Source organism: Algibacter mikhailovii (genome assembly GCF_014651495.1).
GTDB lineage: Bacteria > Bacteroidota > Bacteroidia > Flavobacteriales > Flavobacteriaceae > Algibacter_E > Algibacter_E mikhailovii.
Window position 1 is genome coordinate 115,343 of sequence record NZ_BMWZ01000008.1, and the last position, 57,671, is coordinate 173,013.

Annotated in this window: 56 protein-coding genes and 1 tRNA gene (2 of these 57 running past the window's edge); 16 read left to right on the forward strand and 41 right to left on the reverse strand. The window is 34.2% G+C overall.

The features are described 5' to 3' along the window. From IE051_RS15795 to IE051_RS15805, 3 genes are all read right to left on the reverse strand, one after another. A protein-coding gene (locus tag IE051_RS15795; protein WP_189362376.1) for a long-chain-acyl-CoA synthetase crosses the window boundary here: on the reverse strand, positions 1 to 1,669 show its 5' portion. The gene continues 149 nt to the left of window position 1, outside the view; 1,669 of the gene's 1,818 nt are visible here — the first part of the coding sequence; it begins with the start codon at positions 1,667 to 1,669; the stop codon falls past the left edge of the window. Then, a complete protein-coding gene (locus IE051_RS15800; protein ID WP_189362377.1) occupies positions 1,662 to 3,320 on the reverse strand; it encodes a mechanosensitive ion channel family protein in 1,659 nt (552 codons plus the stop codon). Before IE051_RS15800 ends, IE051_RS15795 begins: the two co-directional genes overlap by 8 nt. Before the next feature lie 410 nt (positions 3,321 to 3,730). Further along, complete coding sequence (locus IE051_RS15805) at positions 3,731 to 5,962, reverse strand: M1 family metallopeptidase (protein WP_189362378.1); 2,232 nt, start codon at positions 5,960 to 5,962, stop codon at positions 3,731 to 3,733. A gap of 212 nt (positions 5,963 to 6,174) precedes the next feature. Between IE051_RS15805 and IE051_RS15810 the strand changes: the two genes are divergently transcribed. The 4 genes from IE051_RS15810 (at position 6,175) to IE051_RS15825 (ending at position 12,462) form a co-directional block, all read left to right on the forward strand. Continuing rightward, a complete protein-coding gene (locus tag IE051_RS15810) occupies positions 6,175 to 6,708 on the forward strand; it encodes an inorganic diphosphatase (protein ID WP_189362379.1) in 534 nt (177 codons plus the stop codon). 299 nt (positions 6,709 to 7,007) lie between these two features. Continuing rightward, the gene (locus IE051_RS15815) at positions 7,008 to 9,395 is read left to right on the forward strand and encodes a sodium-translocating pyrophosphatase (RefSeq protein WP_189362380.1); all 2,388 of its coding nucleotides are present in this window, start codon (positions 7,008 to 7,010) and stop codon (positions 9,393 to 9,395) included. An 81-nt stretch (positions 9,396 to 9,476) separates the two neighbouring features. After that, positions 9,477 to 10,475, forward strand: coding sequence for an App1 family protein phosphatidate phosphatase (locus IE051_RS15820; RefSeq protein WP_189362381.1), 999 nt, complete (start codon positions 9,477 to 9,479; stop codon positions 10,473 to 10,475). Between the two features lie 232 nt (positions 10,476 to 10,707). Next, positions 10,708 to 12,462: a chondroitinase-B domain-containing protein gene (locus tag IE051_RS15825; RefSeq protein WP_189362382.1), complete on the forward strand. Its 1,755-nt coding sequence runs from the start codon at positions 10,708 to 10,710 to the stop codon at positions 12,460 to 12,462. A 3-nt stretch (positions 12,463 to 12,465) separates the two neighbouring features. On the opposite strand, the gene IE051_RS15830 is transcribed toward IE051_RS15825, so the two are convergent. Next, on the reverse strand, positions 12,466 to 13,080 hold the full coding sequence (locus IE051_RS15830) for a deoxynucleoside kinase (RefSeq protein ID WP_189362383.1): 615 nt from the start codon (positions 13,078 to 13,080) through the stop codon (positions 12,466 to 12,468). Between the two features lie 4 nt (positions 13,081 to 13,084). Then, the gene (locus tag IE051_RS15835; protein WP_189362384.1) at positions 13,085 to 13,864 is read right to left on the reverse strand and encodes a hypothetical protein; all 780 of its coding nucleotides are present in this window, start codon (positions 13,862 to 13,864) and stop codon (positions 13,085 to 13,087) included. Between the two features lie 163 nt (positions 13,865 to 14,027). Between IE051_RS15835 and IE051_RS15840 the strand changes: the two genes are divergently transcribed. The 4 genes from IE051_RS15840 to IE051_RS15855 all read left to right on the forward strand — a co-directional run bounded on the left by IE051_RS15840 (position 14,028) and on the right by IE051_RS15855 (position 18,761). Continuing rightward, positions 14,028 to 14,882 (forward strand): GLPGLI family protein, encoded by an 855-nt coding sequence (locus IE051_RS15840; RefSeq protein WP_189362385.1) that lies wholly within the window; start codon positions 14,028 to 14,030, stop codon positions 14,880 to 14,882. 161 nt (positions 14,883 to 15,043) lie between these two features. Further along, positions 15,044 to 15,895, forward strand: a complete 852-nt coding sequence (locus IE051_RS15845; protein ID WP_189362386.1) for a GLPGLI family protein — start codon at positions 15,044 to 15,046, stop codon at positions 15,893 to 15,895. A 19-nt stretch (positions 15,896 to 15,914) separates the two neighbouring features. Next, a complete protein-coding gene (locus IE051_RS15850) occupies positions 15,915 to 18,623 on the forward strand; it encodes a TonB-dependent receptor (protein ID WP_189362387.1) in 2,709 nt (902 codons plus the stop codon). Positions 18,624 to 18,679: 56 nt separating this feature from the next. Beyond that, positions 18,680 to 18,761: transfer RNA gene (locus IE051_RS15855), tRNA-Tyr, on the forward strand. A gap of 61 nt (positions 18,762 to 18,822) precedes the next feature. Here the strand turns inward: IE051_RS15855 and IE051_RS18735 are convergent. The 21 genes from IE051_RS18735 to IE051_RS15955 form a co-directional block, all read right to left on the reverse strand. After that, positions 18,823 to 18,894 carry a SnoaL-like domain-containing protein gene (locus IE051_RS18735; protein WP_308427737.1) on the reverse strand — a complete coding sequence of 24 codons (72 nt, stop codon included), beginning with the start codon at positions 18,892 to 18,894 and terminating at the stop codon, positions 18,823 to 18,825. Positions 18,895 to 18,913: 19 nt separating this feature from the next. Then, complete coding sequence (locus IE051_RS15860; protein WP_229796842.1) at positions 18,914 to 19,186, reverse strand: SnoaL-like domain-containing protein; 273 nt, start codon at positions 19,184 to 19,186, stop codon at positions 18,914 to 18,916. A gap of 70 nt (positions 19,187 to 19,256) precedes the next feature. Next, positions 19,257 to 20,567, reverse strand: coding sequence for a cryptochrome/photolyase family protein (locus IE051_RS15865; protein ID WP_189362388.1), 1,311 nt, complete (start codon positions 20,565 to 20,567; stop codon positions 19,257 to 19,259). After that, entirely contained in the window at positions 20,568 to 21,029 is a 462-nt protein-coding gene (locus IE051_RS15870; protein WP_189362389.1) for an SRPBCC family protein, read from the reverse strand. A gap of 4 nt (positions 21,030 to 21,033) precedes the next feature. Further along, entirely contained in the window at positions 21,034 to 21,495 is a 462-nt protein-coding gene (locus tag IE051_RS15875; RefSeq protein WP_189362390.1) for a TspO/MBR family protein, read from the reverse strand. After that, a complete protein-coding gene (locus IE051_RS15880) occupies positions 21,482 to 21,658 on the reverse strand; it encodes a Lacal_2735 family protein (protein ID WP_189362391.1) in 177 nt (58 codons plus the stop codon). The genes IE051_RS15875 and IE051_RS15880 overlap by 14 nt, the downstream gene beginning before the upstream one ends. Before the next feature lie 2 nt (positions 21,659 to 21,660). Further along, positions 21,661 to 22,203, reverse strand: coding sequence for a glutathione peroxidase (locus IE051_RS15885; RefSeq protein WP_189362392.1), 543 nt, complete (start codon positions 22,201 to 22,203; stop codon positions 21,661 to 21,663). A 4-nt stretch (positions 22,204 to 22,207) separates the two neighbouring features. Then, the gene (locus IE051_RS15890; RefSeq protein WP_189362393.1) at positions 22,208 to 22,891 is read right to left on the reverse strand and encodes an SDR family NAD(P)-dependent oxidoreductase; all 684 of its coding nucleotides are present in this window, start codon (positions 22,889 to 22,891) and stop codon (positions 22,208 to 22,210) included. Between the two features lie 26 nt (positions 22,892 to 22,917). Beyond that, complete coding sequence (locus IE051_RS15895; RefSeq protein ID WP_189362394.1) at positions 22,918 to 23,133, reverse strand: hypothetical protein; 216 nt, start codon at positions 23,131 to 23,133, stop codon at positions 22,918 to 22,920. Positions 23,134 to 23,301: 168 nt separating this feature from the next. Then, positions 23,302 to 23,523, reverse strand: coding sequence for a hypothetical protein (locus tag IE051_RS15900; RefSeq protein ID WP_189362395.1), 222 nt, complete (start codon positions 23,521 to 23,523; stop codon positions 23,302 to 23,304). 4 nt (positions 23,524 to 23,527) lie between these two features. Then, the gene (gene folE / locus IE051_RS15905; RefSeq protein ID WP_189362396.1) at positions 23,528 to 24,223 is read right to left on the reverse strand and encodes a GTP cyclohydrolase I FolE; all 696 of its coding nucleotides are present in this window, start codon (positions 24,221 to 24,223) and stop codon (positions 23,528 to 23,530) included. A gap of 49 nt (positions 24,224 to 24,272) precedes the next feature. Then, the gene (locus IE051_RS15910) at positions 24,273 to 24,545 is read right to left on the reverse strand and encodes a TIGR03643 family protein (RefSeq protein ID WP_189362397.1); all 273 of its coding nucleotides are present in this window, start codon (positions 24,543 to 24,545) and stop codon (positions 24,273 to 24,275) included. Next, positions 24,536 to 24,970 carry a hypothetical protein gene (locus tag IE051_RS15915; protein ID WP_189362451.1) on the reverse strand — a complete coding sequence of 145 codons (435 nt, stop codon included), beginning with the start codon at positions 24,968 to 24,970 and terminating at the stop codon, positions 24,536 to 24,538. The genes IE051_RS15910 and IE051_RS15915 overlap by 10 nt, the downstream gene beginning before the upstream one ends. A gap of 112 nt (positions 24,971 to 25,082) precedes the next feature. Continuing rightward, complete coding sequence (locus IE051_RS15920; protein ID WP_189362398.1) at positions 25,083 to 26,576, reverse strand: cryptochrome/deoxyribodipyrimidine photo-lyase family protein; 1,494 nt, start codon at positions 26,574 to 26,576, stop codon at positions 25,083 to 25,085. Continuing rightward, positions 26,566 to 28,098 carry a cryptochrome/photolyase family protein gene (locus IE051_RS15925; protein ID WP_189362399.1) on the reverse strand — a complete coding sequence of 511 codons (1,533 nt, stop codon included), beginning with the start codon at positions 28,096 to 28,098 and terminating at the stop codon, positions 26,566 to 26,568. Before IE051_RS15925 ends, IE051_RS15920 begins: the two co-directional genes overlap by 11 nt. A 2-nt stretch (positions 28,099 to 28,100) precedes the next feature. Then, complete coding sequence (locus IE051_RS15930; RefSeq protein WP_189362400.1) at positions 28,101 to 29,408, reverse strand: DASH family cryptochrome; 1,308 nt, start codon at positions 29,406 to 29,408, stop codon at positions 28,101 to 28,103. Further along, a complete protein-coding gene (locus IE051_RS15935) occupies positions 29,378 to 29,527 on the reverse strand; it encodes a DUF2256 domain-containing protein (protein ID WP_189362401.1) in 150 nt (49 codons plus the stop codon). Before IE051_RS15935 ends, IE051_RS15930 begins: the two co-directional genes overlap by 31 nt. Beyond that, positions 29,493 to 30,944 carry an SDR family oxidoreductase gene (locus IE051_RS15940; protein ID WP_189362402.1) on the reverse strand — a complete coding sequence of 484 codons (1,452 nt, stop codon included), beginning with the start codon at positions 30,942 to 30,944 and terminating at the stop codon, positions 29,493 to 29,495. Before IE051_RS15940 ends, IE051_RS15935 begins: the two co-directional genes overlap by 35 nt. Beyond that, positions 30,944 to 31,573 carry a flavin reductase family protein gene (locus IE051_RS15945; RefSeq protein ID WP_189362403.1) on the reverse strand — a complete coding sequence of 210 codons (630 nt, stop codon included), beginning with the start codon at positions 31,571 to 31,573 and terminating at the stop codon, positions 30,944 to 30,946. Before IE051_RS15945 ends, IE051_RS15940 begins: the two co-directional genes overlap by 1 nt. Further along, on the reverse strand, positions 31,570 to 32,883 hold the full coding sequence (locus IE051_RS15950) for an ABC1 kinase family protein (RefSeq protein WP_189362404.1): 1,314 nt from the start codon (positions 32,881 to 32,883) through the stop codon (positions 31,570 to 31,572). Before IE051_RS15950 ends, IE051_RS15945 begins: the two co-directional genes overlap by 4 nt. Positions 32,884 to 32,892: 9 nt before the next feature. Further along, a complete protein-coding gene (locus IE051_RS15955) occupies positions 32,893 to 33,549 on the reverse strand; it encodes a TetR family transcriptional regulator C-terminal domain-containing protein (protein ID WP_189362405.1) in 657 nt (218 codons plus the stop codon). A gap of 619 nt (positions 33,550 to 34,168) precedes the next feature. On the opposite strand from IE051_RS15955, the gene IE051_RS15960 reads away from it, so the two are divergent. Continuing rightward, positions 34,169 to 35,020 carry a DUF2911 domain-containing protein gene (locus tag IE051_RS15960; protein WP_189362406.1) on the forward strand — a complete coding sequence of 284 codons (852 nt, stop codon included), beginning with the start codon at positions 34,169 to 34,171 and terminating at the stop codon, positions 35,018 to 35,020. Between the two features lie 96 nt (positions 35,021 to 35,116). On the opposite strand, the gene IE051_RS15965 is transcribed toward IE051_RS15960, so the two are convergent. The 11 genes from IE051_RS15965 to IE051_RS16015 form a co-directional block, all read right to left on the reverse strand. Beyond that, positions 35,117 to 36,103, reverse strand: a complete 987-nt coding sequence (locus IE051_RS15965; RefSeq protein ID WP_189362407.1) for a Gfo/Idh/MocA family protein — start codon at positions 36,101 to 36,103, stop codon at positions 35,117 to 35,119. Continuing rightward, on the reverse strand, positions 36,081 to 37,793 hold the full coding sequence (locus IE051_RS15970) for a sodium:solute symporter family protein (RefSeq protein ID WP_189362408.1): 1,713 nt from the start codon (positions 37,791 to 37,793) through the stop codon (positions 36,081 to 36,083). The genes IE051_RS15965 and IE051_RS15970 overlap by 23 nt, the downstream gene beginning before the upstream one ends. Positions 37,794 to 37,905: 112 nt before the next feature. Next, positions 37,906 to 40,428 (reverse strand): PIG-L family deacetylase, encoded by a 2,523-nt coding sequence (locus tag IE051_RS15975; protein WP_189362409.1) that lies wholly within the window; start codon positions 40,426 to 40,428, stop codon positions 37,906 to 37,908. Positions 40,429 to 40,725: 297 nt separating this feature from the next. Beyond that, complete coding sequence (locus IE051_RS15980) at positions 40,726 to 41,514, reverse strand: hypothetical protein (RefSeq protein WP_189362410.1); 789 nt, start codon at positions 41,512 to 41,514, stop codon at positions 40,726 to 40,728. A gap of 168 nt (positions 41,515 to 41,682) precedes the next feature. Next, complete coding sequence (corA, locus tag IE051_RS15985) at positions 41,683 to 42,750, reverse strand: magnesium/cobalt transporter CorA (RefSeq protein ID WP_189362411.1); 1,068 nt, start codon at positions 42,748 to 42,750, stop codon at positions 41,683 to 41,685. A gap of 20 nt (positions 42,751 to 42,770) precedes the next feature. Beyond that, positions 42,771 to 43,322 (reverse strand): mechanosensitive ion channel domain-containing protein, encoded by a 552-nt coding sequence (locus IE051_RS15990; protein ID WP_189362412.1) that lies wholly within the window; start codon positions 43,320 to 43,322, stop codon positions 42,771 to 42,773. 33 nt (positions 43,323 to 43,355) lie between these two features. After that, a complete protein-coding gene (locus IE051_RS15995; RefSeq protein ID WP_189362413.1) occupies positions 43,356 to 44,318 on the reverse strand; it encodes a septum formation inhibitor Maf in 963 nt (320 codons plus the stop codon). Between the two features lie 17 nt (positions 44,319 to 44,335). Next, complete coding sequence (locus IE051_RS16000; RefSeq protein ID WP_189362414.1) at positions 44,336 to 44,929, reverse strand: Maf-like protein; 594 nt, start codon at positions 44,927 to 44,929, stop codon at positions 44,336 to 44,338. After that, a complete protein-coding gene (locus IE051_RS16005; RefSeq protein ID WP_189362415.1) occupies positions 44,929 to 45,843 on the reverse strand; it encodes a geranylgeranylglycerol-phosphate geranylgeranyltransferase in 915 nt (304 codons plus the stop codon). Before IE051_RS16005 ends, IE051_RS16000 begins: the two co-directional genes overlap by 1 nt. 23 nt (positions 45,844 to 45,866) lie before the next feature. Next, positions 45,867 to 46,397, reverse strand: a complete 531-nt coding sequence (locus IE051_RS16010; RefSeq protein WP_189362416.1) for a KdsC family phosphatase — start codon at positions 46,395 to 46,397, stop codon at positions 45,867 to 45,869. After that, complete coding sequence (locus tag IE051_RS16015) at positions 46,387 to 47,145, reverse strand: Rossmann-like and DUF2520 domain-containing protein (RefSeq protein ID WP_189362417.1); 759 nt, start codon at positions 47,143 to 47,145, stop codon at positions 46,387 to 46,389. Before IE051_RS16015 ends, IE051_RS16010 begins: the two co-directional genes overlap by 11 nt. Positions 47,146 to 47,204: 59 nt before the next feature. On the opposite strand from IE051_RS16015, the gene IE051_RS16020 reads away from it, so the two are divergent. The 3 genes from IE051_RS16020 to IE051_RS16030 all read left to right on the forward strand — a co-directional run bounded on the left by IE051_RS16020 (position 47,205) and on the right by IE051_RS16030 (position 51,374). Beyond that, positions 47,205 to 47,603 carry a group III truncated hemoglobin gene (locus IE051_RS16020; protein WP_189362418.1) on the forward strand — a complete coding sequence of 133 codons (399 nt, stop codon included), beginning with the start codon at positions 47,205 to 47,207 and terminating at the stop codon, positions 47,601 to 47,603. Between the two features lie 120 nt (positions 47,604 to 47,723). Continuing rightward, positions 47,724 to 50,918: a cytochrome c biogenesis protein CcsA gene (locus tag IE051_RS16025; protein WP_189362419.1), complete on the forward strand. Its 3,195-nt coding sequence runs from the start codon at positions 47,724 to 47,726 to the stop codon at positions 50,916 to 50,918. 90 nt (positions 50,919 to 51,008) lie between these two features. After that, the gene (locus IE051_RS16030) at positions 51,009 to 51,374 is read left to right on the forward strand and encodes a DinB family protein (RefSeq protein ID WP_189362420.1); all 366 of its coding nucleotides are present in this window, start codon (positions 51,009 to 51,011) and stop codon (positions 51,372 to 51,374) included. Between the two features lie 3 nt (positions 51,375 to 51,377). Here the strand turns inward: IE051_RS16030 and IE051_RS16035 are convergent, their stop codons facing one another. Further along, positions 51,378 to 52,100, reverse strand: coding sequence for a DUF3307 domain-containing protein (locus tag IE051_RS16035; protein ID WP_189362421.1), 723 nt, complete (start codon positions 52,098 to 52,100; stop codon positions 51,378 to 51,380). Further along, positions 52,094 to 52,696, reverse strand: coding sequence for a SatD family protein (locus IE051_RS16040; RefSeq protein WP_189362422.1), 603 nt, complete (start codon positions 52,694 to 52,696; stop codon positions 52,094 to 52,096). Before IE051_RS16040 ends, IE051_RS16035 begins: the two co-directional genes overlap by 7 nt. Positions 52,697 to 52,869: 173 nt before the next feature. Between IE051_RS16040 and mscL the strand changes: the two genes are divergently transcribed. Both mscL and IE051_RS16050 read left to right on the forward strand, forming a co-directional pair. After that, on the forward strand, positions 52,870 to 53,313 hold the full coding sequence (mscL, locus tag IE051_RS16045; RefSeq protein ID WP_189362423.1) for a large conductance mechanosensitive channel protein MscL: 444 nt from the start codon (positions 52,870 to 52,872) through the stop codon (positions 53,311 to 53,313). Between the two features lie 11 nt (positions 53,314 to 53,324). Beyond that, positions 53,325 to 53,477 (forward strand): hypothetical protein, encoded by a 153-nt coding sequence (locus tag IE051_RS16050; RefSeq protein WP_189362424.1) that lies wholly within the window; start codon positions 53,325 to 53,327, stop codon positions 53,475 to 53,477. Here IE051_RS16050 and IE051_RS16055 read toward each other — a convergent pair. Further along, positions 53,474 to 54,130: an HAD family hydrolase gene (locus IE051_RS16055; RefSeq protein WP_189362425.1), complete on the reverse strand. Its 657-nt coding sequence runs from the start codon at positions 54,128 to 54,130 to the stop codon at positions 53,474 to 53,476. The two genes, IE051_RS16050 and IE051_RS16055, sit on opposite strands and share 4 nt — an antisense overlap. 197 nt (positions 54,131 to 54,327) lie before the next feature. Between IE051_RS16055 and IE051_RS16060 the strand changes: the two genes are divergently transcribed. Both IE051_RS16060 and rlmF read left to right on the forward strand, forming a co-directional pair. Further along, a complete protein-coding gene (locus IE051_RS16060; protein ID WP_189362426.1) occupies positions 54,328 to 55,734 on the forward strand; it encodes an MATE family efflux transporter in 1,407 nt (468 codons plus the stop codon). A 16-nt stretch (positions 55,735 to 55,750) separates the two neighbouring features. Further along, a complete protein-coding gene (rlmF, locus tag IE051_RS16065; RefSeq protein WP_189362452.1) occupies positions 55,751 to 56,629 on the forward strand; it encodes a 23S rRNA (adenine(1618)-N(6))-methyltransferase RlmF in 879 nt (292 codons plus the stop codon). A gap of 65 nt (positions 56,630 to 56,694) precedes the next feature. Here the strand turns inward: rlmF and IE051_RS16070 are convergent, their stop codons facing one another. Further along, positions 56,695 to 57,671, reverse strand: partial view of an SLC13 family permease gene (locus tag IE051_RS16070; protein ID WP_229796843.1) — the 3' portion only. It continues 865 nt past the right edge of the window; only the last 977 of its 1,842 coding nucleotides appear in the window; its start codon lies off the right edge, out of view; its stop codon occupies positions 56,695 to 56,697.

Genomic DNA, 57,671 nt, shown 5'->3' on the forward strand with positions numbered 1-57,671 from the left:
GTGTGAAGCTGATTTGATCCTTAAGTCTTATAAAAATAGGGACTGCATATCTAGGGAGTTCATTAAGAAGATGTTCTGTTAGGGTATTAATATTAAAATCTTTATCACTATGTGTTGTAATGGTAGCCATTCCTGCCTTTCCATCATTATTTGGTATTTGTACGCCGTAGACGGCGGACATATCAATGCTCTCAAGTTGACCAAGAACGCCTTCTACTTCATCCGTGGCAACATTTTCTCCCTTCCATCTAAAAGTGTCTCCCAATCGGTCCACAAATCTAGCATGCTTAAAACTTATATCTTGTAATAGGTCACCACTATTGAACCAATGGTCGCCTTTTTTAAAGACATCTTGAAGAATTTTATCTTTATTCTTAGTTTTATTTACGTAACCATCAAAAGCCATAGTTTCACTTATCTCAGATATGAGTAAACCTGTTTCACCTTTATGTACAGGAATTAGGAAGTTATCCGCACCTTTTATTGGACAATCATTTTCAATATCATACTTTATAATGCTATAATTTGTGGGGCACCACCCAATAGTACAGTCAAAATTGAAGGTGTTCGTGAATCCTACATTGCCGTCAGCGGCACCATAGAACTCGAAGATATGTTTAATTTGAAAACGCTCTTTGAATTCATGCCAAATATCTGGTCTAAGTCCGTTACCCATAATCTTTTTTATACGATGGGTTTTATCAAGTTTAGAAGGCGGTGCATTAACTAAATAACGACATAGTTCGCCTATATAAATAAAAGACGAAACATTATACTTCCTTACATCTTCCCAGAACTGTGATACCGAAAATTTACGTCTCATGACCACAGTGCATTGGGCAGCAAGTGCAGTTGGCCATCCTACAATAAGGGCATTGGTATGGTAGAAAGGAATGGGGATATACATCACATCATTTTGATTGAGATTCATATTGACTTTACCAAACCAGTAGTGGGTTGATAGCCATTTTCTATGGGTTTGGCGAGATGCTTTAGGCAATCCTGTAGTACCAGAAGTAAATACATAGGCGTATACTTGGCCAGCCTTAATAGGCTGATTTAATACGGGGTTTTTTTCACTTGAATTAATTAGTACTTCATTAAGATTTACATAATGTTTAGGACAGTCATTAAGTTTTTTATCTGCTATCCAATAGTAGCGATTATCTTCGGGTGTTGTTAATAAAGGCGTTACTTTTTCATAGTATGGTATCAACTCCTCACCAATAAAATAGAATCTAGATTTTGTGAGTTCTAATGAATGTATTAGGACCTTCTCTCTTTGGTTTGGATTTATTAATGAAACAATAGCTCCTATTTTTGCACATGCTGTAATTAAAAATAGAAGTTCTGGTCTGTTTTCTAAAAAGGCAATTACTGTATCTCCATTTTTTACACCTTCCGAAATAAGGTAATTGGCATACTTGTTTACTTTCGCGTTAAATTCATTGTAGGTATAGCTATCATCTTCATATCTCAGCGCAATAGTATCTCCTTGCTTTACTGCAATGGATTCTATTATTTTTCCTATGGATTCGTTACTGTCTGAATGAAGGTTTTTTGCCTTTTTTATATACTTTATAATTCTTGGTAATTGCGGTGTCAATAAAATTAATTTTCCAAGAATTTGGCTTAGCTTAATCGTGTGTTTGTTTGGGGACTTAGTCATGTTGTTCCTTATTACTTGTCTTAATTGTAACCTTTTGGTTTTGCCCTGTTAAATGATCAACAATTTTATCAAGTGGCGATTTGTCCTCTGGTTTAAGTTGACTAGGCACTGTAGTTAAGCTCCCGTCACGAGCAGCCACGTAGCTCGGAGATAATATTTCAACACCAGCCTCATTAAATACAATTAAAATATTTTTATGCATTTCAGAATATATAGCCGGCATTTTTTTAGATTCTAGCGTATATGCGTTCAATTCATATGAAACATAATAATCGTCTAGACTTGTTTGTAAAACAAAAGGAGCAGGTTCTTTTTCTAAAAGAGAAGTTTTGTCAGCCGCTTGAAGTAATAGGGTGTTGGCCGTTTCCCAAGGTAAATCATAACCCAGAGTTATTGTGGTATGCAGTATGATAGGTTTATGGTTTTCATTGGAATAGTTTATAATTGTGCCTACCAAAATCTTTGCATTTGGTATGGTAACATCTTCTTTTTTTGTAGTTCTAATTCTGGTGACTAAAATGGTTTTTTCAATGACATCTCCCATAATATTGTCAATGAGTACACGATCTCCTATTTGAAACGGACGCATATATGTAATGACTATGCCTGCGATAATATTCGCAATTGCAGAAGTAGACCCAAACGAAATTATAGCACCAATAAAAATCGAGACACCTTGAAATGCTGAAGATCCTGATCCAGGTAAATAGGGGAATATCAATATTAAAGCTAAGGCATAAATAAATATACCAAAAATCTTCCCTGTAGGTTTAGCCCAATCTTTATGAAAATTTTTAATCTCAAAACGTTCTTTGTCAACATCATTAGCAATATCATTTATTACTCGAACAATATATCTGGCGAAAAAAGCAATAATTACAATAAAGAATAGGGAAGGGATAAAGTCAATAAATCCGTAAAATATATATTTTACAGGTTTTGCGATATAACCATAAAATAAATTGACTACGTTTTCGGCCCAAGGGAAAAAACTAAACATGAAGGGCGCATATACAAATAGTGATAAGGCTATGATTGCAATGCGAAAAACATTAGAGATAAATACAAAGATATTAACGGTGTCTTTGGGGATGAAGTACTTAAGAATATTTTGTTTTTTACGGAGAAATTTTTGTTCAATTTTTGATAGTCTTAAGTCTATTTTTCGAAATGCCCAATTAATAAATTTAATATAAAAAACCAGTATTATTAAGGATAGCACGAAATAGCCAATACGTTTGGCCCATTCTTTTGTGCTTAGTTCTTCTCCTTGATTCAATGTGCTGTTTAAGCGTTCTAACCTAAACTTTGCTAGTTTTTCAATGGTTGTGCTGTGGTTTTCTGCATCTCTGGAGGTTGTAATAATGGCAAATTTATTATTTAGCATTATTTTTATAAATTCATTTCCCGTTTCAAGCCACAAGCTATCAGTTAATGGATTGTATGTAGAGGTTAGCCGTTCTAACCTGAGCGAAGCCTCTTCAGCTCTTACTTTAAGGGGGTAGTTGTCCATACTACTTTTAAAATAAAATAGTGTGTCATTCTTCAAAATTACAGGTTCTTTTAAATCATTCTGAGGAGGTATGGAATCTTGAGCTCCTAAAGCAAAAGGAAAGACTATTAGAAATAGCAGTATTTTATGAAATGGCATAAGGAAAGTTTGTCTCACGAAGTTAAATAAAATATAAAGTGGATTTTTAAAACTGGCTGAGCCAATATTAAGTCTTGCTCTAATTTAGTTTATTTTTTTAATTAAATCAAATGCTTATAATTCCATAAGGATTTAAACCCCATTATTGTTAAGATAAACTCTTATTATCATTAGAATATGCAGGCCAATTATCGAAAAGAAAGCGACTGGGTTATTTTTAACTCATTGCCATATATTAGTTGCGCCAACAATTCAGTTTTGTGCAATGATTTGCTTGTTAATAAATTAACTCTATTCTATGTTTGGGAGGGCTTTAACATGACTAGATACTATGCCTTCTAATACTGCTATTATTTAATAGCCCAAAACCCTCCTTTAACCTTATAATAAGTCCTGATAGTTTTAGAAGTTTAATTAGTTTTGTTCTTTTTAAAAGCATCAAAATCAGAATCTTGTCCTGTTTTTGGAAAACTATTGTTTGATACATTTGTGTCAGGGAATTCAAAATTAGGGTCTAGGTTTACTTTATTAACTTCTTTTTCTTTAATAAATGTTTTTTGAATTTCATATTCGTTTTTTCGCCAAATTTCAGCTGGTAAAATATCTATTTCAGAGCTTCCGTCAGTAAATATCCATTCTATGGTTACAGGCATGACTAATCCGCCAATATTTTTGATGGTTATTTCATAGATGTTTTTTCCAGATAATGCTTTACGCATTTGTGGTTCATCTAATCGTGACAAGAATTGACCATAGGCGCTATCTGGAGCAGAAATCATATTAATAACCTCAGGACCATTGGTAAAATCTTGTTCTTTCGCATTTGAGTTTTTGCCTTCAGTATTAAGTTTTACTTGTGATTTATTCGTTTGATCTTCAAGGTTTGTTTGGTTTTCATAAACGGTAAACCATTTCACTTCACTTAATTCCATATCCACATGATCTGTAGTGAAAAACCAGCCTCTAAAAAACCAATCTAAATCCGTTGCGGTAGCATCTTCCAGTGTTCTAAATAAATCAGCAGGGTTCGGGTGTTTGTATTTCCATCGGTTAGCATACTCTTTAAAAGCCTCGTCAAAGAGCTCTTTACCAATAATAGAATTGCGTAACATTTGTAAGCCGACAGTAGGTTTGTAATAAAAATTATATCCAAATTGACTGAATAATTCGTTATCAGAAGTTGTCATGATCGGTCTCAGAATACTTTTGTCTCCACTCATAAACGGGACAATAGTTTTTGGCGTAACACTAGATGCGTTTGGATAGCGTTCTGCTATAGTTCTTTGATGTAGAAAAGTGTTTAAACCTTCATCCATCCACATCCACTTGCGTTCGTCTGAGCTTACAATCATTGGAAACCAGTTGTGCCCAACTTCATGAACAATTGTGCTTATCATTTGTTGTTTACGCCGTTCAGATATTTGCCCATCAATTGGTCGGCCGCCATTAAAACTAATCATTGGGTATTCAATACCTACATTGGAGGTGTTTACCGAAATAGCCACCGGGTAGGGGTAATCAAAGGTTGCTTCAGAATATACTTCAAGCGCCTGTTTTATGGCGTTTGTGGACGACTCTCTCCAAACTGGTAATCCTTCTTTTGGGTAAAAGGACATGGCTAAAACGGTATTGGTAGCTAATTTTACAGCTTGTACATCCCATAAAAACTTGCGAGATGACGCGAAAGAAAAATCTCTGACATTTTCGGCTTTAAACTTCCAAGTTTGCTGTTTTTTAGACTTCTGTTTTTCATTATTTATCGCTTCCTCTTCGGTAATAATCATCATAGGTTTGTCAAAAGCAGTTTTAGCTTCATTGAACCGTTTTAATTGTGTTTTGTTTAAAACAGATGCACTATTTTCCAAGCTACCTGTGGCAGCAACGATATGATCGGAAGGTACTGTAATATCAACTTCATAATTACCAAATTCTAGTGCAAATTCGCCTAACTTTTGAAACTGTTGGTTTTGCCACCCCTCAGTGTCATTATAAACTGCCATTCGAGGAAACCAATGGCCCATTAAATAAACCGTATTGTCATCTTCTGGAAAATACTCATAGCCTTCCCTTGATAATTTAAAAAGGCTTCTATCTGTAATGGGATAGGACCATTTTATGGATAATGTGGTGGATGTTCCAGATTTTAAAACGTCGTTTAGCTTTACTTTCATCATGGTGTTATTGATGATGGTCTCAACATCTGCGTTATTCTTATCTTTCACAGATTTTATAGAATATCCTGACGGAAAATCTAAGGTCCTTGTAAGAAATTGCATTTGCCTGGTATTCATGGAATCTTTCATTCTATTATCAATAGCACCAAAATCTTCGTTACCTTTTTTATTTACATTTTGTTCAAGCTGAACCCATAGGTAGCTTAAATCATCAGGAGAGTTGTTGTAGTATGTAATAGTTTCTTCTCCTGAAAGTAAGTTGTTCGTTTCATCAATAGTTGCCTTTATTTTATAATCAGCACCTTGTTGCCAATATGATTTGGTAGGGGCTCCGCTTGCATTTCTGAAGTTGTTAGGCGGTGCAATTAAATTATCAATGGGCTCAAACTTGCCTTTCCAAGGTTGGTTCTGAGCACCTAAAATAGAAATAAGGCCTAGCGTTGCCGCCAATAACAGGATACGTTGCATATATAATTATTTGAGTTAGTCATGCACAAGGTACTAAATATTGAAATGTTTTTTGTTAAAATCTTTATCTACATTAAGCTAAGTTTAATTTTTTGTAAAATCTTATAATACATAACTAAATAGTTGCTTTAAGGGGATGTGTTGTGTACATTTGCCCCCTTAAAATAAAGTATATATTATTTGTTTTTTAACAGAGGAAAAATTAAACATATATGAGTGATAAGAAAGCGAAAGCAGTAACATTTGACGTGTTAATAGAAATACCAAAGGGAAGTAGAAACAAATACGAATATGATTTTACTTTAAATAAAATTAGATTTGATCGTATGTTGTTTTCTTCAATGATGTATCCGGGAGATTACGGTTTTATTCCGGAAACCTTAGCCTTAGATCAAGATCCATTGGATGTCTTGGTTTTAGGACATCAGCCAACTTATCCAATGGTGGTAATGGAAGTGAGACCTATAGGTGTATTTTATATGACAGACGAAAAAGGACCAGATGAAAAGGTAATATGTGTTCCTGTTTCTGACCCTATTTGGAGTAACAAAGAAGATATTTCAGATTTAAACCCGCATAGACTGAAAGAGATTGAACATTTCTTTCAAGTTTATAAAGATTTAGAAAAGAAAAAAGTTGATACTGGAGGTTGGGGTAATGCTGCTGCTGCCGTTAAAATTTATCATGAATGTGTGAAACGTTATGATGAAAGTGAACACAAGAAAAAAAGAACGTTTACTATTTAAAATAGAGTGTATCCATAAAAAAAGCCATCTTATAATTAAGATGGCTTTTTTTATGGATACACCTATCTGTAAGCCTTACTTTAAGTATTGATTGCAACTATGGTTTTTTAGCTGTTCCATGTGAAATTTCAATAGACTACACAAGAAAAAACTAACATAAATCATAGTATTAAAAATATTATATTTTAACAGGTGTTTGAATGTGAAATCTTTAATTAATTGGTGCTTTTTTTATCACATTAATTTCCATACTTTTGAAATCGAAAAAAATAATTGAATTAATAACGAACTAACTTAATATGGAAGTAATAGTGAAATTTTTACCGCTTTTTGGTGTAGTCGCCTTAGCGTTTGTTTTTATTAAAAGTGCTTGGGTTGGAAAGCAAGATGTTGGTGATGAAAATATGTCTCGGATTGCAAAAAATATTGCAGAAGGCGCGATGTCATTTTTAAAAGCTGAGTACAAAGTATTAGCAATTTTTGTTGCTGCAGTAGCAGTATTATTATATTTTAAAGGCGCCTCAGAAGCTGGATCAAGTGGTATGGTAGCCTTGTCATTTATTATTGGAGCTATATGTTCTGCATTAGCTGGATTTATTGGAATGAAAGTGGCAACCAAAGCAAATGTAAGAACTACACAAGCCGCAAGAACATCATTAGGTAGAGCATTAGAAGTTGCTTTTGCAGGTGGTGCTGTAATGGGATTAGGTGTTGTTGGATTGGGGGTTTTAGGTCTTAGTGGGCTATTCATGATTTACCAAGGCATATGGCCTGGTGCAGATAACTTAACTTTGGTACTTAATGTGCTTTCAGGTTTTTCTTTAGGAGCTTCTTCTATAGCATTATTTGCGCGTGTAGGCGGTGGTATTTATACGAAAGCTGCTGATGTGGGTGCCGATTTAGTAGGTAAGGTTGAAGCTGGTATTCCAGAAGATCATCCATTAAACCCAGCTACCATTGCAGATAATGTAGGTGATAATGTAGGTGATGTTGCAGGAATGGGAGCTGATTTATTTGAATCTTATGTAGGTTCAATTATAGGAACAATGGTTTTAGGAGCTTTTATTATAACGCCAGATTTTAATGGTCTAGGGGCTGTATATTTACCATTGGTTTTAGCTGCTGTTGGTATTTTAATGTCAATATTGGGAACCTTTTTTGTAAAAGTTAAAGATGGCGGAAACCCTCAAACGGCTTTGAATATTGGAGAGTTTGGTTCTGCAGGTTTAATGGTAGTAGCCTCTTACTTTATAATTGATATTATGTTAGCTGGTACCACTGGTTTGCCTAACGGGTCACTTGGTGTTTTTATTGCTGTAATTGCTGGTTTAGTCGCTGGTTTAGCTGTGGGTAAAATCACTGAATATTATACGGCAACTGGAAAAAAACCAGTAAATTCAATTGTTGCGCAATCTGAAACAGGTTCTGCTACAAATATTATTGCTGGTCTGGGAGTTGGTATGATGAGTACAGCCATTCCAATTATTTTAATTGCTGCCGCTATTATAGTTTCACATCACTATGCAGGTTTATATGGTATTGCCATTGCAGCAGTAGGAATGTTAGCAAATACCGGAATTCAATTGGCTGTTGATGCTTATGGACCTATTTGTGATAATGCAGGTGGTATTGCTGAAATGGCAGAATTACCTAGCGAAGTTCGTGAGCGCACGGATAAATTAGATGCTGTTGGTAATACAACTGCTGCTGTGGGTAAAGGTTTTGCTATTGCATCGGCTGCATTAACGGCATTAGCCTTATTTGCAGCGTTTATGAAAACAGCGAACGTAACTGCTATTGATGTATCTCAGCCTAAAATCATGGCTGGTTTACTCGTAGGAGGTATGTTGCCTTTTGTGTTCTCAGCATTATCTATGAATGCTGTAGGTAGAGCAGCTATGGCTATGATTGAAGAAGTACGTCGTCAGTTTAGAGATATTCCAGAACTAAAGGCAGCTCTAGAAGTTATGAGAGATGTTGATTCTGATATGTCCAAGGCGACTAAAGAACAACGTGCTATTTTTGATGCTGCTAATGGTGTTGCCGAATACGATAAATGTGTTGATATATCTACTAAAGCATCTATTAAAGAAATGGTGTTACCAGGATTATTAGCAATTGCTGTTCCTGTAGCTGTTGGATTTATTGGTGGAGCTGAAATGTTAGGTGGTTTACTAGCTGGGGTGACTACTTGTGGAGTGCTTATGGCCATCTTCCAATCTAATGCCGGTGGTGCATGGGATAATGCTAAAAAAACAATTGAAGAACAAGGCAGAAAAGGTACAGAGGCACATAAAGCTGCGGTTGTGGGAGATACTGTTGGAGATCCGTTTAAAGATACGTCAGGACCTTCATTAAATATTCTTTTAAAGTTAATGTCGGTAGTAGCATTAGTTATTGCACCTAGTATAGCTTTATCGTCTGATGTTGTAACGGCTTATATTTCTGAAGGTAATGAAATAGAGCAAGTTGAGGTAACTAAGGAGGTAAAAATAGAAATGACTGATAATGAAGATGGAACAGTAAAAGCTGTTAAAACGACAGTAACTACTGAAAATGGAAATGAATCAACACGTTACGAAACATTTACAGGAACTGAGGCAGAAGTGAAAGCTCAAATTGAAGCAGCAGCTGAAGTTACTAAAAGCTTCATATCTTCCCTTAATAAAACTGAAGATGATTGCTAAATAGATTATAAATTTCAATTGAAAAAACCACACCATTAGGTGTGGTTTTTTTGTATTTTTAATTTCACTAAATAAGTGTTAATGCTTAAAAAAGATCCGCTTCAAATTATTGCTTTTCAGACCTATGGGACTGTAAATCATATTTATTTGAGAGGACGGGCATTGGAAGATGAAAATATTAACCTCGAGAAAAAAGGCGCTTTTAAGTTATTATTTAATGCATGGAAGCGATTTGCTACTGATGAAATTAGAAATACAAGATTAAAAGTTAAACTGGGAAAGGACATTGTATTTTATACTAACACCAATAAAGATGGTTATTTTATTGTAGATGAACCTGTAGAAGATATCAGTGCATTTATAAATGATGAAGGTTGGGTTACATTAGAGTTTTCATATGATGAGGAACATTTGTCCCGCACTATTCAATTACATAATAAATTTCCAGCAGAGATGCTTGTTCCTTCAAAATCAGCATCATTTGGGGTTATTAGTGATATTGATGATACCATTTTGCATACGGGTTTAGTTTCTGTCTTAAAGTGGCGTGTCCTTATTAATACGTTATTGACTTCGGCGGGTAGTCGGATTCCTTTGGAAGGCGCACCTGAATTTTATCATTTATTACATAAGGGAAAGACTGGGCAGGAAGTAAATCCAATTTTTTATGTCAGTCACAGTCCATGGAATTTATATAGATATTTGGAATATTTTTTGAATAAAAACAAGTTTCCAAAAGGGCCAATTATTCTAAGAAGTTTTCCAAAGTTATTTTATAATAGAAATAAAAATAGTAAACCAAGAAAGCATAAGGAGATTCTTAATTTATTGCAAACCTATACGGAACTCAGGTTTATTCTTATTGGGGATATAGGGCAGCATGATCCTTTTATTTATTATGAGATTGCAGAAGAATACCCTAAGCGAATTGCTGCCATATATTTGCGAAGTGTTTCTCATAAAGAAAAAATAGAAAGCGTAAAATTACTATACGCTGAATTTACAGCCATTCCCATGCTTTTAGTCGAAGATAGTATACAGGCTTTAGAACATGCAAAATGGCATGGATTTATTCAATGAACTAAGGGATTCAAAAACGTATACCTTAGGTTTAAGAATATCACGATTAATTGAATAGTTGTTGAGTTTATTAGTTGATAATCAATATGTTTTAAGTGTTTCGTTTTTTGTCGTAAGAGCACATAAAACGTAATCGAATCGCTTGTTTGTAGGCATTGACAGTTTTTTATAAGAAAAAGGTAGTATATTTGAACTGGTAAACCAATCTGGTTGTCCAATATCTATTTGTATTATGAAGTATTATATTTTTCTATTATTCTTAGTTGTGCTTTTGCAGATAAACGCCCAAGTTGTAAGTAATCCAGCCGAACTACAAACTGCTATTTCCAACGCTAAGGCAGGAAGCATTATTGAATTGGTTGATGGTGTATGGCAAGATGTACAAGTTTCTATAAATGTAAATGCTACAAACTCTCAGCCATGTATTATAAAGGCACAAAACCCAGGTAAGGTTTTTTTTGAAGGACGATCAAATATCAGTTTAGGAGGATCATATATTATTTTTGAAGGTGTTATTTTTCAAAATGCTTCGGGGCTAATATCTAGTAATGATAGAATAGAACCTGTTATTGAATTTAGGGATACCAGTAATAACGATTGTGAACATTGCCACGTTAGAAACGTTAAAATTGATACCTATAATGGGACCTCAAGTCAAGAGGAAGATGTATTTAAGTGGGTTATTATTTACGGTGCTTATAATGAAGTGAGCTATTGTTCTTTTCTTGGAAAGAATGGTGTAGGCAGTATCATTAATGATAATCATAATAATTCAACCCCGGATTATTCTAAAATTCATCATAATTATTTTGCCGATAGAGTCCCGGTAGGGGGTGATGTTAATGGATTAAATGATCAAGATGCCATTAGAATAGGAGTAAGTTCAAGATCTCTTACTGATTCTTTTACCGAGGTCTATGATAACTTTTTTAATAATTGGGCTGGAGAAGTTGAAATTATTTCAAATAAATGTGGAAGTAATAAGTACTATAATAATTCCTTCAGGGATTACCAAGGCACATTAACCTTAAGGCATGGTAATAACACTGAAGTTTTTGGTAATTACTTCTTTGGGAATAATAATCCTTTTTCTGGAGGGATTAGAATTATTGGTGAAGATCATAAAGTTTATAATAATTATTTTCAAGACCTTAATTATAGAAAACCTAGTGGGTCAGGCTCCAACACTACAGGAGCTCTTAATGTCTCTAATGGAAAACCTGATTCAGCGCTCAATGAGTATTATCAGGTAAAGAATGTACAGATTATAAATAATACTATAGTAAATTCAGATTATGCCATTAGAGTAGGAACTAAGACAAACAGTACGCTTACTTTGGCGCCAGAAAACGTTTTAATTGCCAATAATATCATGTTAAACTCAAGTATTTCTGCATTTCAAGAGATTACCCCACCAATAGGAACTTCAAAATATGAGGGTAATATTACTCAAAATGGAAATTGGGATTTAACCAATGGTACAAATTCAAACCAGACAGTCGCTTCGGGGTTGTTAACAAGTGGTAGTGATTTTTATAGATTACCATTAGGTAGCGCGGCAATTAATGCCGGTATTGGTTCTTTTTCATTTTTAACCAAAGATATCCTTTATGGTAATAGGGAGGTGAGTTTTGATGCAGGGGCTGAAGAGTACGGCGCCAATGGCTCAGTTGGTCCCTATAAAGCTACAGATGTTGGAATAACTATAGGTTTTGGCGCATTAAATTCACTTGCTGTAGGTCAATTGAATTTCAAGAAAAATGAGATAAAACTTTACCCAGTACCGAGTAATGGGGTGTTAAATTTAATGAAATCTAATACTATTATTGGAGATGTCAAAATATATGACGCGCTTGGTAACTTATTATACACTGATATAATCAATACAAATACAGCCAAAATTGATATAAGTCATTTTTCTAGTGGGGTGTATCTACTGAAAACAAATAAAGCGTTTAGTCGTTTTGTAATCGCTCAAAAATCGTAGGTTCTAAAACAAGCCATTAATCTCGGCATCAATGGTGTTGATTACGTTTCCTAAGTCTTCAGGATTGTCAACGAAGTCTAATTTGTCAACATCTATAATGAGTAGTTTTCCCTTGTCGTAACCATGAATCCATGCTTCATAACGTTCATTTAATCTGCTGAGGTAATCAATACTAATTGAATTTTCATAGTCCCGTCCTCTTTTATGAATTTGCGAGACTAAATTAGGTATTGAACTTCTTAAATAGATTAGAACATCTGGTCCTTGCACTAAGGATTCCATTAGATCAAAAAGCGATTTATAATTTTCAAAATCACGGTTAGTCATTAACCCCATAGCATGAAGGTTTGGCGCAAAAATATGCGCATCTTCGTAAATTGTACGATCTTGAATGATGTCTCTACCACTTTGTCTAATTTGCAAAACCTGACGAAACCTACTATTTAAAAAATACACTTGTAAATTAAAACTCCAACGTGCCATTTGGTTATAAAAGTCATCTAAATAAGGGTTGTCCACAACATCTTCTAACTGTGCTTCCCAATTATAATGTTTGGCCAGTAATTTAGTTAACGTTGTTTTTCCCGCGCCAATATTTCCCGCAACAGCAATGTGCATAATTCTATTTTATTTTTAATTGGAATTTTTCTAAGGTTTCACCGTTGTAAATATACAAGGTTTCATTGACTACAAAAAACGCTTCTATTAATATATTTGGCGTTTTTATTAGCATGGGTTGCTCACTGTTTTTTTTCAGATAATAGAGAACATTCTCTTTTTTTAAGATTAGATTTTCATTATTCTGAATTAGTGAGGTATAACCTTTATTTTCAATTTTCCCCGTCATTCTGCCAAAATAATTATACACATACAGATATGTATCGGTGAGTAGCCAACAGTAATTAAAATCGCTTTGTAAGTCTAAAACAGGGTTTTGTATTGGTACTGTTTGACTTCTAGAAGTTCTTGCTTTATAATCATAAAGCTCGAGTCTTTGTAGGTCCTGATTAAAAACCCAAACGGTGTTATCATGACCCGTGGAAACAAAGGATACATTTAAATAGGGGGTAGAGGTATTGAAATCTACCTTATATATTTCAGCTAACCTATTATCAAGAATTATGAGCGTGTTAAAATCTTTGTAAAACAAATTGATTTTTAGGGGGTTGAATGTATTTACTGAATGGAGTTGGCCCAGTTGTAAATTATTATAGGTGACATTGCCAGATGCGCTTTTGGTGTAGAAAATATTATTTTTAAGATAATAGGGAATGCCAAAATTATCAAAGGATACAATACGTTCATTGTCCAATGGGATGGATTCCATAAATACGGCTTCTACTGATTCTTGAGCGAATTGAGGAATAGAAATAAAAAAAGTAAAATAGAGTAGGTATTTCATTATAGATTGAAAAATACAAAAAACTAGTTATAATTAGCTTTTTTTACGTCTTTAAACGCTATCAGGAGCTATTATTGAATTGAATCTACAGGCATATTAAATTATATTTAATAATTTTTGTTTATTAATTTATTATATTTGTTAAACAAAAATAAACAAACCAATGTATTATTCAATAAAACGTGTCTTTCTTATTACGACCGTCATCATGTTTTGCAATGTGTTTTATGCACAAGATTTTCAAGGGAAAGCCTATTATTTTTCCAAAACACCCATGGATCTAGGACGATGGGGAGCTAAAATGAGCGAGCAACAAAAAAAGGAGATAGCTTCTCGATTAAAAAACAGATTAGAAAAAACGTATATACTCAGCTTTAACAAGGAAGAATCAACATATAAGGAAGATGACAAACTTGATGCTATTTCTGGGGCTACAGATTCTTGGGGCAAGAACTTTACCCCTGGCAATCAGTACAAAAACATAAAATCAAATACGTTTATTCAAAGTCAGGAGTTTTATGGAAAAGTATTTTTGGTTAAGGATACACTTAAAGCTATTGCGTGGAAAATTGGCACTGAGTCCAAAACTATAGGTAATTATACTTGTTTTAAGGCAACCTGTTTGCGCCCGGCTTTTGATTTGTCATGGTATAATTTTTCCTGGAGTGAGCTAAGGCGTCAAAGTCAGAAGGAAGAAGACTCATTGGCAAATAAAGCACAGGAGAAAACGGTTGTACCAGAAAAGAATGACCCTGAAATGGTTGAAGTTGTAGCATGGTATACCCCCATGATTCCTGTTAGTCAAGGTCCAGGTGATTATAGGGGGCTTCCCGGATTAATTCTCGAAGTGAGTGCCGGTACTACGACGCTACTCTGCAATAAAATTGTCTTAAACCCCGGAGAGAAGGAGAGTATTAAAGCTCCGAAAAAAGGTAAAGTGGTTTCTAGAAAGGAATACAAGGCAATAATTACCGAAAAAATGCAAGAGTTTAGAAGTAATAGAGGCGGAAGGGGTTAATCAATAAGGTATCATGCAGTTTGGTGACTTGCTTGCCATAAATTGTTTAACAAAATTTTATGAAAAAGCCATTAAACTAAGTTGAGGCGGTAGGGTCTAAGAGTTGTCCTTATAAGGACAAAAATTAGTCGTTTTTATTTAATAGGTTAACCTTCCATTTCATGAAATTATTTTTTAGAAAGCTTTTCGTTTTATTTTTTGTTTTATTTATTTCCATTCCCATTGAGGCTCAAGACTTTCAGGGTAAAGCTTATTACATGTCTAAAACAGATGTTGATATGAGCAATTTTGGAAGGCCGGATATGTCCGAAGATCAAAAAAAACGCATGGCAGAACGGTTAAAAAGTATGTTTGAAAAGACATACATACTTTCATTTAATAAAATAGAATCCATTTATAAAGTTGAAGAACAGTTGGAAGCTCCAACAGCTGGCAGAGGCGGTGGTTTTTCTAATATCATGTCAGGAGCTATTGATGGTATTAAATACAAAAACGTAAAATCAAATCAATTTCTTAGTGAACATGAGCTTTTTGGCAAGTTATTTTTAATAAAGGAAGATTTGCAAAAAATGGAATGGAAAATGACTGGAGAGACAAAGCAAATTGGTTCGTATACATGCTTTAAGGCCACCACAATAAAAACATGGCAAGATTTTGATATCTCTTCCTTAAGAAGGCCACCTAATCGTGATGAGAACAAAGCGGATGAAAACAAACAGCCCGAACCTGTTACTCCCAAGAAAGTTGAGGTGGTAGCTTGGTATACCATGCAGATTCCTGTTAGTCAAGGTCCTGGAGACTTTTGGGGACTTCCAGGTTTAATTTTAGAGGTTAATACAGATAAAACTACCATTTTATGTACAAAAATTGTACTTAATCCCAGTGAGAAATTTACAATTAAGCCACCTTCCAAAGGTAAAGTGGTTTCCAAAGAGGAATATGTAGAAATCGCAACTGAGAAGTATAAAGAAATGCGCGAAAATTTTAGAAGAGGCGGAGGAGGAAGAAGATAGTTCATACAAAAAGAGATAGATGAAATTAAAATTAATCATAACACTTTCTTTGATAACTACTTTTAGTTTTTCTCAGATAAAATTGGAAGGCGTGGTCAAGGATAGTATTGGAAATCCACTTGAACTAGCTAATGTAGTTGCTATAAATCAAGAAACAAATGTGCTTGATTCTTATGGAATTACCACTGACGAGGGAAAGTATAAGCTAAGTTTAAATAAGAATACATCCTATAAATTACAAGTAAGTTACATAGGTATGAAAACCTTTGAAGAGCTTATTCAAACGACTACCGTCGATATTGATAAAAATATTGTCATGGCAGCCGACAATGCTCTTGACGCTGTAGAGATTACTTATGAAATGCCAGTGACTATTAAGGGCGATACTTTAATATATAATGCCGATTCCTTTAAAAATGGAACTGAACGAAAACTTGAGGATATACTTGAAAAATTACCAGGTGTTGAAATCAATGATGACGGACAAATAGAGGTAGAGGGGCAGCGCGTTAATAAGTTGATGGTTGATGGTAAAGATTTCTTTGATGGAGATACTAAACTAGCAGCAAAAAATATTCCGTCGAATGCCGTTGATAAAGTCCAAGTATTAAAAAACTTTACTGAAGTTGCTCAATTAAGTAGTGTGACAAATAATCAAGATAATTATGCAATTAACATCAAGTTAAAAGAGGGCAAAAAGAATTTTTGGTTTGGAAATGTTACGGCCGGTGGCGGAAGTGCGCCAGATGATCCCCTATATATTTTGCAACCTAAGTTGTTTTATTATAGCCCCAAGTATAGTATTAACGTATTGGGCGATTTGAATAACTTAGGAGAACCCGCTTTGTCTAGACAAGATTTAAGAGGATTTGGTGGTGGTTTTAGATCGCCCAGTGCTTCTAGTGGTACTAATTTGAGCCTTGGAAACAATAGTCTTGGTTTTTTAAGTACGCAAAACAATCGTGCCCAAGACATTGTCAATAAAATGGCTGCAAGTAACTTTAGTTATTCACCAAATAAGGCTCTGGATTTTAGTGGTTTTGCCATTTTTAATAGTAATAGAGTGGATATGGTAGAATTGAATTCTGTAAAATATACAGACCCTGAATTAGGAATACCAGATGAAGAAACCATTGAATCTACGCGGCAAAGATCAGACGTAGGGTTGTTAAAATTAACTGCAGCATATAAACCGAACCCAGATAATCAGCTTGAATATGATTTTTTAGGAAGAATGACTAAAGAATCTCAAGATAGAAATTTAGCATCCTCAGTAATAGGCAAAACAATTCAATTTGAAGAGAATTCTCCGTATAGTATTAATCAGAATATGAAGTACTACTATACCCTAAATGAAAACAATATTTTTGCCTTTGAAGCCCTTCATTTGTTGCAAGATGAGGATCCGTTTTATAATGCTTTTTTAGAGGATAAAACAGCCTATATGAACACAGCTGAACGCCTAGGTTTAGATGATGATCAAGCGGGATATGATATAAACCAAGAGCGACGGGTAAAAACCAATCAATTGGACGCTAAAGTGGATTATTGGAACATATTAAATGCTAAGAGCAACTTAAATTTCACTTTTGGTACCATATTAAACAGGCAGGATTTTGATTCCAATATATTTCAAGTCCTGGATGATGAATCTATATTTGTACCAACACCCACAATAAATGATGGTTTAAGTGAAAACGATATTAAATATAATTTTAGCGATATTTATTTAGGGGTACATTATAGACTCAAATTGGGGATTTTTACTTTTACCCCTGGGCTTTCGGGGCATGCTTATGGTAATAGCAATAATCAGTTTGGAGAAACATACACTGATAATTTCTTTAGAGTGCTTCCTGATTTTGAAACGCGTATTCAGTTTAAAAAGAGCGAAAGTTTAACACTAAGGTATAATATGCGCAATCAGTTTACAGACGTTACTACCTTGGCACGGGGTATAGTTTTAAATAGCTTTAACAGCATTCAAATTGGTAACCCTAGATTAGAAAATGCCCTAACTAATAATATAAGTTTATTTTACAGAAGTTTTAATTTATTTAATTATACCAATGTGTATGCTCGAGTAAATTATACCAATGCCATTGGGCAAATAAGAACATTATCCAATTTTGATAGTGTGATAAGAACGAATACCTTTTTTAATTCTGAATTTGCAGATGAAACGTTTTCTTCTTTTGGGAGAATACAACGTACCTTCGGCAAAATACGAGGGAGTCTGAGAGCAAGTTTTAATTATAGTAAGTTTAATCAAGTTGTTCAAGGTAGTCGTTCAATTAATGAAAACTACAGGCAGTCATATACCCCAGAAATAAGGTCGAATTTTAGAGAAGCACCAAATTTTAGAGTGTCCTATAGTTATAGTGTTAATGACAATAAACAAGGAGGACGTAGCACACAATTTATAACGCATTCACCTAGATTTAGATTTGATGCATATATTTGGAAGTCTTTTACCTTTTTAACCAATTTCACATACAATAGTCAAAGTGACCCTAACGGCGGTTCGCCACAAATATTTAAAATGTGGGACGCTTCGTTATCCTATAGAAAAACAAAAGACTCTAAGTGGGAATATCAAATAAAAGGGACAAATTTACTAGATACAAATTCTCAAATTCGAAATGGGAATAATAATGTTTCAGTGTTTTCAACTGAATATTTAATTCAACCTAGGTTTCTCACATTACGAGTGCGCTATGAAATATAATTTGTAAAAATAATTTTGTAGTGTAAAAGAACAATAATATATTTGCCTCCGGTTTTGGGGAGATACTCAAGCGGCCAACGAGGGCAGACTGTAAATCTGCTGACTACGTCTTCGCAGGTTCGAATCCTGCTCTCCCCACTTTAATAAAAAAAAAGTCTGCATATTGCAGACTTTTTTTTGTTATTAACCTTATATAGAGCTACATAGTATAGAAAAATTGTTCGTTAACAATTTTACCATCATTGACTTCAAAAACACATATCTCTTCCATCTGCTGTCTGCCCCGATCTTTAAAAAGTAACCTCAAAGCTCATTTTACTCACAAAGTGATTATCCGCAATTACCGGATCACTTATTTCTCCACTATGAAATTCAACAACGTTGTCTAACCATTGTTTACTTTTCTCTAAAACACTTTGTTTTCCTGTAATAGATTCTCCATACGGTACGCCTGGCATTTCTTTACTAGAGACATTTTCGGCATAAAGGGATTCAATACATTCAATGTTTTTTCCTTCACGACACAGTTGTGCCCACTGATTTGCTACTTCTTTGGTACTCATAATTATTTAGTTTATTGATGAATACTAAAAATAGGGAATTTAAGAATACCATAATCTTAATGAAATGTTATCATTCTGGGTTTAAAGCTTCTTTATAAACGCTTAAGCAACGTTCTCTTGCAAATTTATGGTCTACAATTAGAGTAGGGTAGGTTAATTCTTGAAAATCTGGCACCCAGGACTGTATATACTCTAGGTTTTTATCAAATTTTTGAATTTGCGTTGTAGGGTTAAAAATTCTGAAATAAGGAGCAGCATCCACGCCACATCCTGCCACCCATTGCCAGTTGCCTATATTACTGGCCATCTCATAATCGTGAAGTTTTTCTGCAAAATATGCTTCTCCCCAACGCCAATCAATAAGCAAGTGTTTACATAAAAAACTCCCCACAAGCATGCGTACTCTGTTATGCATAAAGCCTGTTTTATTCAATTGTCTCATCCCCGCATCAACTAAAGGGTAGCCCGTTTTTCCTGCACACCAGGCTTTAAATTCGGCTTCATTATTGCGCCATAAAATACGATCATATTGCGATTTAAAACTTTTAGTGAGTGTTTGCGGAAAATGCCATAAAATCTGCATAAAAAATTCTCGCCATATTAATTCCTGCCAGAATATTTCATTAGTTTCAGCAATGGCTTTATCTACTATAGATCTTATGCTTATAGTACCAAATCTTAAATGTGGTCCCAATCGCGATGTGCTATCTTTTGCTGGATAATTTCGTGTAGCCTCGTAGCTTTTTATTAAACTAGAAGAAACGCTATAGGGTTTTATAATTTGATTGGGTGTTGTAAACTCCATATCAGAGAGCGATATCTGTGGAAGTCTTTCAATGGACCCTATTTTATGAAGATAATCTTCTGAAGGAAACCTTTGTAAATGAGTTTGTCTAAATCTTTCCTTCCATTTTTTCATGTATGGCGTATAAACTAAATAAGGTTTTCCGTCTTTTTTTACAATATCATTTTTTTCAAAAATGACTTGATCTTTGTAAGTTTTGAAAGTGACATCCCTCGTTTCTAAATAGGCAGCTATTTCTGAATCTCGTGTTCTAGCATAGGGCTCATAATCATGATTCGTATAGACGGTTCTTACGTTATGGGTATCTAGTAATTGTTTAATAATGTCTTTTGGCTTGCCATGGTACATAGCAATCCCAGAATTATTATTTTTACCTAGTGAAAGATTTAATTTATCTAAAGTATCATAGATAAATGAGACTCTAGCATCATTTTTAGGAAGTTTTGATAATATGTCTATATCAAATATAAATATGGGAAGAACATTTAGTTCTTCTTTTAGAGCTTCATAAAGTCCGTGGTTGTCTTCTAGTCTTAAATCACGACGAAACCAGAATATATTGATGGGATTATTCATTTAATATTTTCCAAATAATTCTTCTAATTTCATCGTCCTGTAGTTGAATATTTCTTCTAATTTCGGTTTTACTAGAAATGGATGTACCAATTGACCAATGAATCCAAAAGGCACCTTGTAATCAATAATGTCTTCCATTTCAACGCCGCCGTCAATTTCTTTTATAAAATGTTTATGATGCCATAATGCATAGGGGCCAAAACGCTGCTCATCAACAAAATAGTGTTGGTCAATACTATGGGTGATTTCTGTAACCCATTTTGTTTTTATACCTAATACTGGAGTGACAATATACTGAATAATTTGGCCGGCATACATTGGTCTGTCTGCACCCGAAAGAATGTTAAAACCCATATAATCGGGTGTGATGGTCTTTAGATTTTTTGGGTCAGATAGAAACTCCCATGCTTGTTTTATGGTAATGGGTAGATTTTGTTTTTTATGGAGACGGTAAATTTTCATTTAATTAATTATGAATTAAAATATACATATTAAGAGACGTTGCAATGCATAACCAAACAAAGTAGGGAAGAATTAAGAATGATTTTAAACCTAAAGTTTCTTTGTAATCCACTAAAAATATTAAAACGATTGCGGTTAATAAAATAATTGTAAATAAGCCGAGGCCTATAAGGTGTTGATTAAAGAATATGAAATTCCAAATGATATTAAGAACAAATTGTACAGTAAATAGTAGGACGACTTTTGTGGTTGATCGTTTGGAGTATAAGGCTGCCATATAAATGGAAAAAAAAATCATTATGGTTGTCCAAGCGGCTCCAAACACCCAGCCAGGAGGCGTCCATGGTGCTTTATTTAAATTGGCATACCACTCTGTTTGTGGTCCGCTAGCCATAAGCCAACTTCCAATGGCCAAAGCGCCAAAATTAAGCACCAAGAATAGTATACTTAGTTTAAGCAGCTTCATTTTTTAATTCATTTATGAGTTTTGCAAGCACTTGAGCCTCTGCGAATTTTTCGTCACTAGCTGACCTATTGATACTGGATAGTTCGTGCCATTCTCTCATTAATTTTTTGAATTTTTGTTCTAATTTCTCTTTTTGTGATTTTCTTTTAAATAATCCAAACATAGCTAGTCATTTAAGTGTTTTACAATTTTAGAATTAAGCGGATTGGTTGTTGAAAAATAATAATCAACTAGATTACCGTTATCATCGATTAAATATTTTTGAAAGTTCCACTTAACAGAAGAATTCTTTTTACCATTTAGAGCCTTTTTGGTGAGCCAGGCATATAAGGGGTGCTGTTTGCTTCCTTTTACATCTATTTTTTCCGTTATTAAAAAAGTGACACCATAATTCACTTGGCAAAACGAATCGATGGCGTTGGCGTCTCCAGGCTCTTGGTTTCCAAATTGATTGCATGGCACTCCAATAACTGCTAAAGTGTTCTTATATTTCTCGGATAATGCCTGTAATTCCTTGTATTGTGGTGTGAAGCCACATTTCGAGGCTACATTAACAAAAAGCATATGCTTGCCTTTGAACTCTGATAATGCAATAGCAGTACCTTGTAATGAATTTATTTTAATGTCATAAATAGATGCTAAATCCAAAGTTGCAGAATCATTTTGATTCGAATTTATTGTTGCAAAAAAAGCCTTCAATGGTTTCATAATTCTATATTTTAAAACTTACAATACCGCAATCCATTTCAAAAATTTGACCCGAAATAGAGGCGGCCTTATTTGAGATAAGAAATTGCGCCATTTCAGCCACTTCCTGAGGCGATAAATACTTTTTAAGTGGATGGCGTTCCTTTATATTGGCTATCATTTTATCATTTCTCAATAATTTTGATGCCAAATCAGTATCTGTCACCGTAGGCGCTATGGCATTTACACGAATGTGCGGTGCTAATTCTGCACCAAGCGATTTTACCAACCCCTCAACAGCTGCTTTTGAAGCCGCAATACTGGCATGATATGGCATACCTAATTTGGCTGCTACTGTGCTAAAAAATAATAGGGAAGGTGATTGAGCGTTTTTTAAAACGGGTAAATAATGTTGTGCGGCTTTAACTGCCCCTAAAACATTAATTTCAAAGTCGTTTTTAAAATCATCAAGATTTAGCCTAGAAAATGGTTTTAAATTGATACTGCCCGGACAATATATTAGGCTATCGGCCACATCAATTATTGGCAAATCATCTATTAAGATGTCGCAAGGGTAATGTCTTAAATTAGGGTGATTGTCAGCAGGAGCCGTTCTACTAATGTTTATTACATTATGGGTACCTACTAGAGCATTTAATATGGCATTTCCTATGCCCTTACTACCACCTATTACAATAATTGTTTTCATATGGTTTCAGGGCATGATTGTTTGTTTTATGGCCTGCCCTTTAGCCTTTTTTCAATTTTTTGTTTAATTACTGTTAGGCGTTTCATGAGATCCATTATTTCGGGATCTTTATTTTCCTTGTATACGGCGTTTAAACTTAATATTAAGTCTTTAACTTCCCTAGACGATTCAATGCGTTCACTGGTTGTTTTAAACGTATGTCTGCGCTGTTCGAAAGCCAAGGCTCTATCAATAATCTCCATAGTGTTTTAAATCTTTTTTCTGTTTTATTATGTCGTGAATGCTAGCTAACCTTTCACAATTCGACAATATAATAAAATCTATGAAATTATTGATTTTTATAGAGAATAATTATCCAAATTTTAAATTTTAAATGATAATCTGGTATTTTTTGACTGTTTTGCAAAAGCTTAAGTAAGTATTGGTCCTTTTAGCCTTTTCTCAACTTTTCTTTTAATTGCAGTTAAGCGTTTCATGATATCCATGATTTTTTCATCTTTTTTGACCTTATAAATTTGATTAAGATCTAAAATTAATGCTTTGGCTTCTCTACCAATTTTTACGCGATCACTTGTTGATAAGGATCTTCTCTTTCTTTGTTCAAATTCTAATGCTTTGTCAATGATGTCCATAATATTAACTGTTTAAGTAATTTTGTAATTCTGTTATTTTTTCAGCTTTTTTGAAAGCGCCACCATAGTAAGCCGTAACCGTTGATGAGGTGTCGTCTTTTATTCCCCGAGATGAAACACACAGGTGCTTGGCATCAATGATGACTGCAACATCATCAGTATTGAGGATAGTTTTTAGCTCTGTGGCTATTTGATTTGTTAAACGTTCTTGTACTTGTGGTCGTTTGGCGTAATACTGAACTATTCTATTTAATTTTGAAAGCCCTATAACTTTACCTGAGGATATATAAGCGACATGAGCCTTCCCAATTATAGGTACAAAGTGGTGTTCGCAGTTGGAGTAGAATGTAATATTTTTTTCTACCAACATTTGATTGTATTGGTATTTATTATCAAACAAAGCTACCTTTGGTTTGTTTTTTGGGTTTAGTCCAGAAAAGATTTCATCAATATACATTTTGGACACACGCTGAGGCGTGCCTTTTAAAGAGTCGTCTGTTAAATCTAACCCCATGACGTCCATGATTTCTTCGAACAAAATTGCAATACGTTGTTTTTTTTCTTCATCAGAAAGTTTAAACGCATCTGTTTTCATTGGGGTTTCCAATCCAGTATATAGATGGTCATCCCCTATATCATCCAAAGAAAATCCGTTTAATTTGTGTCCGTTAAGTTTCTGTTCTAATGTTTCAATTTTCATAATATCTTTTTTATGTGCTGTTTTAAGACTTTTGCTTAATCAAAGCACGTTAGCGTTTTGAAATTTTATTACCTGTTATTTGCCTTTGTCGTGAACATTTAAAGCGTCTTTTTTCATTATGTCTCAACTTTTGATGTTTTGTTTTTCTACCTTGAACCCGTTTACGCCATAGCCTGAAACTGCTGAGTTTCATTTCCTTTCTCATGAGCTCTATAACCTCTTGTTCTTTTAGTCCAAATTGGAAATAAATAGCATCAAAGGTTGTTCTATCTTCCCAAGCCATTTCAATAATTCTATCAATTACTCTTTCACTTAAATCCATAAGGCTTGAAAATCATTATCCATGTCATATTTTATTTTAGCATCTAGTACTTTGTCGAAAAACTTTTTATTTTCTTTAAGTGTTCTATTATTTTTAAAATGTATAAACCGTCCTTGCGCATGAATACTAGAACCATTGGACTTAAAAATAACCAGTTGATAAAACGGAATGGCCCATGTGAAATTTTGAAGCCCTTTATTGATATATATAAGAATACCTTTAGTCCTGAGTTCGATATTCGCATAATTTATATCTGATACCTTATTCATATATGACTTAAGATTAGGACTCACATCTTGAATTACCATACGTTTAGAACCTACTCCTTTTAGTTTGATGGACTGTATAAAAGAGAATGGCTTCCCTACTAGGTCATTCAAAATATGTTTGTGATCTTTATTAGAATATGTCGAATTCAGTATCATTTCTCCGTCTTTATATCTCAAATCTACAAAATGTTTAACTTATTTCAAAAATAATTAAACAAAAAAGAATATAATACCATTAGGAAAACTTATAGTAGACCTTAAGTTTATGTTAATCAGTGTTTTGTGTGTTTTTTGAGCGCCTTTTTATGGTATGCTTTTTAAGAATTCTTTTACCTTCTTCTATAACGAGGGGATGTTTTCTTAATTGCCACAAAATATCACTAGCATTTTTACGACTACTTTCTAGATTAACAATAGGGGCGGGGTAGTCTTTGCCTAATTTAAAATTGTAAAACTCTTGTTCAAGTTTGGTCATTATAAAAGGTTGATGAGCAAAAGGTATTTCAAGGTTCTTTAATTCGGGAACCCATTTCTTAATAAATTGCGCATCAGGATCATGTTCCAAACTATTTTTTATGGGATTATATATTCTCAACATATTAATACCCGTTTCTCCTGCTTGCATTTGAAGCTGCGGAAAATGTATGCCAGGTTCAAAATCTAAAAACAATTGCGAAAGATGTGTTGTTGCTTCTTGCCAAGGCTGCCAGAGGTTATGGGTAAAGAACGAAACAACCAAAGCGCGCATTCTAAAATTTAAATAACCAGTATGACTAAGGCAACGCATGCATGCATCAATAAGTGGATATCCCGTCATGCCCGCTTTCCATGCATTTTGATAGGTTTTAGAGATGCCTTTTTTAAGTTTATGAAATCCTTTGTTGATGCTCGATGCTTCCATGGTATGCTCCATTTCAAATTTCTGAATAAAATGTGCTTGCCATCTTAGTCTTGACATAAATGCTGTTAGGTCCTTCTTGTGTTTTGAATACAATGCTAAATTATGGGCTTCTTGATAGACTTCTCTCATGGATAAATTACCCCAAGCAATGTAGGGTGATATTCTACTGCAGCTTTTTCTGGACAATTCAGGTTTAGAAATATGCGCCATGTAATTGGCATGTCTATTTTCAAAAAAGGATTTTAAATATTTTAATCCCATGGTTCGGCCGCCTTTTTGAAATGGTGAATAAGCATCTGTAGTTAAATCTATTGTTTTAAAGTTTTTTTCTAAATTTTCAATGGCACCTATACTTATGAGTTGCCCTTGCCGCGGAGAAAATACATGTGGCTTTTGTGCATAAAAAACATCCATTAATTCATTCCAATTATCGCGATTGTTTAAACCTCTTTGCACGCCATTATTAATGTTTTCTTTCCATGATATAAAGTTGTTTTTACAAAACCTATTAAATGACTTATCCCGATTATACGTAACTAAAAGTCCTGTTTCTTGATGAGAAAAAATATTTTGAACCTTGTATTTTTCGAGTAGACCATTTATAGTGGGAATAATATCAGACTGTACAATAAGTATTTTTGAATTGTATTTTAATAATTCATTATTTAAATCAATTAAAGATTCTTTTATAAAGCCCCAATGCCTACTATTGTAATGTGGGTCATTCAACAAAATGGGTTCAAAGCAATAGAGAAATAGAAAAGGTTTTTTTTCTTTTATTGCAAATTCTATAGCTCCATTGTCATGAAGTCTTAAGTCACGCTTAAACCAAACTATATTTATACAGGTCTTAGTAGGCATCTGGATTATTAATTATGTGATTTGCTCTTTGTTTAATTTTATGAAGTTCTTGCCCATCCATTTTGTTTAGAAGACTATACATCATTTTCATTCTGAAATTTTGTTCTAAATGGTTTCTTTTTGCGTCTAAGAAATTCCAATACAAGCTATTAAAGGGGCAGGCATCCGCTTCCGTTTTTTTATTTTTATTATAAGTACAGGTTTTGCAATATGTACTCATTTTATTGATGTAACTACCAGAGGATACATATGGTTTTGTAGCTATTTTTCCGCCGTCAGCAAATTGACTCATACCTCTTGTATTAGGCAGTTGTACCCATTCAATGGCATCTATATATATGCCTAAATACCAATTGTCAACCTCGTTTGGATTGGTTTGTGTTAATAGTGCAAAGTTGCCCGTAATCATTAAGCGTTGAATATGATGGGCATAACTGTTGTTTAGTGAATTATTAATAGACTGTTTTAAGCAGTTCATTTTTGTTTGTCCAGTCCAGAAAAATTTTGGCAACGGGTTGTAATTCTCTAGTGTATTTAGGGATTTGTATTCCGGCATAAAAGCCCAGTACATGCCTCGCATATATTCGCGCCAACCAATAATTTGTCTTATAAAACCTTCTACCTGCGAAATGTTAATTTCTGTGCTATGCAGTCTATAATAATTCAGGACCGTTTTTATAATATCTTTGGGGCGTATTAGTTTTATGTTTAGGGCAAATGCTAATCGTGAATGAAATAAGTACTCTTCATCGGTGTCCATGGCATCTTGAAAATCACCAAAATGAATAAGTAGATGTTCGCAAAAATATTCAAGCTGCTGAAGGGCCTGAATTCTACTTATTGGGTAATGGAATACCTCTGAATTAGAATGCCCGATAGTGTTAATATTGGCTTTTTTTATATCTTTTAGTACAGCGGATACATTATTTTCAAAATAGATCGGTGGTGGGATTTTAAAATCATTCTTCCACGGTTTTCTGTTGCTTTTATCATAATTCCATTTACCGCCTTCAGGTTGGTTTGCTATGATGAGGATATTATGTTTTTTACGCATATATCTATAAAAATTCTCCATAAGGTATTGTTTTTTTCCTTTAAAGAATTCAGAGAGTTCCGTCCTTGTAGTGTAGAAATGTTCAGTTGAATAGGCCTTAGTTTTTATATTAAGTTTGGAAGTAAATTGAGACAATTGAAGGTCTAAGCGATATTCATCAGGCTGCATATACTCAAAACATGTGATGTTATTCTTTTTTATAAGCCTAGAGAGGTTTTGTTCTAGATTATGTCCCTTGGGTTCATCATTAATTTTAATATAAATAACCTGGTGACCTAAAGATTCAAGATCTTTATAAAATTGACGCATCGCAGCGAAAAAACCAATAACCTTTTGAATGTGGTGGGTCACATAGGTTGATTCTTGTTCCAATTCAAAAAGACAATAAGTAACATCATTATTCGTGGTGTTAAACCATGAGTGCTTTATGTGTAATTGGTCTCCCAATATGAGTCTCAGCGTTTTCATATTTAACGGTTTTGTTGTAGCCAAAGGTTTTGGTAGTGTCCCTGAGGATCGTATTTTTTTGATTGAAGCTCCATATTAAACATTCTATTTCTGGGGTCGTTGCCAACTCCTGCTAGATACATCCAGTTGCCATAATTACTATGTACATCATAATCTATAAGTAAGGACTCAAAATAGGCAGCTCCAATTCTCCAATCAATTTTTAATTCCTTGGCAAAAAAGGATGCTACATTCTGTCTACCTCTATTGCTCATCCAGCCAGTTTTCTTAAGCTCTATCATATTGGCGTTTACAAATGGAGATCTAGTAGAGCCATTAACCCAAGACCGAATGGCGTTTTGATCTGTAATCCAATCTTGACTTTTATTGAGTATGCCTTCAATTCTAAAAAAACTGTTATTATATTTTAATGACATGTATTTAAAAAAATCACGCCAAATTAATTCAAAAATGAGCCAATATGTAGATTGATTTTTGAAGTTATCTTTTTCGAATTGTTTGATGTTCCAGTAGATAGTTCGAGCCGAAATACTGCCATTTGCTAACCAAGCCGAGAATTTTGAACTAAAATCTTTGCCTATAAGTTCATTTCTGGTGTTTTTATAGTTACCTATTTTTTTTGTTTCAAATAAATAATTGTTCAGCCTATTTATGGCACTGTTTTCTCCTCCTTTGAATGGAAAGGCCGTATCTGTGGCTGTTTTAAAGTTTTCAAATCCTAAATCCTTCAAATTTGGGATTTTAGTGGTGTTTTCTAAAGTGCTATTTGAGTAAACTGACTTAGTTGTAGTACTTGGTCTAACCACTGCAGTGCGTTCTACAACTTTTCTAAAGTCTGTAAATAATAGAGGTAGTTCTGAAAATGCCAATTTTAGGTCATCTGGATGATAAAGGAATTGATCAAAATACTCATCGAATTCTACATTACTTGGTAGGTTGTTATTTACTAGATTCAGGACATGATTTTCTTCACTAGTCCATTCCTTTTGCAGATAGAACTTAGTAATATTATGGTCAAAAATAAGTTGGTTAATTATCAATTCAGGTTTGGCCTTAAATACAAATAATTCAATGTTTAAATTTTTAAGATTAGTTCTTAGTTCATGTATAGTTTGAATTAAAAACTGAGCACGGTATTTTTCTGTTTTTTTAAAGCCATAATGCGTGTTTTGAAAATGTCTGGGATCAAAAAAATAAGCAGCAATTACTGTTTTGTTTTCTGCTATTGCGCTATTTAATACCGTGTTGTCATGAACGCGAAGATTATTCCTAAACCAAACTAAACCTGTTTTGTCTTGTTTCTTCTGCATTTCTCACTACAATATTTAACGTTATTCCAGTTATTGCGCCATTTTTTTCTCCAAGTAAAGTTTAGATTGCAAACAGCACATATTTTATGAGGTATATTTTTCTTGGGATTCCTTAACATGTACCAGTTTGTTTATCATTCCTGAAAAGATAAAGCCATGAAATGGAAGGACACTATTCCAATATAGTCGGCCCCACAAGCCTCGGGGCCTAAAAGTGGCCGTTTGTTTGAGTATGTCGTCTTCAATTTTAAATTCAAGCCATGCTTCACCCGGCAATCTCATTTCGGCATATAACAAAAGTTTCTGCTGTTCCTTATCGGCAAAAATCACACGCCAAAAGTCTAAGGCATCACCAGCATCCAATTCTGTTGGACTTGTTCTACCACGACGTAAACCAATACCACCAAAAATTTTGTCAATATACCCTCTAATTCGCCATAGCATATTACCATAGTACCATCCATTTGTTCCACCAATACTCCAAATTTTATCCAGAGTTAACTTTAAGTTGGTTACCGGGCGCTGCTTGTAATCTTTAAAACAACCAAACTTTGGTACATTAATGTATTTATGAAGATTATTGCGTAACCTACCACTACTAATCATGGAATCCTTCCAGCTTGAAACAATACCGTTTTGTTCTATTTTTTCAAAGGCTAGCGCTACGGCTTGTTTATAAGGTATGGGGTGAATATTAAGCAATTGATTAATATTACTAGGTTTTCCAATAATTTGTACGCCCATACTATCTACTAATGAAGTGGCTAATTTATAAGATGTAGAAGTAACAAAATATAACCAATACGAGGACAACTTGGGCGTCATTACGGGAACCGTAAGTATATATCTTTTCAGGCCTCTAACTTCTGCAAACTGCAGCAGCATTTCTTTGTAGGTGATAACTTCTGGACCGAATACATCGTATGATTTATTATATAAAAGCGTATTGCCAGCTCCTTTATGCAGAAACCCTAATACATCTCTAACAGCGAGGGGTTGTGTTTTTGTGTTCAGCCATTTAGGCGCAATCATAAAAGGTAGCTTTTCAACTAGGTCTCTTATGATTTCGAAGGATGAACTGCCCGATCCAACAATGATTCCCGCTTTAAAGGTTGTAAGCGCATATTTATTTGATGCAAGTGTATCTTCAACTAGTTTTCTTGAACTGAGATGTTTTGAAAGTTTCTCATCATTAGTAATGCCACTCAAGTAAATCACTTGCTTAATGTCCGTCTTTTCAATAGATGTTTTAAAATTTACTGCACACTGTTCTTCTAATAATTTAAAATCTTCAGATGCATTAGACATAGAGTGTATTAAGTAGTAGGCAACATCAATATTTTTAGGAATATTCTTTAAAGTTTCAGGCTTTAAAAAATCCATTTCAATGACAAAAACATTGTCTTCCTCTGCATAGCTTTTATCGGCTCTTAAACGATCTCTTACAGCGCATATCACGGTATGGCCATCCTCTAATAGAAGCGGAATGAGCCTTTTTCCAATATATCCGGTAGCACCTGTAACAAGAATGGTCATTAGTTAAAGATTAACGGTTTGGGTCTTTGATAGCCATAGCGCGAGCTTGACTCTGGAACAGTATACCCATCTAGTCCATTAATTGCTGCTACTTGCGCTTTTTTAAGGTCAATAAACCCATCATTTTCAATGAGATTATTTTCAATATATAAACCAATTATTTTTCCAATGACTAAGATGGTGTTATTGGCTTTTATATGATATTCTTCAACGAACTGCATCGCTAATTGTATGGGGGTGCCGGACACAAAAGGAGCGTAAAAATCGTTTTTGTATTCAGCATCAAGATTGGTTACATCAAATTCTGATATTGAAGATTTGTACTTTGCTGAGGTATGATGCGCTTCTTCTCGAATAGCTTTATGTATGTGATTGATAGTGTAGAGCCCGGTTTCCTTTATGTTTTCATAGGTGTTTCTTATTACAGTAGTAGGTCTTAAGAAAAAACCAAACATTGCTGGGCTAGATCCTATATGCGTTACAGAGCTAAAGACTGCTACATTTTCAATACCATTTTTAGATTTGCTCCCAATGAGGTTAGCAGATTTATATCCAGAACAACTATTTATTAAGTTGATTTTGAATATATGGTCTAATTCTTTAAGGTTTGATTCACTGTAATATTTCATGACAGTCTAAGGTAGTTATTTATTTTAATGTTTTGAGCCTTAAGGTCAAACATTAAATTGTACAGTCCGAAGAAAGTCCTATTTATGTATATAAAATGTTTTGAACCTCTATTTCCGTTCATTTTTTTTAAGTCCGCACTTTTTGAATAGCGTTCACCAAGTTCTGCAATCTGCTTGAAGAAATGGGCATCTGAGAAATCAAAAGTTGCTTCATGAAAAGGTTTAGTAAATAAACTTAGCATGTCATGAAACATGGCTGTGAAAAAATCTAGTTCGGCTTGACTGTCGTCGTCTTTTAAAATTTCAAGTTCATAGAGTTTTTCAACAAAAGCGGTATTATTATCAATAACCTCCTTTTGAGCTAACTCGAAATAAGGTGTATAAAAATCTTGAGGGATTGTTTTCATACACCCAAAATCGAGTGCTATTAATTTTCCTTTTTCTGATACTAAAAAATTTCCTGGGTGCGGATCTGCATGTACTTTTTTTAGATTATGAATTTGAAACATATAAAAGTCCCACAGGGCCTGCCCTAATTGGTTTGCTTTATTTTGGTCTGTATTATGTGCCGTAAATTCAGAAAGATGCTCACCATTCATAAAATCCATGGTAATAATACGTTCCGAAGAGTATTTTTCATAATATTTGGGGAATTCAAGATTGGAAATATGCGCACATGCTGTAGCAATTTCCTTGCTTTGTTTCATTTCTAGGATATAATTCGTTTCTTCAATAAGTTTATATTCTACCTCTTTGAAATACTTGTCAGAATCTTTTCCTTTTATATTAAACATGCTCATAGCTATGGGTTTTACCATTGCTAAATCAGAAGCGATACTTTCTGCAACTCCTGGGTATTGGATTTTCACAGCTAGTTTTTTCCCATTTTTCATTGCAATATGCACCTGACCGATGCTTGCAGCGTTAACAGAAGTTGCATTAAAAGTATCAAAAATTTCATGTGGTGTTTTACCGAAATATTTTTTAAAGGTTTTAAGAACCAGTGGAGGTGATAACGGTGGTACAGAAAATTGTGCCAGCGAAAACTTCTCAACATAGGCCTGCGGTAGAATGCTTTTTTCCATGCTTAACATTTGAGCTACCTTTAGAGCACTGCCCTTAAGCTGTTTTAAGCCATCATAAATATCTTCCGCATTGTTTTTATTTAAACGTTGTCTAGCCTGTTCAGCCGTATTAACCATTTTGTCACCATAATATTTAATATAGTTAGCGCCTACTTTAGCTCCAGTAGAAATTAATTTAGTGGCGCGTTGAATTTTTGTTGTTGGTATATTATCTATGGTTTTCATATGTTTTTGTTAATTCATGTGAATTTTTTCTTTGAATAAAAACTTACCTAGGTCAATAACACTTTTTAAAGGCGCTATATCTAAAACATCAAATGTTGTATTGACCGATTTTTCAATAAAAATGTCAGTTTTCTCAAAAGATGCAGAGGTGTCGTCTAACCAGAACTTCATGGTAAGTAAAAGTTGCAACCAAGCGGATTCTTTTAAAGCCTTTTCTTGTATTTTTTCAAATTGCGCTTGCTTAATGTCCAACATTTGGATTCCTAAACCATTAATGTAGTTCGTAAAATGATGTTTTAATCCAGAAAGTATTTTGAGTCCTTTTAAATCGGACTCATACTTGTTTAAGACATGGGTGACATAACTTCTGTTTGCTGTTAAATTCTCAAATAAGGTAAAATAGAAACTTAATAACTTGTTTCTTGCGTCAAAAATTTTGTAATCATCACTTTTCTCTAAAGCCTGAATTGAATTTGAGAAAAAGGCCTCGAAAATTCCCTTTTCAATAGCTTGAAATGAAGCAAAGTGAATGTAAAATTCACTTTCTTGAAATGCATTTAATTTTGCAAACGCATATACTGTTTTCGGATTTTTACCATGTTCTAAAATGTAATCCATATACAGGGATATAATCTTTTCTTTGGTAATTGCTTTTTTCTTTGCCATATCTCCTAATTTGATGTAAAGATATAAAATGTTTAACAAATAATGTAAAAAGTTAAACAAAATATTATTTTATTTATTTTGAAGCACAAAAAAGCGATCATTATTTATTTTGTAATTCCTTAATTATTGTTACTTAAGCTTTTGGCTAAGGATGTGTCATGGCAAGAATGTAATGGCTATACCTATTAACTTTAAATAGAGCTGGTAATCAAAATGCTAGGGGTGGCTAAACCTATAAAAACCTGTCAGAATACCTTTTGTCATAAATCCTGACACGGTTTAATGGCTTTTATTTGTTTGATTAAAAGGTATCCCTTATAAAAATACTTTTTAGAAATAAATCTAAAAGTTATTTATTATAAGCTTATTTAACTCCGGTGGCAATCATATTAGTTTTATCAGGAATGTAATGAAAAAGTAAAAGGCATAGGTTTGAATAATAGATCTGTTATAAATTTTGGATTGGGATCGTTCAGTTTTTTTGTAAACTTTTATTCAGAAAAGAGTATCTATGGATATGTTTAATGTAGGCCTGTTTAGCGTATTTTTTAAGCTTTTGTTAACATTAATAGGGATTGTGTTGTGTAAATTTATAGCAAAATAAATATAACTATACAAAATGAAAAAATTACTTCTACTTTTTATTGCAGGTGCGACAATGTATTCTGTAAATGCTCAGGTAACTACACCGCAACCAAGTCCAGCATCGAAAATGGAACAGAAAGTTGGATTGACTGATATTACATTGGAATATTCAAGACCAGCTGTTAGGGAGCGTGAAGTTTACGGAGGTCTTGTGCCATTTGATAAACTTTGGAGAACAGGTGCTAATAAAAACACCATCATTACTTTTAGTACAGACGCAACGGTATTTGGTTCAAAATTAAAAGCAGGATCTTATGCTATTTTCTCAAAGCCAGGAAAAGATAATTGGGAAATCTATTTTTATGCAGACACTGAAAATTGGGGAACGCCTAAAGAATGGGATGACAGTAAGGTAATGGCTATGGGCGAAGTACCTGTGCACCCTATTCCATTTAATGTTGAGACTTTTACAATAGATATTAATAGCATTAAAAATGATTCGGCTATAATAGAGATTATTTGGGAAAAAACATATGTTGGTATTCCTTTTACAGTTCCAACTGATGATGCTGTTTTAGCAAGTATTAATGATGTTTTAGGAGGTACTCCAACAGAGAATGATTATTTCTCTTCGGCTGTTTACTATTTGCAAGAAGGTAAAGATATTAAGCAAGCTCAAGAATGGATAGATAAAGCAGTTGACATGACTAAAGACAAACCTCGTTTTTGGTTCTTAAGACAACAATCTTTAATTCATGCTAAAGCTGGCGATACTGCAGGTGCTATAGCTGCAGCTAAGGCTTCATTAGCTGGTGCAGAAAAGGCTGGTAATGCTGATTATGTGAAAATGAACACAGACTCTTTAAAAGAGTGGGGCGCTCAATAAAAATTAGGACTTAGTAGGTCTAGTCTATTAGGTTTTAGAATAACAAAAAACGCAACCATAACGGTTGCGTTTTTTGCTTTTAAAGCTTATTTTTTTTTAATAGTTTAATTTAATAATTTTTCTGACGTCGTCCAGGGTCTTAATAAGTTGGCGGCTAAAATCAAAGGTCATAACATCACTTTCAGTTTTCCCTGCCCTCAATAAGTCATTAAAGTGAATCACCTCGTAGTTGTAGCCAATGGTTTTGTATTCGAAATCTTCTAGAACTTCTTCCTTGCCTTCAGTAATAATAGAAACTGTGGTTGGCATATGAAACATAGTATTAATTTTAATGGTGCCATGTTCACAATAAAAAATGGCTTCAGTAGGTGTATCTTTCAGAAGTGTACTTTTTAAATATGCCGTGGCATCATCATATTTAAAGACCATATCACATGAAGCGTCTGCGCCATTTTCAAAATATGAGGCTGTTGCTTCCATTTGTTTTGGCAATCCTAATGTTGAAAGTGCTGTAAAAATAGGGTAGATGCCAATATCTAATAAACTGCCGCCACCCAGTGTTTTGTTAAATAACCGAGCATCATTATTAAAGGCTCTAAAGAATCCAAAATCAGCTTCTAATTTAATGATATTACCGTAAGTCTTATTTCTAATAGAGTTGAGTACAAATTTATAATGTGGTAAGAAATAGGTCCAAAGTGCTTCCATAAGCAACACGTTCTTTTCTTTGGCTTTGACTATCATTTGTTCTACCTCCTCCGCATTCATAGCAAATGGCTTTTCACAAAGTACCGCAATCCCATGGTCCAAACATAGTAATGTATTCTCCTTATGAAGTGCATGTGGCGTTGCTATATAAACGGCATCAACATTATCGTCTTCAACGAGTGCTGTGTAGCTATCGTATGCTATATCTGCTTTGAATTTAGAAGCAAATTCATCGGCTTTGTCCTGAGATCTTGAAGCTACTGCGTATAAATTTGCGCCCTCTGCCGTTAGTAGATCTGTAGCAAATTTATGTGCAATGCTACCCAAACCTAAAATACCCCAGTTTATTGTGTTATGATCTGATTGTTTTGTCATTAGGAGAAATGTATTGAATGAAACAAGCGATGGCAATTACTAAGGCACAGCCAACAAAATTTAACCATAAAAACGGTAGATTGATGTACCCAAATTCATTAAGGAAAAATAGAAGAATAACAAGCACTTGTGTTATTAAAGCGCCTATAAAAACAGCATTGCCTCTCACAAACTTAAAGAAGAAGGCTAATAGGAATATGCCTAAAACGTTTCCATAGAATATGGAACCTATAATATTTACGAGCTGAATTAAGTTTTCAGCAAGATTGGCAACACAGGCCACGCCAATAGCTATAATACCCCAAGCAAATGTAAACCAACGTGATGCTTTGACCATGTCTTCTTCAGTCTTTGGACTAGTATTTCGTTTGTATAGATCTATTGTAGTTGTTGAGCCTAGTGCATTAAGTTCACTAGCCGTACTAGACATCGCGGCGCTTAAAATAACAGCTAATAACAGGCCTATAAGACCACGAGGTAAATTGGTTAAAATAAAATGGATGAATACATAATCTTTATCGTTACTCTCTATTTTGATGTCTTGGCTTTCAGAAGCTTTATCAATTAATAATCTAGCTTCGCTTCTAATGTCATCATTGGCCTCGTTTGCTAGTGCAATGTATTTTGAGGCATTATCATTTTCTGACGACATATAAGCTTCAATAATTTTTTGCTTATCATTAAAAATAACCTGTTGTTCTTTTTGCAAGGCTTTATAGTCCTCTGCATATTCTGAATTTAAAACAACCTCTGTGGCAGTAGGGTTAAAGTTAATAGGCGCTTCATTAAATTGGTAAAAAACGAATACCATGACACCAACAAGAAGTATGAAAAATTGCATTGGTACCTTCAAAATACCATTAAATATTAAACCCAGTTGCATTTCTTTAATTGATTTCCCAGACAAATAGCGTTGCACTTGGCTTTGGTCTGTACCAAAATAGGATAACATTAGAAATGTACCACCAATAATACCACTCCAGAAGGTATAACGGTTGTTTAAATCAAAGGAAAAATCAAGAACTTCCATTTTGCCACTCGCACCTGCAATTTCAAGTGCTTTTGAAAATGTGATGTCTTCTGGTAATTTATCAACTATTAAAAAGAACGCGATAAGCATCCCTATAAAAATCACTACCATTTGATGTTTTTGAGTCACATTAACAGCGCGCGTGCCTCCAGAAACCGTGTAAATAATTACTAAGACCCCAATAATTATATTTAATGTTAATAGATCCCAGCCCAGTACAACGGATAGAATGATAGCCGGAGCAAATATGGTTATACCTGCCGCTAGACCTCTTTGAATTAAGAATAAAATGGCGGCAAGCGTTCTTGTTTTTAAATCGAATCTATTTTCTAAGAACTCGTAGGCTGTATAAACTTTTAGGCGGTAGTACAGCGGAATGAAAACCATACAGATAACCACCATGGCAATGGGCAGACCAAAATAAAACTGAACAAAGCCCATACCATCATTAAACGCTTGGCCAGGTGTGGATAAAAAAGTAATCGCACTCGCCTGAGTAGCCATTACTGACAGGCCAATTGTCCACCATTTAGATGTGTTTCCACCTCGTAAATAGTCTTTCACATTTTTGCTACCTCTCGTTTGTAGCGTGCCATAAGTTACAATAGCGATTAGGGTAAAGCATAAAACCGTCCAGTCAATCCAACTTAAAGTTTGCATAATTAAAACGATTTTGTAATGATATAGAAGGCTATAAAATATAGGGCGTTGGCTATTAAAACAATAGAGTATAGCTTAAGCCAAGTTTGTTTTGGTTCTTTGTCATCCATGGTTAATCATTTCGTTTAGCTTCTAAATTCATGTCTTCTTTGCCTAAGGAAATCATATTAGCAAACAATCTATAGGCACCAGAAACGCCAGCAGGAAACTCCCTAAAAAAGCTTAACCCGGTATAGATGAAATAGCCCTTACCATGCTGTGCGATTAGTAAGCTACCTTCTTTGGCTGTTTCTCCATTATCATTCATGGATAAAATAGGTGTGAATTTATCTGACCATGCATTCGCAAAATACAATCCACGTTCCTGAGTCCAGCCTTCAAAATCCTTCTGAGTGATTTTATTAGGTGAATTTAAGATTTCGTGTTTCGGGTTAATAAATCTTACGCTAGCATTTTCATCAGTTACACGATCATGTGATAATGTCAAACTATAGGGGGCTATATTTTTAGTTTTTAAGCCGTAGCTTTTACTGTATTGTACTATCATATTTCCGCCTTGGGCGACATAATCAAATAATTGAGGCAGTTTAAATTCTATATCATCCAAGGTGTTGTAGGCCCTAATTCCAACTACAATAGCATCAAATTCACTGAGGTACTCGGGATTTATATCTTCTAGTTTAAGAATTTTTACTTTGTATCCTATTTGTTCTAAACTTTCAGGAACAACATCTCCAGCACCTTGAATATAGCCAATATTTTTACCACTTTTATTAATGTCTAGTCGGACTACCTTGCTTTCACTTGGCAATAGAACAGTTTGAAAAGGAATATGCTCATAATCGATTTCAAAGAGTTCTTTATTATAATCTTTATCACCTATATGAACAATAGGGCCAATAAAACCTTCACTTCCCGTTTTGGGAGGTGTAACAATAAATGTTACCGTTTGCTCTTCGCCTTTGTGGGCTATAGATACTTTTTGTGTTTTTGGTGAGACGCTCCAGTCTTCAGGGTGACATAATTCAACAGTTCCCTCAAGATTATGACGACCAGATTGAATAACAACACTGACTTCATGTGATTCATCAGAATCAAAAATAATAACCTGTTCTGTTATTTTTGCGGCAGCTTCTGGAATAATTTCAAACGGACGGTACAGTTCCCCTTTATCGGGTTTTGAAAAACGCTGCATGACATCTTTCGTGAAGCTAATAGGCACATTATCAATTAATACATTAAAATCAATTTTATAGGTGCGCGGAGTTTCAGGAAGCCCAATTAACTTGGGATCATCTACAGTATACATACCTAATGTACCTTTTTTGTTCAGCCAGTAGGCATTAGTAGGTTCTTGCGAACTCTTAATTTTTAGATTTTCTTCAAAAGTGAATCTGGTATTGTTTGTTAAGTCTATATTTTTCGAAATATTAAGACCACTGGAGTCTGTAATGCTTAATAATGTTATGGCAGTGTTACTTCTATTAAGAACTTCTAAGTTTAATTTTACGGTTTCATTGGCAGTTGCCCAATTATTTTCTGCGGAAGCTTCCAAATATAAACCAGCACACATCTCAATGATAGCCTTTAGCTCTTTCGATTTTTGTGTTTTCCAATGCTCATCTTCAATATTTTGTAGGCGTTTATATGCTTCTATTAGTTGCGGAATATGAACTGATGGGTTTGTGAAATCAAAATTGTTTTCTACCGCATATAAAATATCGCCAATTGCCGAACCTCCTAGAACGCGGTTCCAAGAGGTATCTATACCTGAAAAAATATTGTTATTATTAACAGGTGCACCTTTTAAGAATTCAATATATTCTTCTTGAGTACCTCTTTGCGATAAACGTCCAAAACCTTGACATAAATGCTGACTGCTTGCCAATGAGGCTAATTCATTGTTAGATAATCCTTTTAAAGGGTAGTATGCACCAATGTCAAACTTAATCATGTTGCTTTTATCAACTTTATCAAATTTCTCTCTACTTCCATAACGCCACCAACTTGTGTTATAAAATAAACGTTTTGGCTGCCAAAGGCTAGTCTGGTTCAATTGATCAGTATAAGCCGACTTATCATTGGCTAAATCAAAGGCCTCCATGCTCAGCATAGCCGAACTCGTATGGTGACCATGTGTGGTTCCTGGTGTTCTATGGTCAAAACGATTTATTATTACGTCTGGTTTAAATTGTCTAATTGCTAAAACAACATCGCTTAATACGTCATTTTTATTCCAAATCTTAAGCGTCTCATCTGGATGTTTAGAGTAGCCAAAATCATTTGCTCGAGTAAAAAGTTGTTCACCGCCATCAACACCGCGCGCGGCTAGTAATTCTTGGGTTCTAATCACACCTAATAACTCACGAATTTCAGGACCAATTAGGTTTTGTCCTCCATCGCCACGGGTTAACGATAGATAGGCGGTTCTTGCTTTTTCATGATTAGACATGTAAGCAATTAGCCGGGTGTTTTCATCATCAGGATGAGCAGCCACATATAACACAGAACCCAAAAAGTTTAATTTTTGAATGGATTCATAGATTTCTGTGGATGATGGAACTGTAGGTTTTTGAGCGATACTGTTTGATAGCGAAAACGCTGCTATCACTATTAAAAAGAGTTTTTTATGCATGATTTTTAGTTAGCTAAAAATCAAATATATGAAAGTTATCTACCCCTTAAATACGTTTTAGACTTTCTTTAACTTATCATGTCTAGTGTAAATAATTAGACCCTTTAATTGCGAAGTAGTTGTGTGAAATTTAATTAAACAATCTAGTGTAATATTTACTTTTAAAGCCTCAATTAATCAGTCCTTTACGGGCTTAAATCGCAATTGTTTTATTATTCGGGTTGATACTTAAACTATCTATTCTTAATAATTTGATGACATTTAAAATAGAAATTCAAATATCCATATTTCAACGTCTTAAAACTTAAAGCCTATGCCCGCGGTAGGTCCAAAAAGTCTTACTGATGATCTTAGGTTGTTTCCATTAACAACCCCATCATGATAGAGATGCATATGGGTCCAGCCAATGTGTAAATCAACCAATTGAGATAGCCTGTAGCGATATTGATTACTTATCACCCAAGAGTAGTTTTTACCGGTTGCTCCATAATCACAAAGTAGTTCCAGTTTAAATCGTTTATAAATTACGGGAACATAAATGCCAATGAGTGGTTCAAACCAGTTAGGCTGTATGTTTATGACATCATTATTACCAAAAACATCAGACTGTAAACGAAAGTTTACATAGCGAAACCCTAGATAGGGTATTAATTCAATTTTTATATTACTTTTTGAAGTAGCTTGGAAAACAGAATAACCACCAATACATCTTGGAATGGTTCCATGAATATCAATATTAACAATTTCTTTTTCAATTAATTCATTGGGTGATGTGTAGGTAAATGTACTTCCAACCCGTCCTGAAAAAGCATCTATTTGCGCCCATATTTTTTTATGCTTCACCGATATTCTACCTACGAAGTAAAATTCTAGTCCAGCATCACCATTTAATCTTTCAAATTCCCTTTCACCACCTTCCCCAGACGAAAAATCGAATTCCCCATAAGCAATTTGACCTCTAAACCCAGGAACCCAAATAGGGATGTCTGCTTTCCACTTTCTATTATTATTGATATAATATTTATCCTCTTTTGAATTTTGAGCACATAGATTATAAAACGGCTGCAAAAAGAGGCTAACAATCAAAAGAAATTTTATGTAATGAGGTAGGTGCATTTTGATTCTTTTGGCTAGTTTGTATTCGTTATTAGGATTAAATCAATCAAAGTGTTAGTACTGGAGCGTATCGTGTTTGTTAGAATTCTTGTTTTAGAGTTTTATGTAACATCAACTAAACAATTGTTATTTTAAATTCTAAATCCATTTTTTACGTTTAAAATAATACAGCATACCTGCGAAAATAATAACCATAATACCCCAGACTAGGAAATAACCATACTTAAATTGTAACTCGGGCATGTAGTTGAAATTCATGCCATAAATACCAGCAATAAATGTTAGAGGAATAAAAATGGAAGCCATGATGGTGAGGACTTTCATTACTTCATTCATTTTGTTACTAATACTGGTCATATACATATCCATTAATCCCAAAATCATTTCGCGGTAGATGTCAATATTTTCAGTGACTTGAATTAGATGGTCGTAAACATCTCTAAAATAGGTTATTGTTTTTTTATGGATGAGCGGATTTTCATTTTTTTCAATTTTATTGATGACTTCTCTTAATGGGAAAATAGAGCGACGCACTCTTAATATTTCACGTTTTAAATCTTGTATTTTTCTACTCGTATCATGATCTGTTTCGCCTTCAAAAATAGCAGATTCAAAGTCTTCAATTTTATCTCCAAGTATTTCTATCACGCTAAAATAATGGTCTACAATAGCATCAATTAAACTGTATAGTAAGTAATCAGAAGCCATGCTTCTAATTCTACCCTTGTCTTGTCTGATGCGTACTCTCACGGCATCAAAAACATCACCTTCTGATTCTTGAAAAGAAAAGAGATAGTTTTTTCCTAACAAAAAACTAACTTGTTCTGATACTAAGTTGTTTTCTTTATTATAATAAAGCATTTTTAAAACCACAAAGAGATACCCCTCATGCTCATCAATTTTTGGGCGTTGCGCAATATTTACAACATCTTCTAATACCAGTGGATGAAACCCAAAATGGTGACCTAGCTTTTCTATGGCATTCACGTGATTAAGGCCATTTAGGTTTACCCAAGTGACAGCATCGGTATTCTTAAATTCAAAGCTTTCTTCTATGGAATGCAAAGTCTTTTCTGAACAGTGTTGCCTATTGTAGTCAAAAGATTCAATAAATAAATCTTCTTTTGATCGCTCCCCAGTATAAATAATACTACCAGGAATTTGTCCTAGTTTCTTTTTAGATCGGTTTACTCGTCTTCTTTGCATATTCTAAAAATACAAAATATCTAAACAGCACTATTAGAATCTCGTGGGCTTTCTTCAATAGCATCTTTTTCAACAATACTTACTGCTTTTTGCAACATGAGGTTGTTGGGGTAGGTTATTAAATCGCCATTATTTAACCTCAGATACAAGTGAAATGCTCTAATGTCTTCAATGATAGCTTCAACCGGAAAGTCTTTATCATGAATGCTTATCTTGTCTCCAACCTTATATGGAAAGTTGAAAAACATGATAATTCCGGAAGTAACATTACTTAAAATGGACCAAACGGCAAACAGAGCAATACCTAATACAGCAAATACTGACGAGAAGATGACAATTAATTCTCGAAATTGTGCACCAAATATAAAGGATTCAATGATTAAGGCAAGAATTACGGCTGTACCCGTAACGTAACGGCAAATTAAACTTATTCGTGCTTGATTAATTCCGCTCTTTCTTCCTAATTTCCGAACAGCAACAATAGTTATTAGTCTAAGAATAAATAAAATTCCTATGACAAACGCAGAAATGATTAGTTCTTCGCGATACGCAGCAATAAATTTAGTAAACATGGTCAAAGGTTTACTACAAATATACACTCAAATTTAATTAAGATGTAGCGTTTCTCTTAAAATTCCATCCCTGTTTTTATTCTTCTGCCAATAAGGAGATTTTATTGTTTTTAGCTTAGTGGCTTTTGTAGTTAGCATTTTTGAACTAGCACCAAAACCACTTTTAAAAGATTCTTCCCAAGCTTCAATTTCAAAAGGAAATGCTGTATTAAAATGGATGCTTAATGTTCGGTTTAATTCGGGATAGTCTAAAGTATACGTGCCTTCAATTAATGTAGCATTGGCAACGTAGGCTTTAATAGGTGCATGTTTGAGTCGCAAATATTCAAAAGACGGTATCACGTTTATTTTTCCTGTAGGCAGTGCCTTGGGATTTATACGCAGTTTGGTCCATAATTCATTTTCTAATATGGCCTTGTCAATTGTTACATTACTATCAGCTTCACCTTCAAAATAAGAATGTGTCATGATATTAAATTGTTCCCTATTATTTAATTGTGCATAGACATGGCCGCACCATTCTTGCATAGAGCTGGAAACTTTTAAGGCATGTCTGTCATTCGAAACCGGGTAAAAGGTGCTCTGCATTATGGAATAGGGGTAAATACCCGTATTGAAGTTTTTAGTGGCATTTAATTTTAATACCGAAATATTTTTTGGATTTTGATTATCAGCTTTAACTTGAATTTCTGGCAGAAAATCTTCAGTAACATAAATTAAAACAGCTGAACCTTCTCGCAATTCACCGTATCGTGCCTGTTCTAGATTGTATGAAGATATTTCAGCTTCACCAGCATACCAATAAGCATTAAATTCAGTTGAGGTAGGTTTTTTTGAAACTACAATATGCTTTGAAGTTTCAGTATCCAAATAATGAGCCAACGCCTTATGCTTAGTTTTGTTATCGCATGAAAAGATGATCAGGAGTAGGCCTATAATACTCCAAAAGCATAGTTCCGCTTTTAATATTTTGAACAGTTTTTTAAGATTATCCATATTGTAAATTTACAATCCTAAGCCTTTTCCACAATGCTATTTAACGTTTTGTAAACAAGATGTGTAGGTAAACCCATAACATTAAAATATGAGCCTTCTATTTTTGTAACACCAATTTGCCCTATCCAATCTTGAATGCCATAAGCACCGGCTTTATCATAAGGCTCATAAGTGTTTAAGTAGTATTCTATTTCCTCATCAGAAAGCACTTTAAAGCTCACTTTTGTAATATTATGCAAGGTCTTTTCGTAACTAGTAGTAGTAAAGCACACCGATGAAATAACCTCATGAGTGCTGTTACTCAATGATTTTAAAATTTCTATAGCATCTTGCTTATCATTTGGCTTTCCTATAGCTTGGTTGTTGTGCCATACAATGGTATCACTAGTTATTAGTATATCTGTTGGGGTTAATTCTGCTTTAAATGGTAGTGCTTTTAACTGGGCGAGATAGTTACTTATTTCAAAATGAGTCAGTCTTGGTGGATATTCTTCTTTTACAGGTTTTAAACGTATTTCAAAATCTAATCCTAGATTTTTAAAAAATTCCTGTCTCCGGGGAGAACCTGAAGCTAAAATAAGATGATGATTTTTGAGTTTATCGTTCAGCATTACCTAAGAATTACGTACTTGTATAAAAGTAGGGAAAGTATACCAAAGAGCATCACTAACTTATAGATATTGCTAATTTGATGAAAGTCTTTTTTTGTAATGGCATGATATGTTTTAATGCTGATGTAAAGTAATGGTCCAATAACTAGAACTAAAAAATAGCAGACGACAATGATTTCTTTATAGAGATTAGAGATTAGATAAAAAACAATACCAACAAGGGGAATGAAATTTAAAAAAGTCAACACGTTTTTTGCACGCTCTCTGCCAATAACTATGGGTAGGGTGTTCATGCCAGCCTTATAATCACCATCAATATCTTCGATATCTTTTGATATTTCCCGCAGAAGGTTAATAAAAAAGGCAAAACAGGCATAGTCAAAAACGACCTTAAAGAACACCATTTGCATAGATCGATTTGATGCTGTCATTACTGGCAATAAATCGAAAATGCCCACAATAAGTATACTCATCCCTACAAGCACCGAAATAAGCAAATTTCCAATTAAAAAAGTGCGTTTTAAGTGTGTGGCATAAACATATAGTAATGCAGAAATAAGCACAAAAAGGATAAAGAATGGCGGTCTTCCAACATAATGGGATAAGTAAAAACCAGTACCAACACCAATAAGATTAAGAAGGATATATAAGGTATACGCTGTTTTTTCTGAATAGGCTAGCCCTACAATGATTTTATCTGGTTTGTTAATGAAATCGGTTTCAACATCATTAATATCATTTATTATGTTGCCAGCGGCTGCGATACATATTGTAGCCAAAATAAGAAGTGAAATCCCTAAAGTATCTAAACTGGTTTTAACACCAAAAGGTTCTAATAGTACATATTTGATTAGGAATTGTGCCAAAATAATCATGAGCACGTTTTTCCAACGGATGAGGTTTAAGAAATTCAAATATCTGAGTTTATAACAACCAATTAATCATACTTAGCACTAAAATTACCGCTCCATTTATCTTGAACCTTAAGTACTTGTTCAATAATATCTCTTACTGCGCCCTGACCACCATTTTTATGGGAGATGTATTTTGAAATACCCTTTATTTCTGGCACAGCATCTTGTGGGCAACAAGGTAAACCAATGCCTTTCATAACGGGGTAGTCTGGAATATCATCACCCATATAGAGGACATTTTCAGAACGGACACCCTTCTTTTCAAAATAGTCATTAAGTTGTTCTATCTTATTGTGAGCACCTAAATAAATATCAGTAATACCTAAACCTTTTAATCTCAATCGAACCCCTTCATTAGAACCACCAGAAATAATACATACGTTGAAACCTTGGTCCACGGCAGTTTTTAACGCATAACCGTCTTTAATGTTCATGGTTCTTAGCATTTCACCAGTTGTGGTTACCGTCACAGACCCGTCAGTGAGCACACCATCTACATCAAAAATAAATGTGGTAATATGTTCTAAATACTCTTTATAGCTTTTATCTTCCATGTGTGTTCTGTATTGATTGTGTCAGTAGTTCATAAATATCTTGATGCTGTTTATTCTCCAAGATTTTTAAATGCTTTTTAATCGTTTTTTTATCATTGCGTTTTGCAGGCCCAGTTTGCGCTTGGAAAGGCGATATGTCTTGAATTTTTTTTGCGGTTTCTAAAATAAGTGGTTTTAGTAAATCAAATTCAGCACCTTCACTTTCAGTAATTTCATGTCCGATTCTATAAAGTTGATTGGTGAAATTATTTACAAATACTGCCGCTAAATGCAAAACCTTTCTTTGATCGCTATTAATTCTTTTAGTTGGACTGCCCATACTAACGGCTAATGTTTTTAAAAGTGGATAGCTTTTCTTGTCAACTGTTTCGATGCATATAGGAACATTTGCAAAATCAATTTTTGAATCCTTACTAAAAGATTGCAATGGGTAAAGCACACCACGTTTATGTTTTTTATCCAAATCGTAAATACTAACACTGCCTGAAGTGTGTACAACCAATCTGTCTTCAAAAGGTAATTCTGAAGATAGTTTGGCAATAGCATCATCATTAACCGCTAAAATATAAACATCAGCTTGCACTAAAAGGTTCAAATCATCTGTTATAGGTACCGTGTTAGCATAAGGTTTAATACGGTCTAAATCCCTGTTATACCATTGAATCACAGAGGATTCTTTGCTTTTATTTAAGGCTTTGAATAAATGTGTGGCTACATTACCACCTCCTAGAATTACTACTGAAATCATAAGTGCTAAAATAGGTATAATTAACATATTTAAAAACCTTATATGGTATCTTTGTCAATATGGAAAAAAAGGATATTGATAGTAGGGAAGATGTGTTTTTATTAGTAAGCTCATTTTATGATAAAGTTAGAAATGACGACGTTTTAGGTCCTTTTTTCAATAATTTAATTTCAGATTGGGATGGTCATATTGAAAAGCTTACAACATTTTGGGAGTCGAGCTTGTTCATGACCCGTAAGCTTGAGCATAAGTATCACGGAGATCCTTTGGCTGCCCATGTTAAGGTAGATCAGGACAATAACCATTGTATTACTGAACTGCATTTTGGATTATGGCTAAATCTATGGTTCCAAACCATAGATGAACTGTTTATTGGTGAATATGCTGAAAATGCTAAAAGACGGGCCAGAAAAATGGGCACCTTCTTGTATCTTAAAATTTTCGAAGCTAGGCCATAAAAATTATCTCGTTTTAAGTTTGTTGGCTGCTGTTCTTTAGGTTGGTTTTTTAAATACTTTAACATGCAGTAATAAACATAAATCCTTAAATTTGCACGACCTCAAAAAAGGGTTGTGATTATGCAAAAAAAACTAGCCAATATTTTCTTTTCTACTAGACTTACTGCTGTATTATTTATTCTGTTTGCTGCTGCCATGGCTACAGGTACTTTTTTAGATGCAGGGCAAGAAACATCGCCAACGCCATATACTAGAAACTTAATTTATAATGCTTGGTGGTTTGAAGCCATTATGGTGTTTTTTATTATCAATTTTACGGGTAATATATTTAGGTTTAGGTTGTATACCAAAGAAAAGTGGGCCACATTTATTTTACATATTTCTTTTATTTTTATTCTATTGGGGGCTTTTATTACGCGCTATGCGAGTTTTGAAGGTATGATGGCTATTAGAGAAGGCGCAACTGAAAACACTTTCCTTTCTCAAAAAACGTATATCACAGCATATATTGATGGCGATTATGAAATAAATGGTGTACCGCAGCGATTACCGGTAGAAAGAGAAGTTGATTTTTCAGGTCGATTGGAGAATAGCTTTAGTATCAACACAAAATACAATCAGCAGCCTGTATCGATTGAATTGGAGAAATTCTTGGTTGGTGCAGAGGAGGATATTGTTCCAGATGAAAATGGTGAAGAATATTTAAAAGTCGTGGAGGCGGGAGCAAACGGACCGCATAATCACTTTTTGAAAAATGGCCAAGTGCAGAGTATTCATAATATTCTATTTGCCTTAAATAAACCAACTGAAGGTGCTATAAATATTACCTATAAAAATGATGAGTTGACCATTAATTCACCTTTTGAAGGGGAGTATATGACCATGGCAACACGCGCTCAGGGTAAATTAGTAAAAGATAGTTTACAGCCTTTGCATTTACGCTCAAGATATGTAATTGGGAATATGCAAATGGTATTTCCAAAGCCGGTGGTAAAAGGTGTTTTTGATATTGTAAAACCTTCAGGGTTGCTTAAAAGTAGTAACGAGGATGGGGTTAAATTGAGAGTAACCACAAACGGAGAAACCAAAACCGTTGGTATTTTAGGCGGTAAAGGTAGTAATGGCAGGTTTAAGCAAATAAGTGTGGGCGGATTAGATTTTGCTTTTAAATATGGGTCTAAGGCTTTAGAATTGCCATTTTCAATTAAACTAAATGATTTTGAGGCCGAACGTTATCCTGGAACCGATCGTGGGTTTTCGGCATTTTCAAGTGAAGTCACAGTCATTGATGAACGAACCGAAGATTTTGATTATAAAATATTCATGAATAATATCTTAGATCATGATGGGTATCGGTTTTTTCAGTCTAGTTTTGATCCGGATGAAAAGGGTACTATACTTTCTGTAAACCATGATTATTGGGGTACTATGTTAACATATATTGGTTACTTTATGCTGTATTTTGGTTTAATGGCTATTATGTTTGTTAAAGGGTCGCGATTTGGCGATTTAAAACGGCATTTAGAGAAAGTGAAGTCTAAAAAATCGAAGCTTGCTGCCATGGTGGTTTTGGTATTTGGTTTGAGTGGTTTTGCACAGGACCATGACCATGGACCAAATGATGGTCATGATCATACAAAACCGACAAAAGCCCAGATTGATTCTATTTTAAAGGCTAATATTACGCCAAAGGATCACGCCGATAAATTTGGTCATCTGGTGATTCAGGATTTAAGTGGACGAATGATGCCTGTTAATACGTATGCTTCAGAAATGCTTCGTAAACTGAGTAAATCAGATACTTATGAAGATTTTGATGCGAATCAAGTTTTTCTTTCTATTCAGGAAAGTCCAATGCTATGGTATAATGTACCCGTAATTTATCTTAAACCTAAAAAGGGGGATTCTATAAGACGGTTAATTGGAGTACCAAAGGAAAATAAATATGTTGCGCTAGCCGATTTTTTTACAGATAAGGGGCAGTATAAATTAGCGCCTTTCTTGGACGAAGCCTATAAGGCTCAAATTCCGTCTGGTTTTCAGAAAGAATTTAAAGAGACAGATCAACGTGTTAGTTTACTTTATAACTCTATTGAAGGAATGTCTTTAAAAGTATTTCCTATTCCTAATGATGATAATAATAAGTGGATTTCAACATATGATTACAGGCAGGATATTTCAGTAATACAAGATTCGCTTTATGGAAATTTTGTAAAAAATGGGTTCAGAGCATATTTATTTACGTTAAATCAAGCCAAGCAATCAGGAGATTTTAAAGAAGCCGAAAAACTCTTAGCGGCATTTAGCAAAACACAGCACCGTTATGGCGGCGAGGTGATGTTAAGTGAGGATAAAGTTAAAACGGAGGTGTTATATAATAAATATGATATTTTTAAAAAGCTGTTTAGTTGGTATTTGTATGCAGGGACTTTCTTGTTTATTTTGTTAATAATTCAAATATTTAATGATAAACTTAAGGCTGTAAATGTTGGAGTAACCGTATTTAAATTTATCGTTTTAGGCTTGTTCTTGTTGCATACCGCTGGGCTTATTGTACGATGGTACATCTCTGGGCATGCGCCATGGAGTGATGCCTATGAGTCGATGATTTATGTAGCATGGGCTACAATGTTTTTTGGACTTGCCTTTGGTAGAAAAAGTGATTTGACTATTGCTTCAACGGCTTTTGTTACCGCTATGATTTTAATGATAGCCCATTGGAACTGGATGGACCCCGCAATTGCAAATCTTCAACCTGTTTTAAATAGCTACTGGCTTATGATTCATGTCGCGGTTATTGTGGCAAGTTATGGTCCGTTTACCTTGGGGATGATTTTAGGCGTTGTGTCTTTACTGCTAATGACTTTTACAACAAAGGCGAATAAAGTTAAAATGGATTTGAATATTAAGGAGCTTACTATCATTAATGAAATGTCATTGACAGTTGGCTTAGTTATGCTAACCATTGGTAACTTTTTAGGAGGTATGTGGGCTAATGAAAGTTGGGGACGCTATTGGGGCTGGGACCCAAAAGAAACTTGGGCATTAATTAGTATTATGATTTATGCCTTTGTCATTCATATGCGCTTGGTGCCAGGACTTCGTGGACGTTGGTTTTTTAACTTGATGACTATAGTGGCCTTTTCAAGTATATTAATGACTTATTTTGGTGTGAATTTTTATTTGGCAGGATTACATAGTTATGCTAGCGGCGATCAGATTGTGAGTGTTAAATTTATTGGTATTGCTTGTGCGATTGTTGCTGTACTTGGGTTTTTTGCCTATCGAGGCTATGCTAAGTATTATAAAAAGTAAAGTATTGTGGGGATGACTGAAACTCAAAAGAGATTAGAGAAATTGGTCGATCATAGTTTTGAACGCATCGCAACATATCCAGAATAAGAAATGAGTTTTAAGCCTTCTTCTGATAAATGGTCTAAGAAAGAAATTCTTGGTCATTTAATAGATTCAGCAATAAATAATCTCCAGCGGTTCACAACAATTCAGTTTGTAACGAAGCCATTTAAAATTGATAGTTACGGACAGTATGATTTGGTAGTTTCAAATGATTATCAAAATTCTAATACTTCAGAATTATTGGAGTTTTGGAAAGCTATTAATGTCAGGATAATGCATGTGATTAGTCTTCAGAACGAAAACACGCTGAATTATAAAATTGTTTTGACTAACGGTGCATCGTCAGATTTAAAATTTTTGATGCTGGATTATGTAGATCATCTTGAGCATCATTTAAATCAAATTTTAGCTTAGATTTTATTTTTCAATCAATCCAGAAACATATTCATAGCCCAAGCCAAAAGCAATTGCTAATCCAAAGCTAAGGAGGGTACCTATTAATATATATTCGGTAAGTTTGCGATCTTTGGCTTTCGAAAGATCTCCAAATCTAAACACTGATTTTGCGGCAATTAAAAACCCAACACCTTCCCAGTGATTGGTTATTATAAATGCAAATACAAATAAGCGTTCAAGCATCCCAATGTAGGCACCGGCATTTTCTAATGACGCTTCTTCATTATATTCCTTTAAATCCCATTTAGAAATTAACGTTTTCATAATAATAGATGATACGCGTGTAATACAGAGTAGGGTAGTAATAAATAAAAGTGTTTTCGTGTTGAATAATACATTGAAGCTAAAGGTATATGGCTCATAAATCTGGATGACAAGGGCTATAACTACTAAATGAGCTATTTGATCTAATCCAAATAGAAGTCTGTTGTTGATACGTGATTGCAGATTTAACTTGATAAGATCTATTACAAAATGCGATAAAGCAATAATGAGTATGCCGAGCCAATATTTAAAATTGAATTGTAATACTAAAAGTAATGCGCAGGCGTGCACTAATACATGCCAATACAAATATTTTGACTTATGTTTATTATTTTCTTTGTGCTGCACCCACAATTGAGGTTGCAAAATAAAGTCGCCTATTACATGGGCTAAAATTAATGAAATGGCTAGGTTTAGCATAAGGCTTGGATTTCGTTTTTATAATAGTCTAGAAGTTTGGATAATTCATCATAACCGGCGCGTTTAAGACCTTGGCTAATATTTCCCTGAGTTTTGTTTAGTTTTTTAGCCAGTGCTTTTTGGTTTAATTGCGGATGTTCAAGGGCTGTTTTTACAAGGTTAGCCGAGGTGCTGGTCCAGTAATTTGTAGTGAGTTGTGCCAATTCAAGCATAATGTTTATTTGGTCATCAAAGGATTTATATGGCGATTTAATAGCTAAAGTTGTTTTTTTTAAAGTTTCAAAACATTCTCCAGAATTTACAAACGCACTACCATTAGATTCTGTGATTTTTGGAGTGCTAAAAGTTTTTTCACCTATCCCAATGGCAAGTCTAACATCTAAATTTTTATGCTGTTTTATTGCTGCCTTGATGAGAAAAGCGGCCTTGAGAGCGTTCTGTATGGGTACTTCTAATTGAAAACTATCGCCGCGGTATATTTCCCATTGTTTAGGGTTGTTGCCAAAGTTGTTTAATGCTAATTTAAGCGTGGCTAACCATGCTTGTGGTAGGGTTTCTTTTGAGTTAATAATATCACCAGTAATGATGCTTGTCATTTTGTTGTGCTTAGAATATACTCAAATGTATCGTTTTTATTTTGAAAACACAAAATATTAGCTTATTAACTAATAAATTAAAATATTAGCTTTTAAGATTATAAATATAAAATATTACGGTTTAAGACAATATTATAAATTCTAATATCTTTGCTAAAAAAGACAAATAAAACATGAAGCTATATAAAGAATTTAAAGAGTTTGCAGTAAAGGGGAATATGATGGATATGGCTATAGGTATTATCATAGGCGCTTCCTTCAATAAAGTAATAGATGTATTGGTGAAAAAAATATTATTACCTCCGTTATCTTTATTGACTAATGGCGTGAATTTGCAAAGTAAACGCATTGTTTTAAGGGATGCCGTTGTTGATGCCTCTGGAACAATATTAAAAGATGAAGTCGCTATAGGTTATGGCGCTTTTGGCGAAGCTTTTTTAGATTTTGTTATCATAGGATTTACTGTTTTTATTGTGGTTAAGTTCATGAATAAATTAAGAAATAAAGCTCAAGATGTTAAAGATAAGACTGTTGTTACTCCAAAGGATATTGAGTTATTGTCTAAAATGACAAGCCTTATGGAAGAACAAAATAACCTACTTAAATCTAAAAAATAAATACTTGGGCTATGGCAAAGAAAGGACAAGAAAAGAATACTAAAAACAAAGCGAAGCACTCTAAGTTGATGGATCAGAAAAAGAATAAAAAAAAGGTAGCAGAGGCTTTACGTAAAGAAAAACTTAAAGCTATAGTGCAAAAAGCTAAAAATGCAAAGGATTAAACCACACTGTTTATTTTACTAAAACTAATTTCTTTAAAATCAGAAACAACCATATCGGCTTTTGAATAATCTTGATTTTTAGAGTGAAAACTGTCATAACCCACGCAAAAAATGCCAGCACCTTTAGCGGCTTCAATGCCGTTAGTGGAATCTTCTATAACCATGCATTCTTCTCTTGAAAAGCCTGTTGCCTGGGCGGCTTTGATAAATATTTCAGGATGCGGTTTAGATTCTTTTAAGTCACCACCACTAAGTTTGGCTATAAAATATTGATCTAACTGGAATCTTTCAAAAATTTGATTTATACTAATCATTGCAGCCGAAGAACCCAATACTAAGGTTAGACCATTATTGTGATAATCCTTTATTAAATCTAAAACACCATCAATAAGTCCGAGGTCTGAATTGCTATCAAAGAAATGTTTGTAATGTTTTCTTTTTAAGGAAACTAAGGTTTCTGGTGATTCATCGAGATTAAAATGTACACAAAGACGTTTGCATATATTTATAGTTGATTGACCAGTAAAAGACTCATACAATTCAGTTGAAACGTCTATTCCAACTTCATCAAACATATCATGGTAGGCCTTATTATGCATAGGTTCGCTATCAATAATAACTCCGTCCATATCAAAAATGACCGCTTTTAACATGCTAAATTTTTTGTGCGAAGATATAAGAAATCAAAGGAATGCCCTAGAAAACAATTTTGTTGTTTTTAAAAAACATATCATATTTGCTTTAAATGATTGTTTAATTTGACCTTCGTAAAGCATCGAATTTCTTTCGAATACACCAAAAGTGCTAAAACTTAGGTTTTAGCTATTCTTATACATCTAATACTTTTTAAATGCAATCAGACTCATTATCCCTAAATAAAATTGTTCATTATTTTAAAATAGCTGTAACGGGAAAGCAAAAGGAGTTTACTTCCGGGAGTATTAGACGTGCAATATTTATGCTAGCAGTTCCCATGATTTTGGAAATGCTTATGGAGTCCATTTTTGCACTTGTGGATATCATGTATGTGTCTCAAATAAGTGTTAATGCCGTTGCGACAATTGGATTGACCGAGTCCGTCATCACTTTGATATACGCTGTGGCCATTGGTTTAAGTATAGCTGCAACTGCAATTGTTGCGAGACGCGTGGGGGCAAAGGATATTAAAGGGGCAACAGAAGCGGCAATACAGGTTATTTTTCTAGGGGTTTTTGTTGCTATAATTATTAGTGTCATAGGACTCTTATATCCACGAGAAATCTTAGAAATCATGGGAGGATCTCCAGACTTAATAGAGGAAGGTTTCGGTTACACTAAAGTGCTTCTAGGAGGGAATATGACAATTATGTTATTGTTTTTAATCAACGCCATTTTTAGAGGTACTGGTGAAGCGTCAATATCCATGTGGACTTTAATACTGTCAAATGGCCTAAATATTATTTTAGATCCCATATTTATATTTGGATTAGGACCAATTCCAGCATTTGGTGTTGAAGGAGCCGCCATAGCCACAACCATTGGTCGGGGTACGGCTGTTTTGTTTCAACTAGGAGTATTCTTATTTGGGTTTAGTAAAATTAAAATTGGTTTAAGAGATATAGTCATTCGCGTTGGTGTTATGTTTCACTTAATAAAAGTTTCTCTGGGCGGTATTGGACAGTTTTTTATAGGCACTTCATCGTGGGTATTCTTAATGCGAATTATGAGTGAATTTGGAAGTGAAGTCTTGGCGGGCTATACCATTGCCATTCGTGTTATGTTATTTTCATTAATGCCAGCCTGGGGAATGAGCAGTGCTGCGGCAACTTTGGTTGGACAAAATTTAGGAGCTAATAAGTCAGATCGTGCTGAACAGTCTGTATGGAAAACATCAACCTACTGCGCCCTTTTTATGGGAATAGTTTCCATAATATATCTAGTTTTTGCACCACAGATCATCGAATGGTTTAATAAGACCGATACTGTTATATCCTCTGGTAGTTTGTGCTTGCGTATCATGACAGCACCTTTTGTTTTTTATGGTTTTGGTATGATTGTGTTAAATGCATTTAATGGGGCCGGTGATACAAAAACACCCACGTACATAAATTTTGTTTGCTTTTGGTTAATACAATTACCTTTTGCATATCTTGCGGCTATAACCTTAAATTATGGTCCGGTGGGTGTTTTTTCGGCAATAGCAGTAGGCGAAGTTTTAATGACTATTATCGCTGTTATTTGGTTTAAAAAAGGCCTCTGGAAAAAAGTAGAAGTATAATATTAAAAGTGGAATAATCAAAAAGAACTCAAAACTTCATAGAAATAATGTCCATAAGTCTGGTTATAAATTAGACGACCTATGTGTGGCTTATCCGGAGCTTAGCCCTTTTGTTTTTGAAAATGAATTTCAGAATAAAACGATTGATTTTTCAAATCCTGTGGCTGTAAAAACGCTAAATAAAGCGTTATTATTTAAATATTATGATATCAAATATTGGGACTTCCCTGATTCTAATCTGTGTCCACCTATTCCGGGGAGAGTAGACTATATCCATTATATAGCCGATCTATTGAGAACATCCGGCATAACGAGTAAGGTTCATGTTTTGGATATAGGTACGGGAGCTACATGTATTTATCCGTTATTAGGATATAAATACTATGCCTGGCGTTTTGTGGGAACAGATATCGACAAAACCTCACTAAAGTGCGCTAAAGAAATTATAGCTAAGAATAATCTATCCGAAAATTTAAGTTTGCGCTTTCAAAAAGATAGCGCTCATATTTTAGAAGGGGTTGTGAACAAGGTAGATGAATTTTCTGTCACCATGTGCAATCCTCCTTTTTATAAATCTGAACAGGAGGCTCAAGAGGCCACAGAAAGAAAGCTTAAGGGCTTGAATAAGAAGGGGCATCAGCAAGTCAGGAATTTTTCGGGTAAGAGTAATGAACTTTGGTATAAAGGTGGAGAAAAGGCCTTTATTCACAACTACTTATATGAAAGTACATTATTTAAAGATCAATGTATTTGGTTTACAACTTTAGTATCGAAGAAGGACTTATTAAAGGGTATACAAGATTCATTGAAGAAATTAGGAGCTTCAAAAATTAAAATCATTGATATGGGGCAAGGAAACAAAATATCACGTATTGTGGCATGGACATTCCAATAAAACAAAAAGAGGCGCCTAATAAAAGCGCCTCTTTTTGTTTCTATTATTTCCTTGATCGAAATAATTTAAAATGGCCATATCAGGGGCACTAATACCATAGATATTATGAAAAATAAGAGCAATAACGGGGCCCCTACTTTCAAGTAATCCATAAATTTATATCCACCCGCGGTCATAACCATTGCATTGGTAGTGGTGCCAATGGGGGTTAAAAATGCTGTTGAAGCACTAATAGCCACAACAATCATGAATGGAGCAGGAGATAGGTTTAAAGATTCGGCTGCTAGTATGGCAATTGGTGCCATAAGTACTGCTGTTGCCGAATTATTAATTACCTGACTAAAGGTTGTTGTTAAAAGGAATACACCACCTAATAATAAAATAGGGTGAATGGCTCCCAAATATTCTACTAACGCATTGGCTATAAGTTGTGCTGTACCCGTTTTTTGAAGAGCAATACCCATAGGAATCATGGCAGCAATCATAACGACACTCGTCCAACTAATACCTTTATAAGCTTTCGAAATAGGTACACATCCAGTAAGAAGTACGACACCTGCAGAAATTAAAGCCGCTATAGATCCAGGTACTATTTTAAATACCATCATTACAATCATAAGGGCTAAGGCTCCTAAGGCAACGTATGATTTTGGACTTAAACTATCCACATTCTTAGCCATTCCCTCTGGACTACCAATAATCACCAAATGTTCATGCTGTTGTTTTAAATCTTCAATATGTTCCCAGGTACCTCTTAAAAGAAAGGCATCACCCGCTTTTATTATGATTTCCTTATCCTTCAAAGGCTTGTTATTTCTTGATGCAGCCAGTAATTGAATACCAAAACGTTTAAAGTAGTCACCCAGTTTATATTTTCTACCAACCAGCATAGAATTCGGATTTACAATAACTTCTGTCATTCCAACCTCTTGATTTATTAAGTTGTTTTTAAGCTCATCCGTTATTGGTTCCAACGGTAATAGACCTAATCTAAATGAGATCATCATTTTATTGATCGCTTCCGTATCACCTTTAACTGTAA

Bases quoted from the DNA above. Each gene is read 5' to 3' on its own strand.
- IE051_RS15845 (WP_189362386.1), top strand. From the start codon at position 15,044: ATGAAATTATTTTTTAGAAAGCTTTTCGTTTTATTTTTTGTTTTATTT.
- IE051_RS16015 (WP_189362417.1), bottom strand. From the start codon at position 47,145: ATGATTTCAGTAGTAATTCTAGGAGGTGGTAATGTAGCCACACATTTA.
- IE051_RS16030 (WP_189362420.1), top strand. From the start codon at position 51,009: ATGAGTTTTAAGCCTTCTTCTGATAAATGGTCTAAGAAAGAAATTCTT.
- IE051_RS15870 (WP_189362389.1), bottom strand. From the start codon at position 21,029: ATGAAAATTTACCGTCTCCATAAAAAACAAAATCTACCCATTACCATA.
- IE051_RS15835 (WP_189362384.1), bottom strand. From the start codon at position 13,864: ATGAAATACCTACTCTATTTTACTTTTTTTATTTCTATTCCTCAATTC.
- IE051_RS16050 (WP_189362424.1), top strand. From the start codon at position 53,325: ATGGCAAAGAAAGGACAAGAAAAGAATACTAAAAACAAAGCGAAGCAC.
- IE051_RS15840 (WP_189362385.1), top strand. From the start codon at position 14,028: ATGTATTATTCAATAAAACGTGTCTTTCTTATTACGACCGTCATCATG.
- IE051_RS15965 (WP_189362407.1), bottom strand. From the start codon at position 36,103: ATGACAAAACAATCAGATCATAACACAATAAACTGGGGTATTTTAGGT.
- IE051_RS15815 (WP_189362380.1), top strand. From the start codon at position 7,008: ATGGAAGTAATAGTGAAATTTTTACCGCTTTTTGGTGTAGTCGCCTTA.
- IE051_RS15960 (WP_189362406.1), top strand. From the start codon at position 34,169: ATGAAAAAATTACTTCTACTTTTTATTGCAGGTGCGACAATGTATTCT.
- IE051_RS16055 (WP_189362425.1), bottom strand. From the start codon at position 54,130: ATGTTAAAAGCGGTCATTTTTGATATGGACGGAGTTATTATTGATAGC.
- IE051_RS16040 (WP_189362422.1), bottom strand. From the start codon at position 52,696: ATGACAAGCATCATTACTGGTGATATTATTAACTCAAAAGAAACCCTA.
- IE051_RS15800 (WP_189362377.1), bottom strand. From the start codon at position 3,320: ATGCCATTTCATAAAATACTGCTATTTCTAATAGTCTTTCCTTTTGCT.
- IE051_RS15920 (WP_189362398.1), bottom strand. From the start codon at position 26,576: ATGCCTACTAAGACCTGTATAAATATAGTTTGGTTTAAGCGTGACTTA.
- IE051_RS15885 (WP_189362392.1), bottom strand. From the start codon at position 22,203: ATGAAACCATTGAAGGCTTTTTTTGCAACAATAAATTCGAATCAAAAT.
- IE051_RS16010 (WP_189362416.1), bottom strand. From the start codon at position 46,397: ATGGAAGATAAAAGCTATAAAGAGTATTTAGAACATATTACCACATTT.
- IE051_RS15860 (WP_229796842.1), bottom strand. From the start codon at position 19,186: ATGAGTACCAAAGAAGTAGCAAATCAGTGGGCACAACTGTGTCGTGAA.
- mscL (WP_189362423.1), top strand. From the start codon at position 52,870: ATGAAGCTATATAAAGAATTTAAAGAGTTTGCAGTAAAGGGGAATATG.
- IE051_RS16060 (WP_189362426.1), top strand. From the start codon at position 54,328: ATGCAATCAGACTCATTATCCCTAAATAAAATTGTTCATTATTTTAAA.
- folE (WP_189362396.1), bottom strand. From the start codon at position 24,223: ATGAAAATTGAAACATTAGAACAGAAACTTAACGGACACAAATTAAAC.
- IE051_RS15865 (WP_189362388.1), bottom strand. From the start codon at position 20,567: ATGAATAATCCCATCAATATATTCTGGTTTCGTCGTGATTTAAGACTA.
- IE051_RS16025 (WP_189362419.1), top strand. From the start codon at position 47,724: ATGCAAAAAAAACTAGCCAATATTTTCTTTTCTACTAGACTTACTGCT.
- IE051_RS15850 (WP_189362387.1), top strand. From the start codon at position 15,915: ATGAAATTAAAATTAATCATAACACTTTCTTTGATAACTACTTTTAGT.
- IE051_RS15950 (WP_189362404.1), bottom strand. From the start codon at position 32,883: ATGAAAACCATAGATAATATACCAACAACAAAAATTCAACGCGCCACT.
- IE051_RS15925 (WP_189362399.1), bottom strand. From the start codon at position 28,098: ATGAAAACGCTGAGACTCATATTGGGAGACCAATTACACATAAAGCAC.
- IE051_RS15875 (WP_189362390.1), bottom strand. From the start codon at position 21,495: ATGAAGCTGCTTAAACTAAGTATACTATTCTTGGTGCTTAATTTTGGC.
- IE051_RS15895 (WP_189362394.1), bottom strand. From the start codon at position 23,133: ATGGAGATTATTGATAGAGCCTTGGCTTTCGAACAGCGCAGACATACG.
- IE051_RS15890 (WP_189362393.1), bottom strand. From the start codon at position 22,891: ATGAAAACAATTATTGTAATAGGTGGTAGTAAGGGCATAGGAAATGCC.
- IE051_RS16020 (WP_189362418.1), top strand. From the start codon at position 47,205: ATGGAAAAAAAGGATATTGATAGTAGGGAAGATGTGTTTTTATTAGTA.
- IE051_RS15930 (WP_189362400.1), bottom strand. From the start codon at position 29,408: ATGCAGAAGAAACAAGACAAAACAGGTTTAGTTTGGTTTAGGAATAAT.
- IE051_RS15995 (WP_189362413.1), bottom strand. From the start codon at position 44,318: ATGGATAATCTTAAAAAACTGTTCAAAATATTAAAAGCGGAACTATGC.
- IE051_RS15940 (WP_189362402.1), bottom strand. From the start codon at position 30,944: ATGACCATTCTTGTTACAGGTGCTACCGGATATATTGGAAAAAGGCTC.
- IE051_RS15975 (WP_189362409.1), bottom strand. From the start codon at position 40,428: ATGCATAAAAAACTCTTTTTAATAGTGATAGCAGCGTTTTCGCTATCA.
- IE051_RS15990 (WP_189362412.1), bottom strand. From the start codon at position 43,322: ATGTTTACTAAATTTATTGCTGCGTATCGCGAAGAACTAATCATTTCT.
- corA (WP_189362411.1), bottom strand. From the start codon at position 42,750: ATGCAAAGAAGACGAGTAAACCGATCTAAAAAGAAACTAGGACAAATT.
- IE051_RS15825 (WP_189362382.1), top strand. From the start codon at position 10,708: ATGAAGTATTATATTTTTCTATTATTCTTAGTTGTGCTTTTGCAGATA.
- IE051_RS16035 (WP_189362421.1), bottom strand. From the start codon at position 52,100: ATGCTAAACCTAGCCATTTCATTAATTTTAGCCCATGTAATAGGCGAC.
- IE051_RS15910 (WP_189362397.1), bottom strand. From the start codon at position 24,545: ATGGATTTAAGTGAAAGAGTAATTGATAGAATTATTGAAATGGCTTGG.
- IE051_RS15830 (WP_189362383.1), bottom strand. From the start codon at position 13,080: ATGCACATTGCTGTTGCGGGAAATATTGGCGCGGGAAAAACAACGTTA.
- IE051_RS15820 (WP_189362381.1), top strand. From the start codon at position 9,477: ATGCTTAAAAAAGATCCGCTTCAAATTATTGCTTTTCAGACCTATGGG.
- IE051_RS15900 (WP_189362395.1), bottom strand. From the start codon at position 23,523: ATGGACATCATTGACAAAGCATTAGAATTTGAACAAAGAAAGAGAAGA.
- IE051_RS15810 (WP_189362379.1), top strand. From the start codon at position 6,175: ATGAGTGATAAGAAAGCGAAAGCAGTAACATTTGACGTGTTAATAGAA.
- IE051_RS15880 (WP_189362391.1), bottom strand. From the start codon at position 21,658: ATGTTTGGATTATTTAAAAGAAAATCACAAAAAGAGAAATTAGAACAA.
- IE051_RS15915 (WP_189362451.1), bottom strand. From the start codon at position 24,970: ATGATACTGAATTCGACATATTCTAATAAAGATCACAAACATATTTTG.
- IE051_RS16000 (WP_189362414.1), bottom strand. From the start codon at position 44,929: ATGCTGAACGATAAACTCAAAAATCATCATCTTATTTTAGCTTCAGGT.
- IE051_RS15945 (WP_189362403.1), bottom strand. From the start codon at position 31,573: ATGAAATATTACAGTGAATCAAACCTTAAAGAATTAGACCATATATTC.
- IE051_RS15955 (WP_189362405.1), bottom strand. From the start codon at position 33,549: ATGGCAAAGAAAAAAGCAATTACCAAAGAAAAGATTATATCCCTGTAT.
- IE051_RS15970 (WP_189362408.1), bottom strand. From the start codon at position 37,793: ATGCAAACTTTAAGTTGGATTGACTGGACGGTTTTATGCTTTACCCTA.
- IE051_RS15805 (WP_189362378.1), bottom strand. From the start codon at position 5,962: ATGCAACGTATCCTGTTATTGGCGGCAACGCTAGGCCTTATTTCTATT.
- IE051_RS15935 (WP_189362401.1), bottom strand. From the start codon at position 29,527: ATGTTAAGGAATCCCAAGAAAAATATACCTCATAAAATATGTGCTGTT.